The sequence below is a fragment of the Micromonospora sp. MH99 genome, assembly GCF_021442385.1.
In the GTDB taxonomy this organism is placed as follows: Bacteria; Actinomycetota; Actinomycetes; order Mycobacteriales; family Micromonosporaceae; genus Micromonospora.
The window spans coordinates 112,497-170,167 of the sequence record NZ_MUZA01000004.1 but is presented as its reverse complement, the minus strand read 5'-3'; the positions used below and the strand labels follow the sequence as shown (position 1 = coordinate 170,167).

Here is a 57,671-nt window from a genome sequence, read left to right as displayed (position 1 = left end):
GCGGATCCGGCGGCCTACACCATGCGCAAGCCGATCCCCGAGCCGATGCCCACCGATCGGCACGGCCCGGCGCGCATCATCGCGATGGCCAACCAGAAGGGTGGCGTCGGCAAGACCACGACCACCATCAACCTGGGCGCGGCCCTCGCCGAATACGGCCGCAAGGTGCTGCTTGTCGACTTCGACCCGCAGGGCGCGCTCTCGGTGGGCCTCGGGGTCAACCCGCACAACCTCGACCTGTCCGTCTACAACCTGCTCATGCAGGACGACGTGACAGCCGAGGACGTCCTGATCAAGACCGACGTCGCGGGTCTGCACCTGCTGCCGGCCAACATCGACCTCTCCGCCGCCGAGATCCAGCTCGTCAACGAGGTCGCCCGGGAGATGGCCCTCGCCCGGGTGCTGCGCTCGGTGCGCAAGGAGTACGACTACATCCTGATCGACTGCCAGCCCTCGCTCGGCCTGCTGGCGATCAACGCGCTGACCGTCGCGCACGGCGTGCTCATCCCCCTCGAATGCGAGTTCTTCAGCCTGCGCGGTGTCGCGCTGCTGCTGGACACCATCGACAAGGTGCGCGAGCGGCTCAACTTCGACCTGGAACTCGAAGGCATCCTCGCCACCATGTACGACAGCCGCACCACCCACTGCCGTCAGGTGCTCCAGCGGGTGGTCGAGGCGTTCGGCGACAAGGTCTACCAGACGGTCATCACCAAGACGGTGAAGTTCCCCGAGTCCACCGTGGCCGGTGCCCCGATCACGACGATGGACCCGGCGTCCTCCGGGGCGCGCAACTACCGTCAGTTGGCCCGTGAGGTGATCGCCGCCCAGTCGGAGCGGTAGCCGGAACGCCAGGTGTCCGTGTCGTGGACTACGGTCGTGCGGTGACCGCGCCACCCCTCGACCCGCCCGAAGCCGCTGCTGCGGCAGTGGTCGACGGTGTGCCACCCGCCGAACCGACTGCCGACCCGGTGGCCGACACGGCTGCGACTGGCTTCACGGTGCGGCTGGCCAACTTCACCGGCCCGTTCGACCTGCTGCTGCAACTGATCGGCAAGCACAAGCTCGACGTCACCGAGGTGGCCCTGCACACGGTCACCGACGAGTTCATCGCCTACATCCGCGCGATGGGCGACAGTTGGGACCTCGACGAGGCCAGCGAGTTCCTGCTCATCGCCGCGACCCTGCTCGACCTCAAGGCGGCCCGGCTGCTGCCCGCCGCCGAGGTGGAGGACGAGGCGGACCTCGCCCTGCTGGAGGCGCGCGACCTGCTCTTCGCCCGGCTCCTGCAGTACAAGGCGTACAAGGAGGCGGCGGCGCACATCGCCGAGCTGGAGGCGGTCGGCGGTCGGCGGTATCCCCGCGCGGTCAGCCTGGAGCCCCGCTACGCCGAGGCGCTGCCCGACCTGGTGCTCGGCATCGGCCCGCAGCGACTGCTGAAGCTGGCCGTGCGGGCGATGACCCCGAAGCCCGTGCCGGAGGTGTCCATCGCCCACGTGCACATGGTCCGCGTCAGCGTCCGGGAACACGCGGCGATCCTCGCCTCCCGGCTGCGCCGGGCCGGCACGGCGACGTTCTCGCTGCTCTGCGCGGACTGCGAGGCCACCCTGGAGGTGGTGGCGCGGTTCCTGGCGCTGCTGGAGCTGTACCGGGAGGGTCTGGTGGCCTTCGTGCAGGAGCAGGCCCTGGAGGAGCTGACCGTGCGCTGGACCGGCCCGGTCGACGGCGAGACCGAACTGCACGTCGACGAGTACGCCGGCACCCCCGCCGACCCCGACCCGGCCCCAGCGCCGGAGTCGGCGGGCGAGCCCGGGCCCGGGTCGGCGCTCGTCGCCGGGCCGGAACCGGCGGGTGAGGCTGGGCCCGGGTTGGCGGGGGAGACTGCGCCAGCGTTCGTGGCTGGGCCGGAGCCGGCGGAGGAGGCCGGCTCGGAGTCCGTGGGAGCGGGCGGAACGGGAACGACGGAGGGTGAGCCGGATGAGTGACGAGGAACGCCGGGACTCCCTGGCCGACCAGGCCGCCGCCTGGGTCCCGCCGTGGGAGCGCCCCCGCCGAGCAGCCCCCACAACCGCTGCGCCCGCTGACCCTTCCGAGGCCGACGAGTCGTCCGAGGCCGACGTCGAACGCGACTCCCCGCCAGCCGCCGTCGCGGCCGACACCGTTCCGCCGGTAGCCGCAGAAGATCGTGGGAGCACGCCGCCCGTCCAGGAGCCGGAATCGTCCACCGAGTCCGCCGAATCCGCCGGGTCCACCGAGTCCGCCGAATCCGTCGGGTCCGCCGAGTCCGCCGAATCCGCCGGGGTCGCCGAGTCCGCCGAGCCTCGTGAGGCGGTCGGGGTGGCCGAGGCCGGTGCGGCTCAGGTGGGGGAGGGGGCTGCTGGCGTACCTCGGCGGGAGATTGTGGGGCGGCGGCGGGTGACGGCCGCGCCGGAGCCCGCGCCCGACCTGCCCGACGCCGAGCTGCGCGGCGCGCTGGAGGCGATCCTGCTGGTGGTGGACGAGCCCGTCAGCGAGCTGGTCCTGGCGCAGGTGCTGGAGCAGCCGGCCGAGCGGATCGGGCCGATGCTCGACGAGATCGCCGCCGGTTACACGGCCGCTGGGCACGGGTTCGAGCTGCGGCGGGCGGCGGGCGGTTGGCGGTTGTACACCCGGCCGGAATACGCTACGTACGTCGAGCGGTTCGTCCTGGACGGGCAGTCCGTGCGGCTGACCCAGGCGGCGTTGGAGACTCTGGCCGTGGTCGCGTACAAGCAGCCGGTAACCCGGTCGCGAATCTCGGCCATCCGGGGTGTCAACTGCGACGGCGTGATCCGTACTCTGCTCACCCGCGGCCTCGTCGAGGAGTGCGGCGCCGAACCGGACAGCGGGGCGTTCCTCTACCGGACCACCACGCTGTTCCTGGAGAAGCTCGGGCTGAACACCGTCGACGAACTGCCACCTCTCGCACCCTTCCTGCCCGACGACGTAGAAGAGCTTGCTGATGCGACCCGATAACCGTTCCCCGAAGTCCGACGCCCCCGTCTATGAGGGGGCGGAGCGCCTGCAGAAGGTGCTCGCCGCCGCCGGCGTGGGCTCCCGGCGTGCCTGCGAGGACCTGATCTTCCGGCGTCGGGTGACCGTGGACGGGCGCGTCGCGAAGCTCGGCGACAAGGTCGACCCGGCCACCGCGGTGATCCACGTGGACGGGGAGCGCCTCCAGGTCGACATCCGTCTCGTCTACGTGGCGATGAACAAGCCGCGCGGCGTGGTCACCACCATGGCGGACGAGAAGGGACGCACCGAGCTGGCCGACTTCATCGGCAGACGGCTGGATCAGCGGGTCTACCACGTCGGGCGGCTCGACGCGGACAGCGAGGGCCTGCTGCTGCTCACCAACGACGGCAACCTCGCGCACAAGCTCATGCACCCGTCGTACGAGGTGCTCAAGACCTACCTCGCCGAGGTGGTCGGGCCGATCCCGCGCAACCTCAGCAAGCGGCTCCTCGCGGGCGTGGAGCTGGAGGACGGACCGGTCAAGGTCGACTCGTTCAAGGTGGTGGGCACCCTGGGTAAATCCGCCCAGGTGGAGCTGAGCCTGCACGAAGGGCGCAAGCACATCGTCCGGCGGTTGATGGACGAGGTCGGGCACCCGGTCACCCGTCTGGTGCGTACCTCCATCGGTCCGATCCGGCTGGGCGACCTGCGCACCGGGCGTCTCCGGCGGCTGACCAACGCCGAGGTCGCCGCCCTGTTCAACGCGGTGGGTGACTGACCCCCGAGTTCGGGGTACGGCTGCCGGTAGGCTCGCGACGGCCGGAACGCGGCGGTCCGGGGTGGCGTGGGTCGCCTCGGGCGGCGGCGCGCGTGGGTCCGCCAGGGACCCCGGGCATGATTGATGACGATTGACAACCGCTTGCGGCGCCAGAGCACCGGGCGATCCGCGAGGTACGGGCTGAGGAGGACACGGTGGAGGAAAACGTACGGGCCGGGCGATGTGTGGTCGCTGTGGACGGGCCGTCCGGTTCGGGTAAGTCCACCGTGTCGCGGCGGCTCGCCGCCGGCATCGGCGCGCGCTACCTGGACACCGGGGCGATGTACCGGGCGATCACGTGGGCCGTGCTGCGCTCCGGCGTGGACCTCACCGACACCGCGTCGGTGGCCAAGGTCGCCGGCGAGGTCAACCTGCGCATCGGCACCCACCCCCAGGGGTACGCCGTGACAGTCGACGGCGTCGGTGTGGACGCGGACATCCGCGGTGCCGAGGTGACCGGGGCGGTCTCCGCCGTCGCCGCGGTGCCGGCAGTCCGTGAGCTGCTGGTCGCCCGCCAACGCGAGATGATCGCCAACGCCGGCCGGATGGTGGTCGAGGGCCGCGACATCGGCTCGGTCGTGGCGCCGGACGCCGACCTGAAGGTCTTCCTCACCGCCTCCGAGGCGGCCCGTGCCGCCCGGCGCAGCGCCGAGGACGCCGCCGACGTGGCGGCCACCGCCGCCGACCTGGCCCGCCGTGACCGGCTCGACTCGACCCGCAAGGTCAACCCGTTGGCCCAGGCGCCGGACGCCGTCGTGCTGGACACGACCGAGCTGGGCATCGACGAGGTCGTCGTCCGGCTGCGTGACCTGCTCACCGAGCGGGGCGTGGCATGAGCGATCCAGGTGGATGGGTGGAGTTGCGCGAACCCGACGTCGCCGTCGAGGAGCCGACCGGCCCGCAGCCGGTGGTGGCCGTGGTGGGTCGTCCCAACGTGGGAAAGTCCACCCTGGTCAACCGGATCATCGGCCGTCGGCAGGCGGTCGTCGAGGACATCCCCGGCGTGACCCGGGACCGGGTGCCGTACGACGCGCAGTGGAACGGTCGGTCGTTCACCGTGGTGGACACCGGCGGTTGGGAACCGGACGCGAAGGACCGGGCCGCGGCCATCGCGGCGCAGGCCGAGACGGCCGTGGTCACCGCCGACGTGGTCCTCTTCGTGGTCGACGCGATGGTGGGCTCCACGGACGTGGACGAGGCCGCGGTGAAGATGCTGCGGCGCAGCGCCAAGCCGGTCATCCTGGTGGCGAACAAGGCCGACAACACGGCCATCGAGATGGAAGCCACCTCGTTGTGGTCGCTCGGCCTCGGCGAGCCGTTCCCGGTGTCCGCGTTGCACGGACGCGGCTCCGGTGACCTGTTGGACGCCATCCTCGCCGCGCTGCCGGAAGCCCCGGAGATCGTGGAGAACCGGCCGCGCGGGCCGCGCCGGGTGGCGCTCGTCGGCCGGCCGAACGTGGGCAAGTCCAGCCTGCTCAACAGGTTCTCCGGCGAGGAGCGGGCGGTCGTCGACTCGGTCGCCGGCACCACAGTGGACCCGGTGGACAGCCTGGTCGACATCGGCGGTCAGACCTGGCAGCTGGTCGACACGGCCGGTCTGCGCAAGCGGGTCGGCAAGGCCAGCGGCACCGAGTACTACGCCAGCCTGCGTACCGCCGGCGCCATCGAGGCCGCCGAGGTCGCCGTGGTGCTGCTGGACGCCAGCGAGCCGATCAGCGAGCAGGACCAGCGGATCCTGACGATGGTGACCGAGGCGGGCCGGGCGCTCGTCATCGCGTTCAACAAGTGGGACCTGGTCGACGCCGACCGCCGGTACTACCTGGACAAGGAGATCGACCGGGAGTTGCGGCGCATCCCCTGGGCGATCCGGCTGAACCTGTCCGCGATGACCGGCCGCGCGGTGGACAAGCTGGCCCCGGCCCTGAACAAGGCCCTCGCCAGCTGGGAGACCCGGGTGCCGACCGCGCACCTCAACCAGTGGCTCACCGCGCTGGTGCAGGCCACCCCGCACCCGGTGCGCGGCGGACGCGCGCCACGCATCCTGTTCGCCACCCAGGCCGGGGTGGCGCCGCCGCGGTTCGTGCTCTTCACCACCGGCCCGCTGGACGCCGGATACCAGCGCTTCGTCGAGCGCAAGCTCCGCGAGGAGTTCGGGTACGAGGGCAGCCCCATCGAGATCTCCGTACGCCCGCGCAAGAAGCTCGGCCCCGGCGGCCGAGGCAAGGCGCACGGCTGACCCTGCACACCCCAGAAATGCCGGATGGTCCCTAAAGATCATCCGGCATTTCTCTACCCCACCCTCCTAGGACGCTCTAGGCGGTGTGCGGTGGTTCGCGGCCCGCACGACCGGGGTGGGGCCTGTGCGCAGGACCGGCAGGTGCTGCGCTAAGCTGTACCGGCTGTCGCAGGGGAAGCCTTGCGGGGGCGGGACGTGGCGCAGCTTGGTAGCGCACTTGACTGGGGGTCAAGGGGTCGTCGGTTCGAATCCGGCCGTCCCGACGCAGATCAGAGGCCATTCGGAATCTTCCGGATGGCCATTTCTGATCTTGTACAGCAGCGAAGTACAGCAACGGCTCATTGATCGAGGCTTTCCCCGAGCCTCCGCAGGGCTTCCCGGGTCGTCTTGGATGAGACCTGGCTGTAGATCTCCATCGTGATCGAGAAGTCCGCGTGCCGCAGGATCGCCATCGCGACCCGGGGGTGCACGTCCAGGTCGACCAGCAGCGAACCGCAGGTGCGTCGGGCGTCGTGAACGGTGATCTTTGGGATGCCGGCGCGGGCGATGCGGCTGTCGTAGGAGCGGTTGAAGTTGCGGGGTTCGACCGGCAGTCCGTAGCGGGTCGTGAAGATCATGCCGGTGTCGTGCCAGGCGTCGCCGGCTTTCTGTCTTGTGGCCTGCTGTTGTTGGTAGCGGTGCCGCAGTGCGGCGACGCAGATGGCCGGTAGCGGTAGGGGAGCGTCGGACTCTTCGGTCTTGGTGGTCCGGTGCAGCAGTCGGCCGCGTACCCGTTGGAGCTGCTTGTCGATGACGAGACTGATGTCATGGTTGTCGCGGCAGTGCTCGCAGAACTTCTCGCCGTGGGTGGTGCACGGCTTCTGCCAGCCGTCCCAGTTGATGTGCTCCCAGGTGAGGCCGAGGACTTCGCCCTTGCGTAAGCCGAGCACGAGGACCAGGACGTAGGCGGCGTAGAGGTAATCGTCGTCGTCGCGGGAGGCTTCCAGGAACGCCCGAGCTTCCTCACTGCTCCACGACTTGCCCTTGCGGCTGCGGATCGGTGGGAGCTTCACCAGGGCCGCGACATTCTTCGCGACCAGTTCCTCCACTTCGGCTTGGGAGAGCGCCGAGCGGAGGACGGCGCGGATTCCCTTGACGGTGCGAGCCGCGGGGAGGTCTTGGCAACATCGGCCGACCGCGCAGCACTTGCGGTTCTTCGGTGGCCGGCGTTCGTCTTTCTCCTGCGCGCAGCACTGGCAGGTCTTCGCGACCTTGTTGAGCCAGGTCTGAACGTCTCGTACCGACAGCCGCCCGTCGAGTCGCTTGGCACCGATACCGGGCACGATGTAGAGCCGGCTCAGCGTTTCGTACGTGGCGTAGGTCAGCGGAGCGAGGTTCGGCTCCACGACCTCTGCGAGCCAGTACGCCATATAGCTCGCCACAGTGGGGACGTTGGTGGCGACCGGGCCGGCCTTGGCTTGCTGGTGCAGCCTCACCCACTTGTCGTGGACCTCGTCGCGGGTCTTTCCGTAGACGTACTTGCGGTCCCGTTTGCCGTCGGGCTTGGTGACCCAGACGTAGGCGGCGAACCCGTTGCGGTACGGGAAAATGGAGCCCTCACCGTTGGCACGTTTGCCGGCCATCAGGCCGCGTCCTGGCGCTCGATCTGAGTGCGGACGTATTCATCGATCCACTCCGGCAGGATGCGGCGATACTTGCCGTCCTTGACCGAGCGCAGCTCCCCGGTGGCAATCTTCATCTTCACCTTGGACAGGCCGAAGCCGAGGATCGCGGCGACCTCGGCCGGGGAATGCCACTTCGGAACGATCGGGACCTGGCTCCTATCCATGTGGTGCCTCCTTCGGGGTGATGGTGATGTAGGTGCGGCTTTCGCCGCTGTAGCCGGCGGATCGGGTGCTGGTGCGGCAGGTGACCCGTTCGCGGCCGTAGTGGGCGGTGAGTTGAGCCGCGATGGTCGCGGCGTGGGCAGTGACGGTGGCGGTCGGGCCGATGAGTCGGACGGCGACCAGGGGGCGGGAGCGTGTGGGCATGGCTTTCCTTCCGGTGTCGGGTGGGGTGTTGCGTGCGCTGTGGAGTTGTCAAGGAACGGCTTCACGGGCGTTGACACGTACGTGTCAAGCGGCCAGGGGTCGGGCGGTGGCGCGGTGGGTGGGCTGTTCGTCGGCCAGGGCGTCGATGCCGGCGAGGTGTTGTGCGCGGGCCATGGCGGCGGCGGTGTTGGCGAGTAGGGCGTCGCCGGTGGTGATCCAGCCGGTGGCTTGGTAGCCGAGTTCGTAGATGACGCGCTCGGTCTGTTCGTCGTCCCAGGTGTGGGGGTGGCCTTCGGTGCGCCGCCAGATGGTGCGCTGCAACCGGAGGAAGCCGAGGGTGACGGAGAAGGCGCGACTCTTGGTGGCGATGTGCCCGCCATAGCCGAACTGGTGCGCCCAGCGCCGAAGGCGGGCGTAGGCGGGGTGCTCTCCGAGATCCCAGCACGCCCGGATGAGCCGCCCGAGGTGCGTGCTGGGGTCGCCGTGGATGTCGACGGAGAGGTCGTCGACGCGGCGCAGGCTCAGTCCGGTTACCTCGGTGCTCTTGGTGACGTACTTGGCGATGTATCCGGTGATCTGAGCGAGGTTGACCTCGTGGCCGGGGGCGTTGACGTGCTTGAGGTCCAGGCCCTTGTCGCCCCACGCGATGTGCCAGCCCTGCCCGCCGTTGGCGGGGTGTGGGGCCGAGGTGTAGGCCGTCTTGAGGAAGGCGGCTTCCACGGCGTCGGCGAACATCTGCCGGGTGATGACGGCCGGCGGGGGCACGATCGCCTCAGGGCAGTCGGGGTTGTAGCCGTCGAGGCGGATGAGGGCGTGGTAGTGGATGACGCCGCGTACCTGGAACTCGTAGACCTTGATGTAGCGGCGGCGCAGGTCCACACCGTGGGCGCGGCCGAGGCGGCGTAGCTCCCGGTCGGCCTGTTGGATGGTGCGGCGCCACAACTCGGGTGCTTCGTGGTTCCACACGACCTGGCCGGTGTGGTCGTAGCAGTCCAGGCACAGCGGCTGCCCGAGCTGGGTGTCGGCGGCCTTGTGGCGTTGCCCGCAGCGCAGCTCGACACCGTGGAGGCAGGTCCGACCGAAGGGGTGGCAGACCGAGGCCCGGCAGGTGCAGCCGTCCTTCTTGCAGCAGTCCGCAGCGTGGACTTTCACGACCCGGTGGTGCACCGGCCCGAACGATGGGGCGGTCGCGGTCAGGAAGATCGCGATGTGCTCGTTGAGCGGCGGCAGTCCCCATCGGTCGCCTTGCAGGCCGGCCTTGATGAGGTGGTAGGTATCGCGGCGGTACAGCTCGGCGCAGGACGGGCAGACGGTGGCGCGGCGGTTGCCGCAGGGGGTGTAGATCGCGCCGTCGGGCATGTCTTCGGTGTCGACGGTGGCCATACGGTTGCCGTCGGCGTCGTTGACGTGGATCTGCCCGGCGAGGCGGATCGGGTGCTTGCAGGCGGCGGCGGCGCGGACGTGGCCGAGCCATTCGGGGTAGTCGGGGTCCTGGGCGCGGGCACGGCCGGAGGCGACGGTGCGGGGGTCGTGGCCGCGTACCCACCCGTCGGCGGTCAGATCGTGGGTGGTGCGGGTGGGGGTGGCCCAGGGCCAGTAGCTGGTGTCTGCGTCGGCGGAGGCTCCCGTGCCCGAAACCGTGGTGGTTTCGGGCGCGAGAGGCAGCGTCGAGGAGGTCACGCGGTGGCTCCGACGGCGGTGCCGTTGTGGGTCTTGTCGTTGATGGTCGGTTGGGTGGTGAGGGCTGTCAGGATGTCGGCGGCCGTTTGGGTGGGGACGCGCAGTCGTACAGCGAGTTGGCCGGGGGTGATCGGTTCACCGTGGGCTTTCGCGTGGGCGTCGGCGACGATCCGGGCACCGGACAGCAGCGCCGCAGCGGGTTTGACCGCTGGGATCGCGGGTGCAGCCGGCGGGGTCGCCGGGGCCGGGGTGTCCTCGGTCGGGGTGGTCTTCGGTGCTGCGATCGCGGGGGCGATCTCCTTCGCCTCAGTCGCGGGCTCGTCGGGTGTGATCTCTTCGATGGGTGCGGTGGCCGGGATGGTCGCGGCTGCCGGGCTGACCTTCGCGTCGGCGGTGGTGTCGGGTGACGACGCCGGGGCGGAGGTGGCCGGCACGGGTGCCGGGACAGGCTTGGGCCGGGTTGCGGTGAAGACGAGCTTGGACAGGGCGAAGAAGGCCAGCGCGGGCAGCGCGGAGACCATCCATCCGAAGACGGTCGGCTTGGCGACGGCCAGCTGTGCGGTCAGGGACAGTCCGACGGCGGCGATGAGCAGGAACATCGGGTAGCCGATCGGGCCGCTGGTCTTGCGGCGGCGGATGATGACGATCATTGCGGCGATCGGGATGAGTTCGGTGATGACAGCGTTGGCCCAGCCGAACCAGTCGGCGGTTCCGGTGGGGCTGTTGCTGATGGTCCAGTCGTGGACGTGGTTGAACGAGGCGGCACCGGCCATGGCACCGACGAGCAGCACGATGAGGACCAGGACGCCGTCCTGGAGACGTGCGGTGCGCGTGGACTTGGGCGTAGGCGTCGTCATGACGCCGCCTTGTTGGCGGGGGCAGGGTCGGCGAAGAGGGAGAAGCTGAGCACGACGGCTTCGATGTAGCCGTTGCTGCGGAGGTCGTTGGTGATTCTGGTGATGTCGTCCATGGAGCGGATGTGCCGGTTGCACGGCCATTCAACGGACATGAAGCCCGCGCCCTGGGGGACCTTGTAGGTGAACGAGATCATGTAGCGGAACATGTCGTGTCCTTTCGGCTAGTCGCAGTCGAGGCAGGTGCCGGTACGGCGGGGGATGTAGTAGGGCTTGACCTGGCCGCAGTCGGGGCAGGTGCGCCGGGCGGTGAGCGCCTTGTCGATGGCCGCACGTTGGGCGGCGGTGGCGGTGCGCTTGGGCATCGCGAGGTCGAGGCGGAAGAGGTAGGCGACGCGCTTTCCGCGACGCCACATGATTTGCGCGGCGGGGTCTTGGCCGCCGGGGCGCAGGTTGCGGGTGCGCAGTTGCCGGCGGGTCAGGAGCCCGTCGGGGGCGAACTTGAACGGGTAGGTCGGCAGGCCGTAGCGCTCGCCGGTCGGGTCGTAGAACACCATCGGGTCCTCCGAGTCGTCGGCGTCGTCTTGGTCCTGGTCGTCGTCGCCCGCAGGCGTGCTGCCGGTGGCGAAGGTGGGGTGTTCGTAGGTGTCGCGGTCGATGTCCTCGGGCAGGAACGCCGCCGAGCAGACCGCGCAGACGATCGGCCCCTCTTCGAAGGCCGTGGTGGAGATCCGCAGCTTGCGGGGGCACTCGCATTCGCACGAGACGCCGTTGTTGTTGTTCGTGCGGGTCTTGCCTTCCCCGGTCGGTTCGGGGTGGCGGTAGAAGCGCAGCGCCTCAGTCAGGCCGGTGATGGTGGCCTTGTAGCGGGCGCGGGTGAGGTCGGTCAGGGTGCAGGGCGAGTAGCCGAGCTTGTCGTCCTTGGTCGTGGACAGGCCGAGTTCGGCGGCGAGGGTGGCGAATTTCTTGTTGTGCCAGCGGCCCTGCCGGGACGTGTCCTGGATGCCTCGCACGTCGGCGAGGGCGTGGGTGGCTTCGTGCAGGAGCGTGGTGAACACGGCTTCCGGTTCGCGGGAGAGCCCTTCACCGGAGATGAGGATTTCGGGGAGCTGGGTCTCGCCGGCTTGCCAGCGCAGGGCGGCGAAGTGGCCCCACTTCATGCCCTGGTTCGGTTTGGTGGGGGAGCCGGAGCCGACGACGAGGACGGCGGCCGGGACTTCGCTGTGCTGGTCGCGGATGGCCGACCAGGCGGCTTCCAGCGCGGCGACGAGTGCGGCGGTGGAGACGGGGTTTTGACACGTACGTGTCAGGTCGGGGGTGTGGGCGGCGGTGCTCATGCGGCGGCCCTCCGGATGGTGTGCTTGCGGTAGGCGATGGCGGCGGCGCACAGCGCCTCGATGACGTCGGCCGGTTTGCGGCCGGGGGTGGTCTCCCAGGTGAAGACCGGGGCGTGCAGGCCGGCGTGGCCGACCGCGATGAGGTAGGTGTTGAACCACTCGACGGCCGCCGAGTAGGTGCGCTGGTCGGCGTCGGTGATGCCGGTCAGGTACCAGCGGGGTCGGCCGAACACAGCGGCCCGGATCGCGCCGAGGATCGACGCCGGGTAGGTGCCGGTGCGGTGACAGGCGCACTTGGCCGGGCAGGCGTCGTGGGCGTCGTAGAGGCCGGTCGGAGTCCAGCCGTAGCGGCCCAGGTAGAGGGCAGCGCGGTCAAGGACCGCGTGAACGTTGCCGGTCGGCAGAGCGGCGACGGTGCTCATCGGGCAGCCCGCCAGACGAGGAAGCCAGCGCGGGTGGGGTTCTTCTCAGCCCATACGCAGGCGTCGGCGTAGGTTTCGAGGTCGTCCTCGGTGGCGTGGGTCCAGTCGTAGTCATCGGCGGCGTCGCGCAAGACGTCGAGGACATCGGCCAGGGTGTGACCGGCGTGGTCGTTGAAGTCGGCGACGATCTCCCGGTCGGAGGAGCACAGCGCGCCGTAGTAGTTGTGCTCCGGGGTGCGGCCGTCGCGCCACAGGTAGTCGGCCAGGTGCCGGAAGGTGCTGTCGCATTCGGGGCTTTCGCCGAGCAGGACGGCCATGCGGTCGCCGTAGACAGCCATGCCGATAGCGCCGGTCACGCAGGCCGGCGGGAACGCGGTCTCGGTGGTGCAGTCGTAGTAGCTGCCCTGGGTCCAGCCTCGGATTTCGAGGTAGCGGGCGGCGCAGCGCAGGATGTCGGCCGGAGTCAGGTCGGCCAGCGCGGCGGTGGTGGTGGGCTGTTTTTGGGTAGGGTTCATGGCGGCCACGTCCTTTCGTGGGCGGTGGTTGGGTCGGCAGACCGGGCAGCTTTTCCAGGGCCTTGGCCGGTCTGTCGGCCGTCTTCTATCGGTGGTGCAGGTGGAGCCGGAGAACCACTCGCTGCCTGCCGTCGCTGACAGGAGCGGGTGCGGAGCGGAAGACCAGGGCGCCCGCGTGTCGGGCGATGGCGGTCAGGGCGGCGATGTCTTCGCCGTCGCCGATGAGCACGAGGTCCAAGACGCGGGTCGGGGTAGCGGTCGTGGTGCTCATGCCGCTGTCCGAAGGTCAGCGGGGGCGGCGAGGCCGCTGCGGCGGCGGGTCCAGGTGGCGTAGTCGGCGACGCGGATGATGTCGGCGTCGGTCATGTAGGCGGCCTTGACGCGGTTGGGGGTGCCGCCTTCGGCGATGAGGTAGCCCTCGCCCTGGTTGTTGGGGTCGATGCTGTTGGAGGAGAAGCCGCGGGCGTACCAGCCGTGCCCGAGGACGATGTCGGAGGACACGTCGTTGGTGCAGCGGCCGGCGAACCGCCACGCGAACAGGTCCCGCAATGACGGCGGGATGATGTCCGAGGACGGGCGCTGCGTGGCGGCGGCGACGATGATGCCGACGGCGCGGCCCCGGGCGACGATGTCGCGCAGCAGCGCGGCGAACAGGTCCTGATCTTTCTTGTCGCCGGCGGTGGCGGAGAAGTAGGCGATCTCGTCACAGGCCACCAGGATCTGACCGAACACGTCGTTCGGGCCGATCTTCCGGCGACGGCGGGCCAGCAGGAACGAGTACCGGTTGTCCATCACCGTCTGCACTCGGCGAAGGGTGCGGATCGCGTGGTCCATGTCGGGGCCGACGAACACGTCGGCGGCGTCCTTCCACAAACCCAGCTCGACCTGCTTGCCATCGAGCAGGCACAGCCGCACATCCGGGCACAAAGCGGCGTGACCCACGATCGTGTTCAACAGGCTGGACTTGCCCGCGCCGGGTTCACCACCGATGAGGATGTTGCGGTAGATCATCGGCAGGTAGGCCGGCTGGCCGAATTCGTCGATGCCGAGGAACACCGGGTCGAAGATGGACAAGGCACCGGCGACCGGCACCGTGTCCGCCGGACCGGCCGGGGTGGGTAGTTCGATGGTGTCCGTGAGGTCCATGGCAGGGCTCCCGGGGTCGGTTGACACGTACGTGTCACAGCGGGTGGGGGATTGGGTGGGGCGCGGACGCTTGACCCGTCAGGGGTGCGTGGTCCGCGCCGTCCCGGTTAGGCGTAGTCGGAGGGGTCGAACCCGTTCGGGCTCGCCGTGGTGTTGGGGGTGTTGTTGCGCGGCTTGCGCTGGCGGGGCGCATCAGTCGATGCGGTGGCCGGCTGGTCCGGCACGTCGGGCAGGTCGAGGCCGACAGGCGGCATGCCCGGAGAGGTAGGGGCGTTGGCCGGGATGTCGGTGGGGACGTAGTCCGGCAGCGGCGACACGATGGTGTGCGCCAGGGGTTCGCGGCGGGTGATGTCGATGCGGATCAGCGCCGCGTACTTGCGGGAGGCGCGCATGACGCGGACCTCGTTGGCCCAGCACGCCACGGCGAGCTTCTGCACCTGGCCGTCCTGCTCCAGATCCCGCAGAGACAGACCAGGGCGCAGCCACACCCAGACCCGCTCGCCGGCCGGGGTCGGCTTGGCGAGCAGGATCAGCGGGAGCGAGCCGTGCCGGTTGGTGGCGATGAACGCCGCGAAGCACAACCGCAGCCGGTGCCGCACGATCAGGCACCACACCCAGGCCATGACCCGCAGCCGGATCGGCTTGATGGCGGCGGGGACGCCGACGACCAGGGCGACGACGAGCAGCGAGCCCCACAGCGGAGTCGACTGCATCAGCGTCGTCCAGCCGTACACGGCGGCCAGGCCGAGCAGGATCTCCGGCAGCCAGTGCCAGAAGACCCGCAGCACGGGCCACGCCACGATCAGCGCGAACACCACCGCGCCGAGGACAGCGCCGAGGACGACGCCGAGCAGCCCACCCACGATCGGGTGCATGTACTCAGAGGCCACCGTGGCGGCTAGGAGGCCGACCACGCCGAGGGTGACCCAGAACGCGATGGTGGCCCGACGACGGTACGAGCGGGCGACCGGCGCTTCGATGACAGTGACTTGACCCCCACGGTTCGACCAGCCGAACGGGGACCTCTGGCTAGACTTGGACACGACAAGTCCTCCCTAGTAGGGACCTTGTTGGACAGGACGCGGGGTCGCAGACGACGCCAATCAACGGCGACCCCGTGTCCACCTCTTCGCTTCTGTGGAGCCGAACAGGAACACCAGCCGCTAGACGGCGGCGGTCTCCATCGCGGTCAGCGCCGACGCCCGGAACGCCACACCGGAGCGGACCTTCCCGTCCCGGTCGTTGACCCACGGCAGCGCCTCCAGGTCCATCGGCACCACCGGCTGACGAACAGCCACCGCCGGCATCACCGAACTGACCACCGTCACGTTGATGACCTCCGCGCTTCCCTCCGACAGGGCGTAGAGCTGCACCGCCCACATCGGCTGCTTCGTCTCCCGGTCGAACTTCTGCTGACCCGTCTGGTCCAGCTTCGGAACCGGGTTCACCGCTACCTCGTACGACACCTTCGAGGTGTCCAGCAGCAGACGTCCCATGACTGACTCCTTCTCGACTGGGGGCAGACGCCCCTGAACCTAGACTCAGTACCTACTCGGTACTGACTACAACGTACTGACTGGGTCAGTACACGTCAAGCATCGATCCTTCTGGTCCTCAGCGGACCCAATCGATCCATGTGCATCAGCATGGCTCCGGCTGAGGGGCTGTTTCTTGCCTCGCGTGGGGGTACCCATGGTGGGTAGGGTCGGGAGCGAGTGGTACGAATGCATGAGCTGTCAGGACGTGGAGGGTTGATGCATCCTCAGGTCTCACCAACTGCTATCCCCCCGCACGTGCTGCAACGCGCGGATATGCAGGATGCAATTGCCCGCCACGATTTTGGCGCAGTCTTCGTCCTTGCCCGTAAATGGGCAGGTATTAGCTATTCAAAGATCGCCGAGGCTTGTGAAATAAAACCCGAGCGAGTCGGGACTCTCGCCCGGGGGCAGGGGAGTATAGCGACATACGAAAAAATCGCCGCTATTTCTGATGCACTACGGATTCCCGGCCATATGCTGGGTCTATCTCCCCGAGGCTGGGAGGCGCCCTCCGCGTTGGAGGCGGTTAGGTCGAGCGGAGATGAGGCCGTGAAGAGAAGAGACTTTCTGCGTGTTTCGGCTATTGGTGCCGGAACGGCTCTCGGTATTCCGTCATTGCTAGAGGAAGTCCCACGAGGCCGGATCGGTTCCGATGTGCCAGCGATGCTCGCACGGCGAACCGCTCGTTTGCGTCGCCTGGACGACGTCCTGGGCGGCGGCGATACGTCAGGTATCTATCTCGCCGAGTACAAGGCAACTAAGGCAATCTTGCGTGGCAGTAGCTATTCGGCGGCTACCGAGAGCAAGCTCTTAGCGATTCTTGCGGAGCAGGCTCAGCAGGCTGGATGGGCGGCTTTTGATGCCGGTGATCACGATGCCGCCGAACGCCTGTACAAGGAGAGTCACAAGGTGTCGACGCGGATATCGGATCCCGCTCTTGCTGGAAACGCTCTAGCTTTCCTGGCCTACCAGACGATCGGTAACAACCCGAAGGCAGCCGTGGAGGTCGCGGAAGCCTCATGTGCGGCAGCCGACGGGGGAGTGCCGGCCACCGTCGGGGCGTTGTTGCATGAGCGGCGAGCCTGGGCACACGCGGTGGCAGGGAACGCCAGGGAAGCGGACGAGGCGCTGACCGCTGCCCAGGCTGCCCTGGCAAGCAACCAAGGCACGCCCCAGCCGGACTGGTCGAGCTGGGTAGATGAGCAGGAACTACAGATCATGGCAGGCAGGTGCTGGACCGAGCTGCGTCGGCCGCTGCGAGCCGTTCCGCTCCTGGAGGATGCGCTCCGCGGCTTCGATGACGCCCATGCTCGGGACAAAGCCTTGTATTCTTGTTGGCTCGCAGACGCGTACCTGACGGCGGGCGAGATCGAGGCGGCAGCAGGGATCGCGGACCGAGTTCTCAGCCTCTCAACAGGGGTTGCATCCGTTCGTCCACGTCAAAGGTTGCAACCCATCTTGCGGCAGCTCGCAAGTCACAACAGCGTGCCGATGGTGGCTGACTTGCTAGAGAAGGCTAGATCCTGATCCGCTAGCTTTCCTTGCCTGGCTCGACTGTCTTCCGTACCCACGACAAATAGGAGTCAGATCCCGCGACGATCGGAACTGCAACAATCTCTGGATTGTTCCAGGGGTGATGCTCCGTGAGATACGCCTGAAGATCTTCGAACCGGTCAGAATGAGTCTTGAGTAGGAGTTGCCATTCTTCGCCGGTACCGAATTCGCCTAGGTGCCAGAAGGCCGATGTCACGGGTCCGATGATCTGGGCTCCCGCTGACAGCTTCGCCTCGACAATCTCGCGAGCCAGCTTCTCGGCGGCTTCACGGGATTCTAACGCCGTAGACACCTGCAAGAACGTGCCACTCGGGTTGGCTTCGGCAGTTCTCCCGCCAATCCCGAGCCTTGGTCGTCCTTCGTTCCACGTGGTGATGGTCTCCGGCCGCCAAAGGTGAGTGCGTCCAAGAGTTCGGTCAGGCTCGGGCATCTGATTGCGATTCCGGTAAGAGCTGACCGTTCCGATCTGGACGCCGAGATAGGCGGCAACGTCAGAAGTCGTCCACCACTCAGCGCTTGGGTCAGGTGTCGTCACGCCTGCATTATGCCAAGTCGGGTCGACTTTGCCACCCCCGCCGAGGTGGCGTCGGGGCAGCCCCGAGGGGTCTAGTGGTCACTGCGTGGAAGTCTCAGGGGCGATGTTGGTGCCAGGATGGTCCAAGGCAAGTCGGGGCTCCGCACCCCAGGACGTGCGGGCAGCAGCTGCGAGCTAAGCCGCCGGCGCCAAGTCCTGGTTGAGTCAGTGCGAGTCCTATTCGGACCACCACCTCCTATCAATCTTCGTCTGAAGGTGTTTGACAAGCCGACGTCGCCTTACGGCAGCATGACGGCGGACCCAACGGCTTGGATGACGTATCCAATAGGGGACCCCATATGCTTCGGCGGCCAACTGCATCAGTGAACTACCTTGAGGCAAAACCGCGCTTCGGGTGGGCTGATCGCTTCCCCTGCGGTGCCAAGTAACGCCAGCGGCGTCTCTGAACAGGATTTCGAGCACAAAGGGTCGTGGATCACGGGTTTTCCACGCCTCAAACGGCTTAGGATCGTCAAACACCCACTGGCCTTGGACTCGCGAATCGGCAGTAACGATTTCAGTGGAACGGTGTAGGACGCTCCGACCGGCAAACAACTCGTGGTCCAGGTCATCCGAAAGCTGCGGACAAACGATCAAGTTGGAAATTGGCGCAGGGCTCTCGTTTCGGACGAACCAGAGGACGCCCGTCCACCCGTCCTCCTCATTGCCGCTGTAGTGCTCGACGCCGACAACGATCAGTTGAGCCTGGCCAGAGTCGGTACTTTCCTTCTCTTCCCTCCGGATGCGGATTTCGTGGCGGAGCAGGAGGCCAGTGAAGAGGACGGCCACTGTCGACATGACTAGGCCGGCGATACTTCCCCAAGCCTGCATCCAATCGGTGATCTTCGGGGCCTCGGTCGCGAGCACCGAGCCAGGGTAGGCCACAAGGGCTACTCTCTCTTGCCATAGATCTGACGGGCCGAGGCTAGTAGTGTCGGGTCTCAGGACTTGCGTGACAGATCAGTCTCGGGACGTGGGTGACACGTCCGGCTAGACGATCATTAGTTGGGCCGTGGTCAAGGGGGTCGGCTGTGGCGGTCGGTCGGTTCAGGCTCTGCCTCGTATCGGCATGAGCAGGTCGATCCGGTCGTGGCGGCGGTAGTACTCGATGCTGGGGCGAGTGTCGTCTCGGTCTCCGGAGCGCCGCAGCTGTTCGAAGGTCGGGGTGAGCAGGGCGTAGGCGGCGGGTTGGGGACCACGCACGGTTGCGCTCAGGTATTGGCCTCCTGGCACGACGCCTGATTGCAGGCCGAGTTGGTTAGGGTCGTCGCCATCTCGGATCTGGACGCAGCAGCGGTAGATGCCGGAGTCGTCGAACACGCCGAGGAATTTGCGCCCGCGCAGCGACCCGAGCAGGGTCTCCAGGTGGTCCCAGGCTGGCCCGATCTCGTCTGATCCGTCTTTGGCAGCGACGAACATGACCGGCGTCTCGGTGCGCTCGACTCGCCTGAGCGGTAGTTCCATCTGCGGCCTTCCTCGGCGTTGGTCCGTGTGCATAGAAGCTACTCACCGCCTCTGACACGGCGGGTCCTGCGAATCAGGTTCCTGTGGTCCGGTCGGCGCTTCCACGCCGTGGAGGTTCCGGCTTGCGGACCTTGAACCTGGCGATGGCCTTGGTGGTGGTGCGGGGCACTTCGAGCAGGAGTTGGTCGCCGTCGTGGACGCGGAAGGTGGTGTCGGCGGCTTCGACGGTGAGGGTTGCTCCGGCGTGGGCGTTGCCGACGTGGATGCGTTGGCCGGCGATCACGAGGGCTCCTCGGCAGCTGACGCGGCGTTCCACTCGCACAGGTTCGGACGCTGGGGTGGGTGGTGGTCCGGCGGGGCGGGCGTCGCGGATGCCGGCGATCTCGGCTGGCGTCAGGGGGTTGGGCAGGCTGCGCAGCAGGACGCCGTCGGCGGTGATCTGCATGAGGCCGCGGTCGAGTCGGACGGTGAGGCGTCTGCCGGCGAAGTGGTAGCCGACGGGGTGTTGTCGGCCGGCGAGGCTGATCAGGCCGGTGGCGTTGACGAGCCGTTCGATCTCGATCGGGGCGCCGGCCTGGACGGGCCCGGTGGTGATCGGTGGTGGCCCGGCTGGGTGGCCGTCGTCGGCGAGGAGCTGGCGCAGGTGGGTGGGGGTGAGCCGGGACGGGACGGTCTTGAGTCGGACGCCGTCGAGGAGCAGGTGAACGACGGCGGTGTCGGCCCACAGGGTGACCGGTAGTCCGGCTCGGGTGGGGCTGAGCCAGAACTGTTGCCCGCAGACGGTGAGGTTGCCCGAGGCGGGAACGAGACGGGTGACCTCCACGGCCAGGCCGCCATCGCCGCTTGGCGACGCGGCGGCGACGGACGCCGAGTCGGCGGATGACGCATGCGCCGACGGCGGCACAAGCGGCGGCTTTCGGGGAGCGGGGATGGTGGTGGTCAGCATCGGTGGAAGCCGCAGCGGCAGCTGCTCGTCCGCAGGAGAGGTCGTGAAACGGTCCGATGGGAAGGCCATGCCCAGAGACTGGTGCGGCCGTTCGGTGTTGTATTCGTGCCGGAACACGTCGATGGCGGCCTGGGCCTCCTCCGGGCTAGACCAGACCTCGACGTCGTCCAGGAGTTCGCGTTGCAGAGTCTGGTGGAACCGTTCGACCTTGCCCGTGGTGGTGGGTGAACGAGGCTTGGTCAGCCGGTGTGTGATGCCGTTCTCCCGGCAGATCCGGTCGAACATCACCTCCCCGCCGCCACGACCGAACCGGGCGGTGAACTGCTTGCCGTTGTCGGTCAGGACCTCCTCCGGAATCCCGAACCGTGGCAGGGCTTCGGCGAAGGCGAGGCAGACGGCCCGGCCGGTGGCCCGACGGACGACGGCGGCGATGACGCAGAACCGGGAGTGATCGTCGACGCCGGTGACGACCTTCGCCTCACCACCGTCAGCCAGCTGGATGCCGCCAACGATGTCCAGCTGCCACAGTTCCATCGGCTTGCCCCGTTCCCATCGCCGGTAGTCCTCCCGCCGTCGGCGGCGGGGTGTCGGGTCGACCAGACCGTGTCGGATCAGCACCCGATGCACCGTGATCCGTGACGGGATCGGCCCGGGACAGTCGCGCCGGCCGAGCTCATAGACGAGGCGACGGGCACCCCAACGGGGATGGTTCCGGCGCAGCTCACAGATCAGCGCCTCCACCTCCGGTGGCGTCTGCCCGGGCGAGGAGCGCGGTCGGCTGGATCGGTCGGCAAGCCCTTCCAGGCCCTCGTCCTGATACCAGGCCAGCCAGCGGTGCACCGCTTGGCGGGAAACTCCGAATCGTTCGGCGACGTCCGTGACCGTGGATCCTGCAAGCACGTCCTGGACGGCTCGGTATCGCTGTTCCATCACGCTCATCTCCACCAACACTCGGCGGAGTGTCACGCAGGTCCTGATACCGATGTGTCACGCAGGTCCCGAGACCGGACACGGCCGAGGCTAGTAGGCGTGTGAGGAGTTTCTGTACGAGATCAAGGCGGCCCGCTTCGCAGGCCGCTCGCGCTGCCGAACCTGGGCCAAGCCTTACGGCCCGCCGCCGCGCCTCTGGCCTTCGGCCGCCAGCGCGGCGGTTACAGCCCGCCGGCAGCGCGAACACGGAGAAGCCCCGGGCCGCCGATGGTTAGCGGTTCCGGGGCTACTGCTGAAAGGGTCAGGTAGAGCCGGGGTCTGAGGGTGCTGGCACTCGCCTCGCCAAGTACGCGATAAACGGTCCCGCCCCGAGCCGGGCATCGACGAGCCTTTGCAGAGCCTCCTCTAGGGAAACTTCATAGTCAGATTCTAAGCGGCTCTCGATATCGCGCTTCCGCTCGCGCATCTCTGCGGCCGTCTCCTTAAATACCGCCTCGTTCTTCGAGTGCTTGTATCCAAATATCACTTGCAGGAGAAGCGCAACCAGCAAAAGCGGACCGTAGAAAGCGGCGAACGTGCTGAGCAATACCGCCCAGGTGCCGGAGGGGGATATACCCGAAATGCTATTGCCGTAAAGCGACAACAAAGACATGTACGCAAAGTGCAAAAGGAACGGGTCGCCCGCAACGGTGAATTGCTGAGGAAGGGCTTTCCATAGAGCGTAATTCGCCAGCGTCAGAATTCCTGCGGACTGCAGGAAAAGCCAAACGAACGACATTACTGCCATTGCAAGTTCGGCACTTGTCCTCCGGTAGCGATCGAGCAAGACGACGTAGAAGTCTACGAGCTTTACCAGCAGTAGGCCCGAGGAGATCGAGAGACCAAACTTCTCAAGCTGCGCTTTATTGAACTTTACGACTTCGGCGCTTTTGAGCTGAGGGTCAATCCCCACTGTAGTCCATAGACGTTCCGAGGTAAATTGCTTGCTAATGAATTCCTTCTGACTCCGCAAGAATATCGATGGCGTAAAGCTCCCTTTGAGCGCCACAAGATAGTGGTAGACCAGGGATCCGACCAGCAGTCCCGCCGCCCCGCATAGCAACGGAGTATTATTTGATACCAGGATGATGAGCGCGAGGATCGATTCAGCAACGCGAATCGCAAAGTTGCGCTTGAACTTGCGGAAAAGCCTGAATCCAATACTCACTACAGCAAGCGCGAGAGTCCAACTCTTCCTCATGTAGAGCAGGCGGGGTATGTGCCAAAAGAATACAACGAGTGGGAAGAAGGCGATGTAGGCCAGCCACAGAAACGCCTTCTTTGCGACTAAAATAAATGTCGCTAGCAGGGCGAGAATTACAAAGAATCGATAATCCACAAGAAATGTAAGCGATGGTGCCACCCGCTCAAGCACCATCCTGTCAACATCGACGAGTGCAAGCTTCGTGACGGCGAGCAGCCAGGCCGCAGAAGCAGCGATGTTCGCGATTCGAAAACGCCTACGCCAATTGACCTTTGGTTTATTAGGATCTTCCGGATCCCTCTTCGCGGCCTGAATAGGTGGATCCATCACGCTGGTATCCACTTTTTCCCAGATCGAGAGGATTGTCATTCGAGTACCTAAGCTGTTGGCGAGTGGATCGATGGATTCTAGTACCAGGGCACACAGGATCGGGCTGCGACACACAGGGCGCGGCCTGCGTACTCCCGGCTCGAATGCGCAGGGCCTCCGGCGGGGTCCTCAGGCGCTCTGGGATGGTTGGCGCCATCACGACACCCTTCGTCCGGGCAGAGCCGAGTGGGTGGGGCCTGCCCGGTCAAGGTCGTTCAGACGGTGGGGTGCTCCACCTTGACCGGGCAGGCCCCACCCACTCCACGAGGTGCGGACGAAGGCCGACGGGATGGCTGAGGGCGCAGCCGGGTGGTTGGGGCCGGAGATCATCGGGCACACATCCGGCACAACTGCGACCGGCAAGGGCTGTCAACCACTGTCAGGCAACGGCAAGGTTCGCCCAGGCCAGGACAGCGATTCGCCCGGTTGCGGATGATCCTCATACCCCATGCTGGATTAGTACGTGAAGTCTGGCCGGACGGCATGGAAGGCCGGTGGGTCGCAGGGCCACTGTCGGATCGGCGACGATGGCAAGATCTTCACGTTCCGCATCCATGTCGGTACTCTTTGCGGCCATGGCGTCGCGTAGCAAGTCGAAGCTGTGGCAGTACTGGGGCTATGGCGTTCTGGCAGTCCTTCTTCTGTCGCTCGGTAGCGCGAAGTTTGGTCCCGCCGTCTACCTGGTACTGCTGGGCCTGCTACTCGTCTTCGTTCTCTTCACGGCTCCGGTCTTTTGCGGGGCGATCAACCGTAGACGAGGCAGTCTGGTCGAGTTCTGCCGGAACAACTCGACCGGACTGATATTGGGCTGCCACCTCCGCCAGCACAAGTGGCAGAAGTTTGGGCGGGAGTGGTGGTCTCTCGGTTGGCGTCAGAAGAGCGAAGGACTTTGGACAGGAGGCCAAGCCAAGATGGCCACCCTCAGCTTCGTTGTCGGGACCGTCGTGAGTGTCGTCGGGCTTTTCAAGTAGGCGTCCGAGCCAGGGGCCAGTACAGCAGGGAAGTACAGCAACCGACGGGACCTGACGGGACCGCACAAGGTGTCTATGCACTGTCGGCCAGCGCAGCGGATCGAACGAGACCCCATTGCCGATCTCTGGGGGTCAAGGGGTCGTCGGTTCGAATCCGGCCGTCCCGACAGACAAAAAGCCCTGACCAGCGGAAACGCTGGTCAGGGCTTTTAGTTTGTCTATGGGGTTTTGAACCGTCCCCCGAAACCCCCCGTTTACCGGGGCGGGCAATCAGGTTGGTCATCCCTGTGCATCGTTGGGCAGGTGTGCGGGCCGCCCCCCGAGCGGCCGACGCCGCGCGGCTCGGGGTACCAGGCGCGGTGGTCCAACGGCGAGATCTCATCCCGTTCCAGATATTGCACACAACCCGGACCACCGGTCAGGACGACGACGTCAGGCCCACGGCCAGTCACGCCAACGTGCATTGCACAGTCTCCGAGATGGACCGTCCGCGACTCCATGTCCGAGAACGCTACCCAACATCGACCGTACGGATAGGGATCAGTGCGGGTGAGGTGTCGCAGATCAGTTGGCGGACAGGTTGTCGCGCATCAGCTGACGAAGGAACCACGGGGTCCCAGACATCGCCCTTGACCGAGGACCAGTCACCAGAAGGACTGGCCAAGCGATGTGGAGCCGCAGGCGCTCTGGGCGTCACGGCCGACCGAGTGAGGGCTTGAAAGAAGTGCCGTACGTGCACCGCATCGCCCTTCTCAGAGATCCGCTGTCATCACCCTACGAACCGCAGGATGGCGTCACGAATCTCTCGGTACGGGGCACGAGGTCCAAGGTCGGGGTCAGAGAACGGCGGAGCGGCGAGGAGTTCGGCCAGCACCGACGCCAATCGCCTGCGTTGCGGTCCCAGGTTCGACCAGGCCGAGTCGGGCAGCCGCAGCACGGTGCTGAGCAGGTCGCCCGGATAGTAGGCACCTTCTGCCAGGGGTTCGCGGAGCAGGACTTGTACCGCGAGAGGCAGCAGCGCCGGCACGCCGATCTCCTGCCCGAGCATGATGCGCATATCTTCAACCGTGAACTCAGCCAACGGCGTGCGGCGCAGCTCTGTGCAGCGCCGCACGACGAACGTGGCGTCCGGGCCGGGGGCTGGCCACACGTCCCGTTCAAGCTGCTCGATGCTCGTCATCCGGTCAGGGTAGTGCTGGCCTCGTCAGGGCCGGTGCCTTCCTCACCTCGTGACGGCGGGATCCGCCAAAGGGTCCAGGGGAGGGGCGACCCACCCCCGAGATCGGCAGCGAACACGTCCTCTGCGACACCGAACATGGCCGCTGGCGACGCGCGCACCGTCGACACCTCCGCGTCGCTCGTGTCGAGGGGCGGATTCAGGCTGATCCACGCCACCGGGCTGAGCTCGCCGGAGCACAGCAACAGCCCGTGTTCGTAGGTGTCGAGGAGGATCCGGTGGTCGCTCAGGAAACATCCGTACAGGGTGAAGACGACGTCGTCGATCGCCAGATCGTCCGCGTGGAGCCGAGCAAGGGGGCGCCGGCTCGGCCACTCCAGGACGGATATCTCATTATCGAAGCTGGGGTGCGGCATGAGCAGCAGGCGATCCCCGGAGGGTGCGAAGCTCGCCGCGACCACGTTCTCGGCGACAAGCTCCACCTCGATCCTGTCGTTCAGCACTTGGGCGACATAGATCGAAGCACCGTCCTGACCCATGGCCGCATCCAGGACCACCGACCCGTCGTGCGGATGAGGCACGGTGGTCACACTGGCGTCCACCGCATCGAGAACGGCTTGGTCCAGGACATGTCCCGAATCCAGATCGACCAGGAACACCAGATGTTCGCCCTTGGCGTCGTACTCGCGGCCCTTGTATTCCAGCCGTTCCAGTGTCGGCGCGGTGACCAGCAGACGGCCGCCTGGCAGCAGCGTCGCGGAATCGGCTGCCGCAATCTCGACCGGGATTGTCCGGCCCGTCGCCATGATGACGACCCGACGGGTGTCGGTCACGACGACTGTCGCGAGGTCCGGACTTGCGGCAAGAAGCTCTGCTGCCGGTGGTACGTCCAAAACAAGCTGGTGGATCGGCTGCAACTGCTCGTCCAACACACGTACGGTTCGGTCGAGTAAGTGGTATCTGGCCACCGGCTCCAGCGAGCGTGGCGCGAGAACACGATCCAGTTGTGAATCCGGGAGTCGACGTACCCATTCCGCTTCGATCCGACGCACTAGATCATCCTGCCAACATCGGGACAGGCTGTCATCAGCCCCGTGGCGCTACCGCAACGACCAGGACCGGCTGAGCCGCTGCCGGACCATCAAGGCGGTCTCGGCCCGTACGGTCGTGGTGCTGGACTTCGCTAGCCTCTGCACGTGATCTCCTACCGCACTGGTGCTCCCGCAGACCTCGACCGCGTGACCTCGTGGATCGTGACCGAGCCCGTTGAGTGGATCCCCGCCGACCGTTACCTGGCCGAACTGGCCGAGGGCATGTACCGGCCGGAATGGACGTGGATCGCCGAGCACGACGGCCGGGTCGTGGGACGGGCGTTGTGGTGGGGGCCGAAGGGCAGCGCGCATCCGGTCGCGCTCGACTGCCTCGACGTGGATCCTGCCGTGGGCGACCGTGTCGCCGTCGCGGCCGAGCTGATGAGGGCCGCGCTGGCCGGGTTCCCGGAGCCGGTGCAGTACAGGATCAAGGTCGCCGGTGGCTGGCGCGACGATCCGGCCACTTCGGCGGCCGTGTCGTGGCGGCGGGCGGCGGCGCACGCGGCGGGCCTCACCCGGGAGGTGGAACGGCTGCAGTTCGAGTGGGCACCCGCCGACGGGGTGCCGCCCGCGGCCGGCAGGCTGCGGTTCGCCGAGGCTTCCGACGAGGAGTTCCTCGCGGTGTTCAGGAGAATCGCCGAGGGCAGCCTGGACGCCCAGACGCGTGCGAACCTGGCCGCCAAGGGGGTGGACGCGACCGCGCGCGAGGAGATGGACTTTTATCTGCGGGCGCCGGGCAAGCGGGAGTGGTGGCGGATCGCCTACACGCGCGACGACGAGGTGGCGGGCATGGCGATTCCCTCCGCGACCGCGTACAACGTGAACGTCGGCTATCTCGGGGTGGTGCCGGAGTTCCGCGGGCGCGGCTACGTGGACGAGGTGCTCGCCGAGATCACCCGCTTTCACGCGACCAACGGGGAGGCGCACATCACCGCCACCACCGACATGGGCAACGGCCCTATGGCGGCCGCCTTCCGTCGCGCCGGGTACCGCAACACGGGGATCCGGATCAACCTTTCCAACGACGTCCAGCCCTAGACCCCCGCCGACCCCGCACCGCACGGGCTCGGGCCGGATACATACGGCATGCACTGGCGAGTCCTGATCATCATGTCGCTTCCTTCATCCAGTCCAGCAGGCGCCGGGCATAGTCGCGCTCCCGGTCGTCGGTCGGCTGGTACGGCGCGACGAGCATCGTCGTGGGCAATCCGTCCCCGAGGGTGCGCTGCAGGATTCTCCGCAGCAGCCGCGCCTGCGCTTCCTCCAGGTGCGGTTGGGCGACGAAGTCGACGGTGTTCGGCGTCAGCGCACGCCCCAGTGCGGCGAGCCGGGTCAGCTGCCAGTCCTTGACGCCGATGAGCAGGTCGGCGTATTCGGCGTCGCCGACGGCGGCCAGCAGCGCTGCGGCGAGCTTGACGACGTCCTGCTCCGCCACCCGGCCCGCCGAGCGGCCAATGACACCGCGGCAGAACGCTTTGAGCTCGCTGACCTGGTTTTCGCGCAGCGAGCCGGCGAAACGCAGATCCGGTTTCCCGGTGACGTCGAGGCCGCGCAGGTCGACGGCGGTCAGGCGTTCCAGCTGACCGCCCGCCGTGGCTCGCGCGGACGGATCGTGCAGGTACTTCGCGAGCGGGCCCAGGTGCAGCGACCGTGCGGCGCACGCGCCGAGCCGGCGGGTCAGGTGCACCGCCTGGCGGCTGGCGAGTCCGTTGCCGTCCTGACCGAGCCGGCGCAGCAGCAGCACCGCGGCCAGCGCCGGTGCCAGATCGATCTCGGCGGGGCGGGTGGCACCGTCGAACAGCGCGGGGCCGTACTTCTCCAGCCAGGACACCAGGGCGGGCAGCGGTGCCGGTGCGGCACCGGGTGACCGCTCCTGCGCGCCGAACTCCCGGAGGACCGCCAGGTCGGCCTCGTACTCCGGCTCGACGACGGGGCGGCTCGACGGCGCGGAACCGGCGTCCACGTACGCCGCGAACCGCGCCGGCACGGCGGTGCCGCCCAGCGACTCGGCCATCCACCCGCAGATGTCGAGCCTCGTGCGCTGCTTGCCCGCCTGGACCAGACTCAGGGTCCGCTGCGGCACGGACCGCTGCGTGACGAGCATCGGCATCGGCGCCGCGTCAGCCCCGACTCGCAGGTCACCCTCGGAGACCAGTTCGGCGAGCTGACCCTCCGGGTAGAGGCGGGCCAGGTAGCGCCGGTGCAGGTCGTCCAGCGGCTGTAGTGGCGCGATCAGCACGGCCCGCACGGCGCTGCCGGGGGTCAGCTGCGCCCGCCGGTGCACCGCGTCTGGCGTCATCGTCACCGACACGGTGGCGTTGTCCCGGACCACCACGTGCAGCGGCTCCTCCGCGGCGTGGTGCTCCACGATGGCGGTCCGCAACGCGGAGGCGGTCAGACCGGTCGCCCACGAACACTGCTGGGCGGGCAGCCAGCGCAGGGCCAGCGACGACGTGTCGCGGCAGACGATGCCCTCCGGGGCCGTCTCGTCGCCGACGACGGTCATCGGTTCGACCCGGGCGTCGGTGCCGTACGCCGTCGCCCGAGCACCCGACACCAGCCGCTGGCGGGTGTCGACGTGCATCCACACCGGTGTGCGGCTGTCGCGCAGCCAGGCGATCACGTCCGGTGCCAGCCGGCCGGGCAGGCCCGGCAGCATCGCCTTCAGCTCTACGCTCAGCAGCGCCCGGCCGTGCTGAGCCAGCACCTGGCCGTTGCCGAGGCCACCGAGTACCCGCAACTGCACGATCTGCCCCGACGTGGAGGCCGTGCGGGCCGTCACCGGCGTCACCCGTGCTGTCGTCCCGTCGCGATCCAGCACGCGAACCGGGAGGTAACCGCCGACCGCGTCCAGGATGCGCGCCCGGTCCGCGGGCCGGCTGAGCGCCTCCGACAGCCAGGTCGTCCGGTTGTCGGTGGTGAGTTCGGCGGGTTCGCACCGCAGGTGCGGCAGGCCGGCCGCGCTCACCTCACCGGACCGCCAGGTCACCAGCAGGACGTCGCCGCGCTCGGGCAGGTCGGCTGCGGTGGCGGGGGTGAGCTCGTTGTCCCGGTCCAGCCAGCAGTAGCTGCCGACCGGCAGCCGGAGCTGGAGGTCCCCGTCCGCCGGGTAGGTGAGCTGCCAGGTCCCGCCGGCCAGGGTGATGCTGCCGGCCTCGCCATCGTGCCCGGTGACCACGAGCAGCGCGCGGTTGCGGCCCAGGTAACCGCGCGGGCCGGGCGACCACGCGACGAGGTCCAGCGGCTTGAGGGCGAGCGGGGAGGACATCACGGTACGCAGCGTCACCTCGTCGCCCGGCGACACGTCCCGCCAGCAGAACTTCTCCAGACTCGTCGGGGTGCCGGGGGCGCGCAGGATGCTGCCGGGCACCTCGACGATCCGGCCCGGCGCGAGCTCCACCCAGATGCCGTGCCCGCCGTCGAGCACCCCGGCGACCGGGAAGGTACGCACCTGGCCGGCGGCGCCGTCCTCGATCAGCTGGATCGCCGGGTACGCGTACCTGCGCAGGTCCTCGGGGTGGTACCGCAGCGACCACCGGTCGTCGAAGAACAGCGGGTCGTTCGCCGGCGTCGCGCGGGCCGGCAGTTCCTGCGCTCTCGTGGTCAGGCCGCCGTCGGGCAGTTCGGTCCAGCTCCCGGTGCTGAGGTCGTGGTACTGCCACCGGCCGGCGCGACAGTGCCGGGCGATCCGGCTGGTCGGCCGGTCGGCGAAGGACAACCGGTGCCAGCCGACCACCGGCGGTGGCTCGGGCGCGTCTGTGGACACGGCGGTGAGCACGGGCTGATCGTCGCCGTCGACCCCGACCGTGGCCGCGCGGATCCCGTCGGTGGCGTCGATGACTGCCTTCCCGCCGGCGTGGGCCTTGATCACGGCGAGCTTCGGGTGGTCCCTGCTCATCAGCGACGCCGTGTGCCGGCCGCCCTGCACCGGCTGGTTCGGCAACGACACCACGGTGAACGTGCCGCCGTTCTGGGCGTACTCCGCCGGTCGGCGGAGCAGATTGTCCATCGGCAGCAGCGTCGCCGGCCGGCCGGCACCGTCCACGAACGACGCGTCGGCCGACACGGCCGGAGTCACCACCACGCGGTCGCCCGCCCAGCGCAGCGTGACGATGTCGCCCTTCTGCAACCCTCGGGTCGTACGGGAGTCGGCGACCAACTGGGCGAGCACGCCAGGGCTGAGCTCGACGACGACGCGGCCGTCGGGCCACGTCTTGCCGACCGTGGCGAAGACCGCAGTCGAGTGGGCCGCCAGCCACGTGTTCAGGGTCTCCGACCGCCGTGGCGGCACCAGGATCGTGTCGCCTCGCCACACCCGCCCGGACGTGCCGTTCGGGGAGCGGTCGAGCGACACCCACATCCGGCTCGGCACCTCGGTCGGCTCGTTCGCCTCCTGACGCTCCAGCGCGTTGCGCAGCGTCGCCTCCCGATAGGAGAAGTAGCGCCGGTAGACCCGTACCTCGATCGGCTCGTCGGCGGCGCCGAGGACGTCGTCGGAGAAGCGGAATGACACGTAGATGTCGTTGCGGAAGTCGCCGAAGCCGCCGCGCTGGATCCGGCCCGACTCCATCAGCACCCGGTGCCCGGGCCGCAGCCCTCGCTCGCGCCCACCGTTGGGGGTGAGGAACGAGAACGAGAGGTACGGCTGGTCGGCGCTGGGTTGCGCGCCACGGTCCACCTCGGCGAGCAGGGTGGTCTCGTACGGCTGGGTGCTGTCGCGCGCGGTGGCGGGCAACGCGGCGATGATCCGTTCGACCGAGGCCCGGTCGAAGCGGGCGTTGCGCAGCCGGCGTTCCCGGGCGGCCGGTGACAGCTGGGATCCGCTGGTCATCCTGTCGTTGCGCACCATCGCGCTCCGGACGTCGACGGTGCGGGCCACCGGGTCGACCACCGCCGTCACCAGTTGCACGGCCTTGGCGTCGTCGCTCCAGATCTGGTGCTCGATCTCCCACCACAGATCGGCCGGGTCGATCGCGAGGACCAGACGCTCGGCGCCGTCGTCACCGGTCACCCGCTCGAAGGAGACCGCCTCGACGCGGTCGCCGTAGAACAGCGACGGGGCGTACTGCGATCCGGCCCGGACGCAGTTGGCGGGCGCCAGCACGGTCCAGCCGTACCCCCACTCGAACCGGTAGGCGCCCGACTCGTCGAGCCCGGCGAAGTACATCCGGCGCGGGAAACGAGCGGTGCCCGCGCTGCCGCCTCCGTGGCCGAGGCGGCGGGCCAGCTGTTCCACGGTCAGCGGCGTGGCGTCGCGGTACGACGCCTGCCACTGCTGTGTCGAGGGGTCCCGGCTCAGCAGGAACCGGGCATCCGAGGCGAGGTAGTCGTCCCGGCCGGGCACCCACGGCGTGTCCGTCGCAGGCAGCGGCACCTCGGCGGTCCACGACACCGCGGAGTCGGCGGCGTGCAGGGGGACGTGCAGCCCGTCGAGTTCGGCGCGTACGCCGCGCAGCCTGCCGGTGACGTGCCGGTTGCTGCCCTGCTCCCAGGCCTCGAACCGGTCGCGGAGGCGGTGGTCGTCGTTCGAGCGGTCCGGCGCGGTCCGCACCGTCCAGCGGCCCGGCAGGAACGTCCGGCGGATGTCGACCATGCTGGTACCGTCCGCCAGATCGTGCGGCTCGGCGGTGATCCGCAGGTCGGCCCAGCTGTCCCCGGTGCGGCCGAAGGCTCCGACGTCCGCCTGCCCGTACAGGTACCGGTTGCCCGCGAGCCGGAGACGGACCCGGCTCCGGCGGGTGCCGCCGTCGGGGAACTCCCAGGTGGACTCCACTCGGCCGGCACCGGGCGGCACGTCCAGGCGCCGGCGGCCGGACAGCCCCTCCAGATGTCGGCGGGTCGTCCGGCCCGGCGTCGCGATGAGGACCTCGGCGGTCTCGGTGCGCTGGATCAGATCGCCGATGGCTACGGGCGGCAGCTGCGTTGTTCCGAGATACAGCGCCGTGCCGGTCACCTGATCCGATCCGATGAACCGCGTCGACCACAGCGCCCGGACGTTCACCATGCGCGGGGTCGCCTCGAACGACCACCCACCCGCATGGTGGACGGCCCACACCGGATCGCCGGGCCGCCGGGGCAGCGCCGAGAAGGCGGTCATCGGCGCCTCGCAGTAGAAGGCGTCGCCGGCGTGGTCCTCGAGCCAGACGCCGCACACGTCCCTCGTGGCTCCGTACAGGACCCGTGCGGCGAGCCCCGCCACGTTGCGACGAGGGCCCTCGAGCTGGGTGAGCCGTCCCCGGTCCGCCTCGCGCATCGTGCTCTCGAGGACCTCGGTGCTGACCGGGACCGGGTCTTGGCGGTGGTCCGCCGGCCTGGTGCGGATCGACCGTACGACCACCGTCCGGCCGGCGGCCAGACCGTCGGCCAGGGTGGCGTCCATGGTGAGCGAGTCGAAGTCGATCTCGACGGGCAACCCGTCCAGGGTGTGTCCCTTGAGCGACGCCTGGACGTCGCGCCCGTTGACCGGTTTGATGTCGAAGACGTCGCCTTCCTGGACGTAACGCAATGACGCGAACCGGTCACCCGGATCGGCGAAATCGTCCAAGCGCGACTCCAGAGTGGTGCGGCCGCGCACCACTCCGGTGCGCTGACTGGCGCTGTTCCAGCTGTGCGGATACAGCTCGAACGCCATCGACCGGCTCGCGCCGCCGTCGAGCGGGCTGCGGATCACCACGCTCTCGGCGATCTCCGGTATGCCGGTCGACATAGTCCACTCGGTGCCGTTCCAGGTCGCCACGTGCACGTCGGTCGTGGCGAACATCTGCCGCCAGCGCAGGTTGCGGTCGTCGAACGGCCCCGGCGCGAGGTCGCGCCACCGCTCCCGCGACCCGGCCGGCGGCTCGTCGGCCAGGTCGAGCTGCGGGTGACCGTCGGCGGCGCCGCCGAGGCGGACATGGATCAGCAGACCGTTGTCGTCGGTCTCGCCGCCGCTGCCGTCGAGTTCCTCGCGCTGCTGCCGGGCCAGCCGCCAGTCGGCCAGGCGAGCGCGGGCGGCCGGTGTCCAGACGGCGGCGGCCAGCAGATACACCGCGCCTGGGCTGGTGCAGACCCGCCACGCCTCGCCGCCGTGCGTCATCACCCGCTCGATGAGCACCACAGTGGTCGCCGGCGCGGCGGCGGTCAGCTCGGCGCTCAGGAAGTGGGCGAAAGATCGGTCCGTGGGCAGCCATACCTGGTGCTCCTCGTCCCACCGCACCATCGTCGATCCGGTGACCTCGGTGCTGCGGTGGTACGACGCGGAGATGTCGGGGTCCCAGTAGTCGTGTACCAACGCGGGCAGCGAGATGCCGCGGCGGTGCTGGTACACCGTTCGCAGGGAGTGTTGGCCCGCGACCGCCAGGCTCACCACGTCGGCCCGGATGGTGAAGTCGGCCTTACGGACCTCGTCCGGTGCCGGCGGCCGTGTGTGCAGGCGTTCCACCGCCCGGATCGTCCCGCTGTCGAGCTGCACGGCGACCAGGTCGCCGATCTCCAGCGACAGGTTTGTCGCGAAGCCGGGCGGGCTGCCACCCAATCCGCAGTTGACCAGGACGCGCCGCTCGTTCTGCCGCCGCTCGGCCGCCGCCACGATGCCGCTGACCCAGGCCCGCCCGGCCGGCAGCCGCTCCTCACGGCGCGCGTCGGCGGCGAACAGGTCGACGGCGTCGCCCCGCGGAATCCGGTACGACCCGAAGGTGGTGAGGGAGACGTTCATCGGCACCTGCGCCAACTCGTAGCCGTGCCGCAACACCGCGGCGACCAACCGCGGGTCGTACGCCTGGGTGGCGGGCGCCGGCACCAACGCCCCGCCGCGGTGGAACTGCCACTGTGCGGGCGAGGTCGTCAGCGCGTGCCCCGCGGTCATCCCCACCCGGGCGACGAAACGCTCCAGGAGTTGGGTGCGCTGCGCGGCGCCGATCGACTGGGCGTACCCACTCCACGGGCTGGCCGTCGCCGCACGCTCGCCGGTGCTGTTCAGCAGCGCACGGAACAGCCGCTGACGCAGCTTCGCCGTGGTCGACTCGCCGATCGGCAGCACCCCGGTCAGCTTGGCGACGAGCAGGTCGAGATAGCGCGGCGCGTTGACCGAGAACTCGGCCACCGCGTCGATCACCAGCTCCTGGACCTGGCGTACCGTTGCGTCGTTCTGCTCGGCGACCGGCACGTCCAGCAGGTCGAGCATCCGACGGCGGATGTCACGGGGCAGGTTCTTGGGCTCGTTCAACCGGGACACGCGCCGGCTCCACTCGGCGATCCAGTCCGCGTGCTCGCCCACGGCCCGGCCGTCGGCGAGCAACGCCTCCAGCCGCAGCGTCATCATGGCGAGGTCGACCGTGACCAGCGGACCGGGCTCGGGGATGGTGACCCGCTGCCATTCGTCGACCTTCAGGTTGGGTGCGAGCAGCACCTGCCGGGTGCCGACCTTGCGGCCCTCGACGAACGAGTCCAGCCAGTCCCACTCCGCGCGGTTGACCGCGTCGAAGAGCGATGGGAACGCCTCCAGCGCGAGGGTCGCCGGTTCGAGGAGCCGCCGTGACGCGGTTGCCGGGTTGTACTGCCACATCTCGGTCATGGCGAGCGCGATCATCTGTTCGGCGGGCGTGGGCCCGTCCGTGCCGGCGTACCAGGCCGCCGACGCCGCCCGGACGGGGACGTCGACCTGCCCGGAGTACGCCTCGTAGGCCCAGTGCGTGACGACCATCGTCGCCGCCTCCTGGAACAGGTTGAGTGCCTGCTGCGGGTGGGTTCCGACCAGCCGTTTGCCCCGGTCGCCGGGCTCGTACCGGACGGTCTGCCGCAACCGTTCGGCGACCAGGGCGGGCGGCAGCGACGGTCGCGCGTCGCCGTCGGCGCCGGCGGTCGCCTCGCCGCTGCCGATGCGGCGCAGGAAGTCCTGCGTGTACAGGGCGAGGCCGGTCATCGGGCCGTTGAGGAAGGCGTCGTCGTCGCCTGCCGCGTCCAGCGATTCCCGGTTGCCGAGGTGGGTCCGCAGGCGGTACCCGCCCAGCACGTCCGCCGCGTGCACCATCAGGTCGATCAGGTACGCCGGCGGCTGCGGTCCGGTGGCGGCCAGCAGGGTGCCGGCCACCGCGATCGCGCCGAACAGGCGCACCAGGGCGGACTTGTCGCCGAGATGCGGGAACGTGCCATCGGCGACCGTGTGCTTGCGCCTGTTGCCGTCCTCGGCCTGGTCGCGGACGGCCATCGGGTTGAAGACGGCGTCGCGGCGGTGCAGCCAGGGTGAGAACAGCAGGCTCGCCGTCGGCACCGGCATCCGGTCGTGGTCGCCCGACCTGACCTCGATCTCACCGGCCTCGGCGCCGGGCGGCATCCGGAGTCGGAGCAGATCCCCGATCGCCGCCTGGAACCTCTTCAGCTCCGACGAGTCACACGGCAGCCACACCCGGGCCGGGCCCTTGCCGCGTTTGGGGCCGGCGAACGGCGGGGCGTTCCACCATCGGCTCAGCCGGGTCGCCAGCGACGCCGGATCCACTTCCGCCGCGACCTGCCACAGAACCGTCTGCCAGAGCAGCCTGCCGAGCAGGGGTTCCGGCTCGCCACGCAGCCAGGCGAACGCGTCGGCCCGTGGCGGCCCGCCGACGCGCCTGTGCAGGGCGTCGAGGCGCCGGAAGCCGACGGCCTCCCGCTCGATGTCCGCCACGACCGTGGCGGTGTCGCGACCGTCCGCCGGCCGCGCGGCGAACAGCAGCCGGGCCATGGTCTCGAGCACGTCGGGCTGCGCCAGGCCGCTGTTGCCGGACGTGCCGAGCAGCCGGGCGACCAGCTTGGCGCCGTCCGTCCCGGAGGCGCCCGCGGCCTCCATCGCGATCAGCTGCGGCAGCCGGCCCAGCTCGCCGTCGAGTACCGCCTCGACGTAGTCCGGCTGCTGCTCCAGGTGAGCCGCGACCGCCCGGGGCGCGGCCTCGGCGGCACTGCGCAGGAGCGCGAGTACCGCGACGTCGGTCGCTCGGCCCGGCAGGTCGAGGTGGAGGCGGGTGCCCTGGGCCGGCCCGGTGGCCGGTGACGCGACAGGTACGGCGGACAGCGCCTCGACGATCTCCTGCTCGGTGGCCGCGCCGAGCCGGCGGAGCAGGTGCACCAGCGCCGGCGGCGCCTCCGGGCCGATCGTGGCCGTCAGGGCGGCGGTGAGGTGCTCGGCCGTCGCGGCGTCCGTGCAGCGCCGCGCCGCGTCCACGAGCGCCGGAATCGCGTAGACCTGCTGCAGCCGCTCGATCGTGGCGATCCGGCCGGCCGCCAGTTGCACCATTGTCGACCGTGCGTGCGGTGTTCGCAGCACCTCCAACAGCGACAGGTACGCCCGGGTGTCGCTCGGCTGGAGGCGGATGGAACAGCAGAAGTGCCAGTCAGCGAGCAGCATGGTCACGCTCTCTCGGGTCGGTTCGGCGGCAGGTAGGCGTGCCGGAGCACGGCGACGAGGTCGGCGTCCGTGACGTCGGCCCCGGTGGAGCCCGTGGTGTTCGAGAGACCGACCACCAGCGGGAAGGGCGGGTCGAGCGTGAGCACCCGCTCGACCAGTTCGGGTTTGAGCGGCATCTGCGACAGCGCCGCCCAGTAACCGGGCCGGTCCGGGAACGCGCGGGCCAGGTGCTCCGGGCCCAGCCGCACCGCACGGGCCCAGCGGCGGACGACCGCGGGATCCTCCTCGGCCCAGCGGCCGTTCCCGAATTCCGCCCGCGGGGTGCCCATCAGCCGCTGGACCGATTCGCCGTCCCGCAGTTCAAGCCAGCCCTCGATCAGGTCCCGGGTCGCCGTGTCGGTGGGCCGGCGTCGGTGCAGCGCCCAGAGCAGGGCGTCGACCACCTCGGTGCGCATGACTTGGGCGGGCGCCTCGTCGGGCAGGGGCGGACGACCGGCCTTGATGGCTTCGTCGAGCCAGTGATCCAGGTGGTCGTCCGTCGCGGCGGCGGCGATCAGCGCGGCGTACCGGCCGGGCCCGGCGCGGTCCCGGGCGTACGCGGCGAGCAGCGGCTCGTAGCAGTCGCGCAACCAGTCGCGCACGTCCAGCAGCAGACCGACCTCGGCGGCGAGTCCCGGCGAGTCCGCGTTCACCGCGGCGACCAGGGCCTGCACGGCGGCGGCGATCGGTGTGGGCCGGCTGCCCCCGGCGACCGGCGGCGTCGGGGCGTCGAGGCCGTACCGCTGCCGGACCTCGGCGACCGCGGCGCCGAAACCGGCCGGGCCGTCACCGGGCAGCAGCACGGATCTGGCACGCTGCACCCGGCTGGTGGTCCACGGAAGCACGTGGCACAGCAACTCGACGCGCTGCCCGTCGAGGCGGGCGGCGACATCCTGGGCGGCCAGCACCGCGTCGAGCGGCTCCGGGGAGACGATCCGCAGCACCAGCGCCGCCCCGGGCAGCTCGGCGTCGCGGAACGCGGCGAACATCGCGATCCGCTTCGCCCATTCACCGCCGTATTCCCACTGGGTCGCGGGCGTCTCGGCGGTCACGACGAGGCCGAGAGTCGCGCCGTCGGGGCGGCTCTCCAGGACAGCGCGGAGCGCCGGCGGGTTTCCGGCAAGCTGGAGCCAGGTTTCCGCGGTGTCCGGGATGTTGTTGGCCGCCTCGTACTCGTACCAGCGACGGCGCGCGAACGTACGCCGCCGACGGGTGGCCTCGTGCTGGAATGTCTCCTCGGCCGCGGTGAGCGCGTCACCAAGAGCGCGGCTGCGACGTTTCGCGTCCGCCAGCACGACTGTTGCCGGCCCGCGGTCCAGGGTGCAGATCAGGTCGAGGCCGACCCGCCGAGCGTCGTCGACGGGCAGGGCGGAGGTGCCCGGTGACCAGGACCGGGTCAGCGCCCAGGTCTGGTACGTGTCCGGCGTCGGCAGTTCCGGCGCGGGCGCCCGTTGGTCCAGGAAGGCAAGGCCGTGCGTGTACAGGACGGGAAGCGCGTCGTGCCGGCTGAACCCCGAACGGGCTCCGGCCACGGCCAGGTCGGCCGGGGTTCCCAGCACCAGCTGTTCGAAGAACGTGGCGACGAACTGCTCGGCGTCGTAGTGGCTGACCGTGCCGTAGATGCCCACCACGAGCGGGACCCCACCCTCGGCCAGCCGCCGGGCGAGTGAGCCGTACGGGCCGACCGGCTCACCGCTGCCGCAGGCGACCAGCACGGCCAGGGCCGGCTTCGCGTCGGTGACGTTGGCCGCCACCCAGTTGTGCTTCAGCAGTTCGGCAGTCGCGGGAGCGTCCTCGTCGTCGGCGTGCACCAGCAGCCCGGGCGCCGGCGCCGCGACGTGGTGGCCGCAGAAGACGACCGCATAGCTCCGGTCGATCAGCGCGCTGCGGAGCCGCTGCTTGGTCACGCCGTCGAGCGTCACCACCTCGAAGCGAGCCGGTTGCAGCGCGTCCCGGATCAACGCGGCGTCCCGCGGCGCACGACCGGATGCCGTGCGGAGGGACACCGACTCACCGTCGGGCAGCAGGTGATGGCCGGACAGGTCGGTGGCGGTGGCCACCACGACCCGCCTGCTCGGCACGGCACGCGGTCGCGAGGTCGGGCCGTCCACGACCCGCACCAGGGACACGTCCGGCTCCTGCCCCAGGACGGTGAAGCCACCGAGGACGCGCGGGATCGGCGCTGCCTCCCACTTGCGGTCGACGATCTCCGCGGCGCCGGTGAGCAGAACACGGATCCGGGCGCGACCGGCGAGAGTTCGGCGCATCTCGGCGAACTTCGTGCGGACTGCGCCGGCGAACAAGAGATTCTCGTACAGATCCCCGGGTCTGGTGAGGTCCTGCGGTTGGTCGCTCTCGGCGAACGTGACCACATCGGACACGTACTCCTCGAGGACCGCCGGCGTGTCCGCCAGGAGATAGTCGTCTTTCCACGGCGGAATCAGACCGTTGTCGGGCACCGCGATGGTCACCGCGATGGTGCCCGGAGGACCCGGCTGGAGCGTCAGGTGAACGTCGACGCAACCGGCGGTCACGGGCGGCGCCGGTGTCCGACGGACGAGGGCGGCGGGGAGAAGGTCTGATCCATGCCACCATGGTTTCGGGGTGGCCGAAAAATGGTCAACCGACGAATGGTCGGTATCCATTTGGCCGTCGGTCATCTGACAGTCCGATGTGGCGCAACAATGCGAGAGTGTCGGCATGACGGATGAGCGGGCGTCCGACCCGATCCACGCCGCCCATTCTGAGGTGGAGCTGTGGCGTCACCGGCTGGCGGAGCTCGCCGAAGACCCTGAGTTCGACACCCTGCCGTCCTCGGCGCGCAATCAACTGACCGCACTGCTCGCCGATCACGGCGCCGATCCGGAAGCGTTCGTCCTGCGCGCCCAGAGTCTGCTCGGGCAGAACCCTGAACTGCGGGCGCTGTACCGGCGGCGGCACGCCGCGCCGACCGGCGCACGGGGTGAGATCATCGCCCCCACGGCCGATCGCCGGCGCCCGTCCCGCCGCTGGACCTGCCCGGTGCCGGCCTGCGGCTACGAGACCTGGGGTGACCGGTTCCACCCGGCCCAGCAGGACCACTGCCCGAACCCGTGGCACTCCCGCACGCAGCTCATGCTGGCCGACTGACCGTGGGCCCACTCGTCGGTTCGATGACGAACACGCTCGCCGCGCGGTGGAAGTCCTACCTGCTCGGCTCGGCGCTGCTGTTCTGGCTGCTCGGGGCTGGTCTGTTGCTGCTCGGCCGGTCCGATCTGCTGCGCGCCGACACGTGCGCCCGCCGGCACGATCTCGCGTGCTGGGCGCACGCCAACGGATCGGCCGGTGACGTGGTGCTGATTGTGCTGGCCGCGGTGCTGGTCATCGGAACCGCCTCGCTGCTGAGCGCGGCCGCCGGGCGGGTGCTCGCGCTGATCGGCGGCGAGTGGCCGGATCACGCCGTCGGCCGCGCCTGGCTCGCGAGGCGACGCCGGGCGCAGATGGCTCGCCGTCAGCGCGCCGTGGGTCGGGCCACCGCCGAGCGCGACGATCCGGAGCGGCAGCGGTTTCCGCCGGTGGCCGGTCCGGACGACCACGACGCCCTGGCGCCGACCCGGATCGGCAACGCCCGGGCCGCGGCGCTGCGGCGCGTTCTCGACGCGTACGGCCTGGATCTGGCCGTCTGCTGGCCGGTGCTGCTCGAGGTGCTCCCGGACGAGACGTACAAGCGGCTGGCGGCCAGCAGCGCGACGGTGCTGGGTCTGGTCCAGCAGTGGGCACTGAGTTGTGCCGCAATCGTCTGGCTGCCCCTGATCTGGACCGGTCGTCTCCAGGCGACGCCCCGCATCGTGTGCACAGTGCTCCTCGTCGCGGCCTGGGTGATCGCTGTGCGCACCACGTCCGGCCGGCTGAGGTCCGCCACGTTCGAATACCTGGACGGTGTCGAAGCCACGGTGACCGCGCACCGGCGCCTGCTCTACAGCGGTCTCGGGCTGCAGCCGCCCGCCGACTCGGCCACCGAGCCTCAGCGTGGCGCCGAGCTTTCGGCGTATCTCAACCTGGAGGGCGGGAAGCCGGAACCGCTGACCTGGTGAACCGCGGTCCAGGGGCGTACCGGTCACCAGCACCACGCCATCGTCGCCAAGACGACGGGATTGGCTGGTCAGGGCGCAGCGGTGCACGCATCGACGTTCTTACGCCTTCGTTACGGAAGGCGAATCGGGCGCGCGTGAGCCATTGACGAGCGCGACGCTGAAGGCCAGCTACCAATCGAGGAAGAGGGCCGTTATGGGATCACTGGCACGGAGCTGGCTGTCGGCGGCGACGCTCGCCACGGTGGCAGCAGGCGCATCGATCCTGCCGGCGACGGCGGTCGTGGCCGCCACCGGGTCGACGTGGAGGGCGACGGTGCCTCCGCTGATCCCGGACAGCCGGTTGACCGACGTGGTCGCCACCGGCCCGGACAGTGCCTGGTCGGTCGGCTACCAGGCGTCGACCTACACCGGATACTCGATCGACGAGCCCTACGCGCTGTTGCAGTGGAACGGGCAGGCGTGGACGGAGCGGCGACTGCCGCACGAGGCGTTCGTGCTGTACAAGGTGGATGCGGCGAGCGCCGGGGACGTCTGGACGGTGGGCATCGGGGATCGCGGCCAGTCGTACGCCGGGCACTTCAACGGCCAGACCTGGACGGGACACGCGCCGTTGGGGACCTCGACAGGGCCCTCGGCGTTGCTGGACGTGGCGGCCACCGGCGGGGGACGGGCGGTGCTGGTCGGCCACGACGGCTCCCGGCCTCTCGTCGTCGAAGGCGACACAGGTCAGTTCAACCGGGTGGCGGTACCGGGGACGGAGCAGTACAACGGTGTCCTGCGAGTGGTCTCGAGCACCCGGGACGGCAGCATCTTCGCCGCCGGTGACAGGTACGTCGCCGACGCCCCCTACCCGGAGCCGACGATCGTGCAGCGGGTCGGTGGCGTGTGGCGGGTGGCGGCGTTGCCATCGGTTCCCAGCACCCAGCTGACCGGTGTGTGGGCTCGTTCGTCGGCCGACGCCTGGGCGGTCGGCACCCAGGACTACGACTCCGCTCCCAAGCCGGTCATCCTGCACTGGGACGGCAGGACGTGGCAGCGGGTGGCCGGACCTGCACCCGCCGGCTGGGCGTACGCCGTCGCCGGTGACGCGAACGGCAATGTGTGGATCAGCGGCACGAATCCGATCCCGCCGTACATCGAGTACCCAGGCACGCTGTTGCTGCGCTACACCGGCGGCCGGTGGAGTGTCGCGTACGGGCCGAAGGTCGGCGGCAACGACCCGAGCCTCGACGCCCTGGCCAACGTCCCGGGCACCTCGTCCTTCTGGGGTAGCGGGGCCGCCTCGCCCAACGGCTTCGGCACCGCCGGCGTCATCGAGCGAACCAGGTGATGTAAGGGGAGTGCGCATCGGTACGGATTTCCCTCTGTCCCGGCGCACCCACCGAGGTACCCGGTCTGTTGCCGAGCGGGTGCTGCCAGGCGGCCACGGGGGGCCTGGCAGCACCCGCACCCGACGGTCAGGGGACGAGGGCTACGAAGGCCAGGCCCGTCGTACGCTCCGCCGAGGGTGTCCAGGGCCACGTCCACCGGGCCGATTCCCGCCGCGTCCGTCGCGCGGTCGCCGGTCAGTCGGTGGGTGCGTACCCGGGGGCTGAGCTCGGCCAACCGGTCGAGCGACTCCTTGTTGCGGCCCACCGCCGTGACCGTCGCCGCGCCTTCGGCCAGCGCCACCAGCACCGCCGCGCCGCCCAGCTGACCCGTCGCGCCGATCACCGCGACATCCCGGCCGGCCAGCGGGCCCGCCGCGTGCAGACCCGAGGCGGCGATGCAGAGCCACGGCAGGAACGCCAGGCGGGCCGGGTCCGGGTAGTTCTCCGCACCGGGCAGCTTGACCATCGTCTCCTTGGCGCACAGCGCGCGCTCCGCGAAGACGCCGTCGTGCCACACCGTACGCATCCGGTCCGTGCGCTCGCTGCCGGCGCCGGAACCGCCCAGACCGATCCAGCCCACCAGGATCTCGTCGTTGTCGCCCGCGTCCAGCAGCGCGGTGTCCAGCACGATGTCGCCCGGGGCGACATGGAACACGTCGGGCGCGACGTCGGTCACGCGAGCGACGCAGGAGGGACCCAGGATCAGCGGGACCGGCAGGCCGCCGCGGTTACCACCGACCACCATTTTCGTGTACGCCGGAAGGTGCGCGGCGAGCACTTCCACGAGCACGCCGCCGCCCTGGAGGGTGGGCGCCGGTACGTCGCGGAGGCGTACGTCATCGTCATGTGAAGCAACAGTCCAAGCTCGCATGAGTCAACCTTCGCGCGGCGGTAAGGTGGTATCCAGAATCGTTTTATTCTGGTACTGGAGGTCCCAGGGTGGGTGGGTTCTAGGGTGAGTGCCGAGCTTGGCGCGTTTCTGCGCAGCCGCCGGGAGCGGGTGACTCCGGCCGAGACGGGCCTGCCGGTCACCGGGCGCCGCCGCACGCCCGGGTTGCGCCGCGAGGAGCTGGCCCTGCTGGCCGGCATCAGCGCCACCTGGCTCACCTATCTCGAACAGGGGCGCGACGTACGCCCCTCCGGCCAGGTTCTCGACGCTCTCGGCCGGGCGTTGCGGCTCACCGCCGCCGAGCAGGAGCACCTGCACCGCCTCGCCGGTGGGGTCACGACGCCCGGGGAGGACGCCCCCGAGCAGGTCGCGCCCGAGGTCGCGGGCGTTCCGGCGTTGCTGGGCGACAATCCGGCGTACGTCACCGGCATCTGTTACGACGTGCTCGCGATCAACGAAGCCGCGGCGGAGCTGTTCGGTGGCATCGGGCCGGGCGGTAACGTCGTGCGTTGGATGTTCACCGACCGCGCCGCTCGCGATGTGCTGGTCGACTGGGAGTGGGAGGCGCGCGCCGTCCTGGCGCGGCTGCGGATGATCGCGGGACGGCATCCCGGCCACCCCCGCGTGGCCCGGCTGGTGGCCGAGCTGAGCGAGGCGAGCCCCGAGGTGCGCGAGTGGTGGCCGCAGTACGACATCCAGTTCAGCCACGCGGGCCGCAAGCGCCTACGGCATCCCCGGCTGGGTGTGATCACCGTGTCGCACAGCGCGTTCCACGTCGCCGAGCGGCCCGAGCAGACGCTCGTCGTCTACCGCCTGACGGACAGCGCGGACCTGGCGTCCGGCACCCACCGACCAGCCTGACGTTCCGGTGAGCCGGCGACTCGCGGAGCGTGCGGGATCGCTGCCGGCGTGACGGACTAGATGCTGCCGTGGCTCAGTTGGGCGAAGGCGTGGTCGGCGTCGGCGATCGCCTCGGGCTGCACATCGTGTGCGGTCCGCCCGTCGGCGATCTTCTGCCAGTTGGTCCGGGCGAGTACGCGTTGAACGGCGACCACCTGGGCGGCCTGCAGTCGCCCTGCGATGCCCGAGCCGAGGGCGGCGGCCAGTGCGGCCTCGTCGTCGAGCTGGTACTGCGTGAGCCGCCCCGTCAGGCTCGCGGTGGCGAATACCAGCCGGTGAAAGGCGATCACCTCGGGATGATCGTTGAGGCCGGTGACCGGCTCGAAACGATCGAGGCCCGCCCGGAAGTGCCGGTGCAGGGCTGTCATCGGGGGAACATCGGGACCTCGGCTGTCGACGACACGGGCGGCCTCGCCCTTGTGGTCGGCAAAACGGTGCAGGACCAGGTCTTCCTTGGTCGGGAAGTAGCGGAACAGCGTCGGCTTCGATACTTCGGCCGCGGCGGCGATGTCGGACACCGACACGTGGTCGAACCCGCGCGCCAGAAACAGGGAGATCGCCGCGTCCGCGATGGCGTCCCGCGTTCGTAGCTTCTTGCGCGCCCGCAGCCCGGCCGACTCGATCACTGTCACAGAGTAGCATTTGTTACCGAGTTGCTTTATTTACCCGGTAACGTTTTACTGAGCGCCATGAAGCAGACGAACCCGACAGCCGCCGCACGACGGCACGATGCCGTGCCACCCGCAGCCGGATCCCCGGTGCTCGTCACGGGGGCGACCGGCCGGATCGGCCGCGCCGTGGTCGACCAGCTGACCGACGCGGGGGTGCCGGTCCGCGCCCTCGTGCGTCGCTCCGAGTCGGCGGCGACACTGCCCACCGGCGTCGACGTCATCACCGGCGATCTCACCGTGCCCGAATCGCTCGACGCCGCACTACGTGCCGTCAGCACCGTCTTCCTCGTCTGGACCGCGCCGCCGCAGACCGCAGCCGCCGTGATCGATCGTCTGGCCGCCCACGCGCAGCGCGTCGTCTACCTGTCCGCACCACACCGGACCCCGCACCCGTTCTTCCAGCAACCGAACCCGATGGCAGCGCTGCACGCCGAGATCGAGCAACTCATCGCGGCCAGCGGACTCGAATCGACGATCATTCGACCAGGGATGTTCGCATCGAACGCCCTGTTCTGGTGGGCCGCCTCCATCCGCTCGGACGGCGTGGTCCGCTGGCCGTACGGCGCGGCAGAGACAGCCCCCGTGGACGACCGGGACGTCACCGCGGTCGTCGCACGAACCCTGTACGAAGACGGGCACGCCGGCGGTGACTATGTCCTGACCGGCCCCGAGTCGCTCAGTCAGGCCGAACAGGTGAGCATCATCGGCGACGTGCTGGGCCGCGCGATCACGTTCGAGGAACTACCACCCGACGAATTCCGGCGTCAGACCCCGGAGTCCTCGCGCTCGGCGGCGGACATGCTGCTGGCCGCATGGAACGCGACGATGGGACAGCCCGCACACGTCACCTCGACGGTGTCCGACCAACTCGGGAGACCACCGGGAACATTCCGGCAGTGGGCCACCGACCACGCCGCCGCGTTCACCGAGGTGGGAGGCAGCGTCACTGCATAGCGGTGGCCGGGGGATGATCGAATGATCCGGGGCAGCGGAAGGTGTACAGCGAGTAGCCGCGCCCGATCTGCACACCGACGATGTCCGGGGACGCGGTCGGGTTCTCCTCGAGCGGGCGCCAGCTGCAGTGGATGCCGTTCCAGTCGCCCGAGTCCGCGGCGAAGACCATCGTCATCGCGGTGCCGCAGGCAGCACAGTCCATCGGGTACGGATCGGTCAGCGACCAGTTCGCGTACCCGCCGACCTTCCATCCCGGCGCCAACGACAAGTCGCTCTGATAGTGGGGACGGCTGTCGTCCTCGTCGTCGTCCCACTCGTCGAGCCGCTCGCGTAGGTCATCGGGGAGCAGATCGGCGTACTGGTACTCACGGACCTGCTCGGGGTGCACCACGCACGGAACCGGCAGGTACATGTCGCTGATCACCGGCGGCTCGGGGGGCGCTTCGAGCAGCGGGCCGACGGCGGAGCTGTCGCGCCAGTAGAGGAAGACGCGAGGGCTGTAGTGCCGATCCGAATGGTCCACCGGGCACCACAGCACCTGGAGCAGGTCGGTGGCGTCCGGACCGGCGTAGTCCGGGATATCTCGCTGGTACAGCTGCGCGACCGGGACCAGCGGGATCGGATCCTCGATCAGGTCGTCCAGGTCCAGAGCGTCGGCCGCATCGAGCTCGGCCCGCTCCTTCGCAGTCAGGAAGTCCCCACCCGCCAGTGGCTCCCGGGCCTCTGCGGTCGCGAAGATCTCCCGCCGGCGGCGCAGGGCGGCCGGGGTGGTCAGGTTGTACGGCTCGTGCGCGCCCGCGTCGTCGCAGACCGGCCATTCCTCGTCGGCCGGCCACAGCAGCGGTCCGCCGACCGAGCTGTCCCTGACGGTCGGAGCGCCAGGCCGGGGATGCAGGCGGGTAGTGGTCGTGGAATGGTCCCGCAGTTCGGGGAAGAGCGCGCTGATGTCCAGGGGACGCGCAGGTGTGGTGCGGGCCATAGCAGTGGATCTTTCGGTCGTGGTCATTGGACGCCGACGATGTCGCCGGCGGCGACCAGCAGCATCATTCCGGCATCGTGCCGGAGGGACGCCATCGGCTCCACCTGACATCCCGACCCGGTGGGCAGAACTCGCCGCCTACCGCCGCTCGTGCGTGCCGAGATGCCGGTCGGCCATCAGGCTCGTCCGGCATCTCGGCAGCGTCCGATGTGCGGGGTCGGCTACCGGTCAGGCCAGTTGCAGCCGAGGTTCGAGGATCACCTCGAAGAGCCGGTCCCACGGCAGCTCGACACGCGCCGACTCGAAGCGGGTGAGGGTCGCCGTGAACGTCTTCGCGCCACGGCGACCCAGCACGATGCGGTGCCCGGCGAAGTGGTCGGCGAAGTACCGCTCGGTCACGGGTACCAGCCGTTCCCTGACCCAGCCGTCGAAGTAGGTCTTCTGCTCGGGCGTGAGCGCAAGCGGGTCCCAGCCCCGCGCCCGTGCGTGCGCGTACGCCTCGACCTGCACGATGTTCTTCCACGGGTCGTCCTTGACGAACCGGTAGAGCAGGTACTCGGCGTGCGCCTGGCCCGGCGCGCGCAGGTCGGGCACGCCGAACCCGCTGCCGGAGGCGCGCAGGTACGCCCACCGGGCGGTGCCGTGGCTGAGCGCCAGGCCGAGCGCGTTACCACCGGTGTTCCACCCCGAGTACGACAGCAGCGCCGCGAGGTCCAGGTGGCTCTCCATCCGCGCTACCAGGTCGTGGTCGGCCTTGTTCACGATGAGCGGGTCCACCACGATCAGCGGGGTGCCGGCGGCCAGCAGCTTGCCGATCCGTCCGACGAAGGCGTCCAGGTCGGCGGCCCGTTGCCCCGGTGCCGTCGAGGGGGTGTTCACGGCGAGCACGATGTCCGCGTCGCGGCTGACGACCCGTCCTCCGACCGAGGTGACGTGCCGCCGGATGTTCTCCGCGAACGGAATGCCCTCCAGCTGTGCGGTCCAGTCCTCACCGGAGACGCCGGCGTACTCCACCCGGTAGGTGGGGCCGGTGCCGGCCGCGACCACCCGCGCGACCAGCAGCGCGTTGACCTCGTCGGCACCGGGGAAGATCTCCACCCGGTCGCTGACGCCGAGTTCGTCGACGAGCGCCTCCAGCTCCACCCGCTCGGCCCGGGCCAGGCCCACCGGCGCGGTGTCGTCCTCGGAGAGCACGAGGTGATTGATGGTGCCGTCGGCGACCCACTCGACCATGAGCCGGTTGACCTGGTGGTTACGGGCCCGGGCGGCCAGATAGTCCTCGACGACCTGGTCGGGGATCTGGGCCCGAACGGTGTCGAGCTGGGCGCGCAGCTCCTCCTGCCCGAGGTTCGTCACCTGGTCGTAGAGCTTCGCCCAGGAGACGAGCAGGTCGCGGTACCGATCCAGCTCCGTGCCCGTGCTGGTGATGGCGAGGCGCTGGATGGTGTCGTGCACCTCGATCACCGCCTCCGGCCGGGTGGAGCGCAGGGTGCGGATCGCGGCCAGGTTCGCCAGGGCGGCGGCCAGCGTCGGGGCGGCGGTGCGGGAGGCGATCAGGCCGCCGTACGCGAGCATGCTGACCGAGATCACGTACCCGTCGACGCTGGTCGTGGTGCCGAGCCAGCGGGCGATGGCGGCGCCGTCGCCGGGGGTGAAGAAGCGGCCCAGCGTCTCCCGTGGCGGCAGCTGCACCCGGGCGCCGGCGCTGGCCGCGGTCATCTGCGCCGCGTACGTGTTGACGGGCCGGTCGTCCAACGGGACCAGCGCCACGGTCAGCTGCCGCTTGCCGGGCCCGGTGACCGCAGGCCCGGCGAATGCGGGCCGGCCCACGGCCACGGTGCTCAGCCCGGCCATGCCGGTGGCCAGAAGGGTGCGTCTTCTCATCGCTCACTCCTCTGTTTCGGTGCGCTCGCCGCGCGGGGGGTGGCCGGCACGAGCCGGCGGGTGATCCAGAGCGGTGAGGTGACGGCGTTGCCCATCACCACCGCGTGGGCACCTGCCTCGAAGGCCTGGCCGATCTGTTCCGTGTTGCGGTACCGCCCTTCGGCGATGACCGGAACGGGCAGCAGTGCGACGAGTCGCTCCACGAGCCCGAGGTCGGGCCCGTCGGTCGGTGGGCTGGCCGGTGTGTAACCGGACAGCGTGGTGGCGACGGCGTCCGCGCCGGCCTCGACGGCTGCGACGCCCTCGGCGGCGGTGGCGACGTCTGCCAGGATCAGTGCGTCGGTCCGTTCGCGGAGCACGCGGACCGTGTCGGCGAAGGCGCGGCCGTCCGGCCGGGGGCGGTCGGTGGCGTCGATCGCGACGATCTCCGCCCCGGCCAGGGCCACCTCGAGCGCGTGGGCCGCGGTGGGGGTGATGAAGACGTCCTCGGCGCCATGCTTGTACAGCCCGATCACCGGAACGTCGACGGCAGCGCGAACGGTTCGGACGTCGTCCGGTCCGTTGACCCGGACCGCCACGGCGCCGCCGCGTACCACAGCGGCCGCCACCCGTGCCTGGACGTACGGATCCCGCATCGGATCGCCCGGGTCGTCGGGCAGCGGCTGGCAGGACACCACCAGCCCGCCGGCCAGGTCGTCGAGCACGTTCACCTGTTGGTCCCTTCGATGTGGGGTCGGTCGATGGCCAGTCGGGCGGCCCCGACGAGGACGGCGTCGGTGCCCAGCGTGGCGGGCAGGAGCGGAACGTCGGCCCAGCCGGCGGGCACCTCGGCCGAGTAGGCGGCCGAAGCGGCGGGCAGCAGGGAACCGGCCGCTCCGCCGGCCACCAGGACAGCGTCCGGATCGAGCAGCGCCACCAATCCCGCCAGGGTCGCGCCGAGGACGGCTCCGGCCCGTTCCACGACCCGCTGGGCGGCGCCGTCTCCGGTCGCGGCGCGCTCGGCAACGGTCCGCCCGGTGACATGGATGCCGGTCTCGATGGCGTACGCGGCGGCCAGCCCGCTGCCGGAGGCGATCGCCTCCAGGTGCCCGTGGCGGCCGCATCCGCACCGCAGTCGTTCGGCGCCCGGGGCGGGCAGATGCCCCACCTCGCCGGCTGCCCCGCGGGCGCCGGCCTCGACCCGGTCGTCGCGGATGATCGCCCCACCCAACCCGGTGCCGACGGCCACCAGCAGGACGTGGGCGCGGTCCCGTCCGGCGCCGGCCCAGCTTTCGCCGAGCGCGGCGGCGTTCACGTCGTTGGTGACGCGCACGTCGCGACCCAGCCGGGTGGCCAGCTCGTCGGCGACCGGGATGCCCGTCCAGCCGGGCAAGCTGTCGGTGGCGTACCGGATGCTGCCGGTCGCGGGATCGACCGTGCCGGCGGTGCCCACGCCCAACGGTCCGGCGGTCGCGCCGAGCAGATCCGTGGCCAGCCGGGCGGCGACGTCCAGCACGGCCTCGGGCCCGGACCGGGCCGGGGTGGGCGCCTCGCGGCGCTCCAGCACCCGCCCGGTCCGGTCGACGAGCGCGGCCGCCGTCTTGGTGCCGCCGATGTCGATTCCGACAACCGGTGTCGTCATCCCTTGAGGCCGGTGTGCGCGAGGCCCTCGACGAACTGCTTCTGCGCGATGACGAAGACCACCAGGACGGGCAGGGCGGTCATCGACGCCGCGGCCATCTGGACGTCCCACATGGGGCCGCCGTAGGCGTCGACGAACTGGGTGAGCGCCTGGGGCAGGGTGAACTTCTCCGGCGAGGAGAGGAAGACGATCGGCTCCAGATAGAGGTTCCAGCTGTGCAGGAAGGTGAAGATCGCCACCGCGCCCAGCGCCGGGCGCGACAGCGGCAGGGCGATCCGCCAGAAGGTGGCGAATCGGCCCAGCCCGTCGACCCGGGCCGCCTCCTCCAACTCACCGGGCAGGCTGATGAAGAACTGCCGCATGATGAACGTCGCCAGAACGCTGGGCGCGCCGAAGATCGGCACCAGGATCAGCGGCCAGTGGGTGTTGACCAGGCCGAGTTTGAAGAACATCTGGAACAGCGGCACGATCGTCACCTCGCTCGGAATGAGCAGGCCCGCGAGGACGACCAGGAACAGCACGTTCTGGCCCCGGAACCGGATGCGCGCGAAGGCGTACCCGGCCAGCGCCGACACGGCCATGGTGCCGACCGTGACGACCAGCGCGATGTAGAGGCTGTTCAGGTACTGCTGCCCGAACGGCTGCAACTCGAACACCCGCTGATAGGCGTCGAACCGGGGATTGGTCGGCAGGAGCTTCGGCGGGAAGGCGAAGATGTCCGCCACCGGCTTCAGCGACGAGGTGACCATCCACCAGGTCGGGAAGACGAACGGGATCGCCAGGACCAGCAGCACGCCGTAGAGCACCAGCTTGGTCCGGCGGGACAGGTCACGACTCATGGAAGACCCACCTCTTGCGCATCTGCCACTGCAGCACGGTGAGGGCGAGCACGATGGCGAACAGGACGATCGACAGCGTGGCGCCGTAGCCGAAGTGATGGAATTGGAAGGCCTGCTGGTACAGGTAGTAGACGAGGACCGTCGTCGATGTGCCCGGGCCGCCCTGGGTGAGCACCGAGATCTGCGCGAAGACCTGCAACGACCCGACCACTGTGATGATCGACGTCAGCAGGATCGTGGGGCTGATCAGCGGTACGGTGATCCGCCAGAACTGACGCATGCGGCTCGCCCCGTCCACCTCGGCGGCCTCGTACAGCTCGCCCGGCACACCCTGGAGGGCGGCCAGGAACAGCACCATGTTCAGGCCGACGTTCTTGAACACCTGCACGACGATCACGGAGACCATCGCGGTGCCCTCGCCGCGCAGCCAGTTCGGCCCGTCCACCCCGATGGTGTCGAGCAGCCCGTTGATCCCGCCGTTGTCCTGAAGCAGGAAGCCCCAAACGATGGTCCAGGCCACCAGCGAGACCACCACGGGCGAGAAGAACAGCGTGCGGAACACGATCGTGCCCCGCAGCCTCTGGTTCAGCAGGACTGCCAGAAGCAGCGCCAGGCCGAGGTTGAGCACCACCAAACCGACGGAGAACAGTCCGGTGGCGCGCAGCACCGCACCGAGGTTGGGATCATCGGCGAGAGCCTTGTAGTTGTCGGTGCCGACGAAGTCGAAGGTTCCGGCGAGCACGTTCCACTCGTGCAGGCTGTACCAGAGCACGAGGATCAGCGGCAGGATCACGAAGACGACGCTGCCGAGCAGTTGCGGTGCGATGAACACGTATCCGGCGAGCTGGTCCCGGCGGCGGCTGGTCCAGAACGGCCGGGCCGGGCCCGGGGTGGGCCCGGCAGCAGCCGAGCCCACCCTGGTGTCCGTCTGGGTCATGATCGTTGGCCTTACTTCGCCAGCAGCGGCTGGATCTTGGTGCAGACGCCGTCGAGTACGGCCTTGACGTCCGCGTTCGGCTGCCACAGCGGGTCGAGTCCGGCGCGGACCTGCTGGCTCAGCTCGGCTTGGCCGGAGTGGCTGGGCTTGACCACGCCGTTGGTGATGCCGTCGATGACGACCTTCTGCAGCTGCTCCGGCTTGAGCTTCGGGTTCGTCTTGGCGAGGGTCTCGGCGGTCAGCTGCGACTGCCGGGGCGCCGGGAAGAACTGGGCGAGCTTCGCCGAGTTCGTGGGGTTGGTGAAGAAGGCCAGGAAGTCGGCCGCCTGCTTGGCGTGCGGGCTCTTCTTCATCACACCGATGCCGGCCTGGCCGACCACCGCGTAGTTCCCCTTCGGACCGGCCGGCAGCGGCACCAGGTCCCACCCGAAGCCGTCGTCCTTCAGCAGCGAGGCGCGGGAGATCTGGGTGACCGTCATGGCCGAGTCACCGGCGAAGAAGTCGGCGGTCGTACCGGGGCCCGGCAGCGCCTTCTGGGTGAAGGTGGCCTTGTGCAGGGTGGTCATCGCATCGACCATCTCCGGGCTGTTGAAGCCACAGGACTTGCCGTCCTCGCTCCACGCCTGGGCGCCCCACCCGGTCCAGAAGGTGGACAGGTTGTCCCAGCCCTTGTAGTCGAAGTCCCGGATGACCATCCCGGCCTTGCCGGAGTCCGCCGCCGTCGCCGCGGCGGTTGCCAGGGCGTTGTCCCAGTTCCACTGGCCAGCCGCGATCAGCTCGGCCGGGGTCTTCTGCCCGGCCTTCTTGACCATGTCGTTGTTGACGAAGACCCCGAACGGCGAGGTGGAGAAGGGGTACGCGTACAGCTTGCCGTCGTTCTGCCAGAGCTTGAGCGTGGCGGGGGAGATGTCCTCGTACCCGTAGCCCTCGGCCTTCTTGAGGGTGTCGTCCAGCGGCAGCAGCGCGCCCGAGGCCACGAAGTCGGGGGCGGAGTTCTCGAACACCCACGCGAGGTCCGGCGCGTTCCCGCCCGCGATCTGCGTCGTCAGGGTCGTGGTGTAGGTGTCGAACGGCAGCGGATCGAACTTGATCTCGGTCACGTCCGGGTGGCTCTTGCGGTACTCGTCGGCGATCTCGTTGAACAACTTGAGGTGCGCCTCGTTGGCCGACCAGACGGTCATCCGCAGTGCCGCCGGGCCGCTGTCGTCGGCGTCGTCACCGCCACCGCAGGCGGTCAGGGCGAGCGTGCCGGCCAGTGCCACGGCGACGCCGCGCAGGGCCTTTCCTGCTTTCACAATGTTCTCCTTACCGGGGGTGTGTTCAGTAGCCCGCGATCTGTGGCCAGCGCTGCTCCACCCCGGCCGCGGTGAGGCGGTCCTGGAAGTCAGCCAGCAGACGGGGGGTGTTGCGGACCGCGCGCGGGGACTCGCCCTGCGCCAGACAGAAGTCGGCGAGCAGACCGGCGACCTCACCGACGTTCCACTCGACGGGGTGCAGCCGGTAGCTGCCGTTGGTGATGTGGGTGGTGCCGATGTTCTTGCCGGCCGGCAGCAGGTTCTCCATCCGCTGCGGGATCAGCGCGCCGAGCGGAATCTCGAACGGGCAGGAGCCGACGTCGATGTAGTTGTCGCCGCCGGTCGACGGGTGCAGGTCGATCCGGTACATGCCCACGCCCACCGCGTCCGGGTAGCTGACCGCGCCGTGGTCGCCCCGGACCGCCAGGGACAGATCCTGCTCGGCCACCGTGTATTCGGCACGGATCCGGCGGGACTCGCGGATGTACGGGGCCTGGGCCAGGCCGTCCGCGCTGCCGGTCACGTCGCCACGCAGCCGCAGGCCCGGGAAGCCGGTGCCGCCGTCCGGGCGCGGCGCCTCCGTCTGCATCCAGTACAGCACCGAGTACGACAGCTCGCGGGCCTTGGACAGGTGCCACGACGCGTTCGGGACGTCGATGACCGGACCCTCGAAGTAGTCGATCATCGGCCAGTTGACCAGCGTGATGTCGCTGTCGTACGCGCCGTCGGTGAAGTTGCGCCGCGCGGCGATCCGGCGGAACGTCCACAGGTTGCCGTCGCCGGGGTTGAGGCGTTGGTCGGCGTTGACGCTCAACGGGTCGTCGTCCGGGTTGGGGGTGAAGCTGCGCTCGACGATCTCCAGCGTGCGCGGGTGCGGTGACTTCCAGGACAGCAGCCGGTCACCCCAGAAGTCGGGCTTGTAGTCGCGCCAGAAGTCGTACCCCGCGGGACGGTCGATGGTGTGGTCGCCGTCGACGTGGTCGAGGGCGAAGCAGACGGACACCGCCTGCATGTTCATCGGCTGGGCCTCGGCCGGGGCGCTCGGCTCACCGGTGTCCGCCTGCGATTCGAACCCGGTGACGTACTCGGTGCCCGTCAGCGGTAGCAACTCGCCGGTCTCGGTGGCGTCCAGGACGTACGGCGCGACCACGTCGATCCGCTCGTCGCGGTCGCGGTGCGCGAGGGTCACGCCGGTCACCCGGTCCCCGTCGGTCTCCGCGGCCACCGGCCGGTACGGCTGGAGCACCCGGATACGGCCCGAACCGAGGTACGGCGCGAGCATCTGTTCGAGGACAGCGACGGCCACCCGCGGCTCGTGGCAGAGCCGGCTCACCCAACCCGCACCGGGGTTGAGGTCGGTCCAGGACCGGGACCGTTCGGTCAACGGGTAGTGCCGACGGTAGTAGTCGCGAATGCCGTTGCGCAGCTCCCGATAGCTGGCGGTGGCGCCGAACTGCTCGATCCAGGAGTGTTCGTCCGGGGGGACGGCCTGGCTGGTGAGTTGCCCGCCGAGCCAGTCGAACTCCTCGGTCAGGATGACGGACCGGCCGGCCCGGGCTGCGGCGAGCGCCGCGGCGACGCCGCCCAACCCGCCCCCGACGACGAGGACGTCCGTACGCATGAGTACCACGTGTTTCCTTCCAGTTGCGCGGCCGACCGCTCAGCGCCGGTCAACCGCCGGATCAGGGGTGCCGAGGGTGCTGCCCTCGACGATTTCGCAGGGGAGAAGTCGCTGCTGGACACCGTCCGCGCTGCCATCGATGACGCCCGTCAGCACCTCGACCGACTGTCGGCCCATCTCCTCGCGGGGGATGCGGAACCCGGTGAACGTGATGTCGGTGGGGACGGGGACCGTCGGGTCGCCGAGGGTCACGATCGACAGGTCGCCGGGCACGGTCAGGCCGCGCCGGCGGGTGGCCGACTCCAGCGCGACCGCCGTGGCGAAGTCCTCCACGAAGACGACGGTGGTCCCGTCGGCCAGCAGGGCGTCGATGGTGGTGTCGGCCTCGGTGGCCAGCGCCGACATCTGCCCGGCGCTCTGGGCGGTCGCCGCGGCGGCATGAAACCCGCGGCGTCGGTCTTCGGAGGATTCCGCGGTGGTGCCCGTGCTCACGTACGTCAGCCGGCGGTGACCGTGCCGCAGCGCGATCTCGACGAGCTGGGACACCGCCGAGGCGTAGGCGGCACCGACGTAGGGGACCGGGCCGCCGGCGTCGTCCCGGCGTCCGACGGCGACGTACGGATATCCGTCGCGGTTGAGTCGGTCCAGCTCCGCGCCGGCGATCTCGCGCCCGAGCAGGATGCACCCGTCGGCCAGACGGAGCCGGTTGTCCTGGTGGAAGATGCGTCGCCGGCCGTCCACGACCGGTGCGCTGGTGAACAGCAGCAGGTCGCAGCCGACCCGCTCGGCGTACTCCTCGATGCCCAGCAGGAACGGGTGGAAGAAGTCTCGGCTGCCGCTGGGGAAGGCGGGCTCGTACGTGAAGACGCCGATGATCCGGTTGAACCGTGCGGCGAGGCGGCGGGCCACGGGGTCAGCCGCGTACCCGGTCTCGGCGATCACCCGCAGCACCCGGTCCCGGGTCTCCTGGGCGATGCGGACGTCGGCGTCGGTCCGATTGTTGAGCACCAGCGACACCGTCGCCTGACTGACGCCAGCCATCCGCGCGATGTCACGTTGAGTGACGCGTCTGGGGGGAGGAGTCACGTCAGGTCCCTTCGGCGGTGCTAATGCGTATTAGCGATCGGCGTTGGGAAGGAGCTTGGTCGGTGGTCCGGCAGCTGTCAAGAGGTGAACGAAAGGTTTCGTCGTAATGAACTGGCTGGAGTAATGCGCATTAGCTACCGAGGCTGCCGCCGGGTCATCGTCCGGCCGGGGTGGGTCGGCGAACCCCGAGCCAACTCTTGACAGAGGCGCAGCCGAGCGCGCAACATCGAAAAAACATAGATGCTAATACGTATTAGCTCGGCGGCTTCAGTGGGTGTCCGTCGATCGATACCCCCTGCCCTCACTGAGCGTCACACACATCGTTCGTGCCGCCGACGATCCCACCGACCGAAGAGGAAGCCGCATGACGAGACCATCCACCCCGTCGTCCCGACGCGCTGTGCTGGCGGCCGCCAGTGCTGGCCTGATCGTCGCCGCCGTGACCGGCGTCCGGCCGGCAGCCGCCGAACCCCCGCTCGACTTTCCCCAGTTCACCTACCAGGGCACCGCGTTCGACAAGGGCGCCCTCGCCTACAACCCGACCAACGAGTTCATCTTCCCGAGCGTCATCCGGGCCGCCGACTACTTTCCCAACCCGCTCGGGACCTACTACCTGTACTACGCGCCGCACGAGCGTCCCGGCGGGATCGCCCTCGCGTACTCCGACTCGATCAACGGCCCGTGGACGGAGTACGACGCCAACCCCCTGATCGGCAACACCTGGCTGCCGTACTACCCGACGGTCAGCCACATCTCCTCACCCCACGCGGTGTGGATCGAGGGCGAGGGCAAGCTCTTCCTCTATTTCCACGGCGAGAACTCGATCACCCGGTACGCGACCTCCGACGACGGCATCCACTTCGACTACGGCGGAACGGCGGTCAGCCGCAACGACTCCACCGGTGGCGAGACCTCCTACGCCCGGGTCTTCGAGCAGTCCGTGCCCCGTCTGGGCAGCCGGTACCTGATGGTCTTCATGGACAATCCGACCGCCGCGCTGCCCGGACCGACCGGACCGGTGTCGCGACGGATCCGCTGGGCGGTCTCCACCGACGCGCGGACCTGGGCCATCCAGCCCGAACCGCTCGTGACCCCGCAGGGCATCGAGGGCCCGAACGCCTCGGGGCCGTTCTTTCTGCGCTGGAAGGATCGCAACCTGGTGATCTACCACGCCGCCGACGGCAACATGCACGCGGTGGACGTCGGGCAGGACTTCGACCAGGAGACGCACCTCGGCGTCGTACACGACTCGATGACCGCCGCGCCCGACCTCGGCCGCTCGGCCGCGCCGACGTTCTATTTCGACGGGCGCACCGCGCACATGTACTACGAGGCCGGGGGTCGGCTCACCGCGACCATCGGGCACGCCACCGCCACCCTGGCGGAGCCCGTGCCGGTACGGCAGCTCGACTGTGCGGCGGACCGACCGGTCCTGTGGCCGCCGAACCACAAGATGGTCGACGTCAACGTCACCGTGGACCTGCACGACGGTGTGCTCGGCCCGAACGCGTTCACCCTGACCGGCCTGACCGGGGGCGACGCCACGGACGTCAGTGGCTTCGCCGTCGGCGTGCCGGACACGGGCGGCGCGCTACGGGCCGAACGTGCCGGAAACGGCGGGGACCGGGTGTACCACCTCACGTATGCCGGCCACGACGAGATCGGGCGGCCGGTCGGCTGCACCGTCACCGTCACCGTCCCACACGACCAGGCCGGCAGCTAGCGGATCGTCCCGGATGGACAGGTCACCACCGCGTGCGGCGGGTCCGATGCCGTGCTGGTGGCGGAGGCGGGACAGGGGATACCTGTCCCGCCGGTGACCGGTCATCGCCCCTGACCGCCAGTTGGGGGTTCTTCCAGCCTCCGGGCAATCTGTTCGATGGCGGCGAGGTCGTCTGGGGTGAGCCGGTCGATGAAGTGACGTCGTACCGACTGAACGTGGGCCGGTGCGGCGTTTTCGAGTGCGTCCAGACCTTGCTCGGTGAGGACAAGGAAACAGCCTCTGCCGTCGGCCGGGTCAGGTGTGCGCCTCAAGAGGCCGCGTCCCTCCATTCTGGTGGCGTGCCGGGACAGCCGGCTGCGCGACCAGCCCATCTTGTCGGCCTGTTCCCCCAGGGTGCTGGTGTGGTCCGGCCGCTCCGAGAGGGTGCTCAGCACCTCGTAGTCCGGTTCGGAGAGCCCGATCGCGGCCAGGTCGCGGGCCGTGCCGGTCTGGACGGCGACCACTATCCGCAGGAACGCCCGCCACGCCCGTTCCTCATCGGCGTTCAACCAACCTACGGCCCCGGCCGG

The 57,671-nt window shown here is 69.3% G+C and carries 48 protein-coding genes and 1 tRNA gene (2 of these 49 cut by a window edge); 16 read left to right on the top strand and 33 right to left on the bottom strand.

The window, feature by feature from the left end; all coding sequences use genetic code 11:
• The 7 genes from B0E54_RS03910 to B0E54_RS03880 all read left to right on the top strand — a co-directional run.
• A protein-coding gene (locus B0E54_RS03910) for a ParA family protein (RefSeq protein ID WP_088990243.1) crosses the window boundary here: on the top strand, positions 1-840 show its 3' portion. The gene continues 84 nt to the left of window position 1, outside the view; the window shows 840 of its 924 coding nt (coding positions 85-924); the start codon falls outside the window, past its left edge; it ends in the stop codon at positions 838-840.
• Between the two features lie 41 nt (positions 841-881).
• A complete protein-coding gene (locus tag B0E54_RS03905; RefSeq protein ID WP_234581860.1) occupies positions 882-1,982 on the top strand; it encodes a ScpA family protein in 1,101 nt (366 codons plus the stop codon).
• Positions 1,975-2,991, top strand: coding sequence for an SMC-Scp complex subunit ScpB (gene scpB, locus B0E54_RS03900; protein WP_234581859.1), 1,017 nt, complete (start codon positions 1,975-1,977; stop codon positions 2,989-2,991). The genes B0E54_RS03905 and scpB overlap by 8 nt, the downstream gene beginning before the upstream one ends.
• Complete coding sequence (locus B0E54_RS03895) at positions 2,978-3,748, top strand: pseudouridine synthase (RefSeq protein WP_234581858.1); 771 nt, start codon at positions 2,978-2,980, stop codon at positions 3,746-3,748. Before scpB ends, B0E54_RS03895 begins: the two co-directional genes overlap by 14 nt.
• A 194-nt stretch (positions 3,749-3,942) precedes the next feature.
• Positions 3,943-4,623, top strand: a complete 681-nt coding sequence (cmk, locus tag B0E54_RS03890; protein WP_234581857.1) for a (d)CMP kinase — start codon at positions 3,943-3,945, stop codon at positions 4,621-4,623.
• Positions 4,620-6,023 (top strand): ribosome biogenesis GTPase Der, encoded by a 1,404-nt coding sequence (der, locus tag B0E54_RS03885; RefSeq protein WP_234581856.1) that lies wholly within the window; start codon positions 4,620-4,622, stop codon positions 6,021-6,023. The genes cmk and der overlap by 4 nt, the downstream gene beginning before the upstream one ends.
• 189 nt (positions 6,024-6,212) lie before the next feature.
• A tRNA-Pro gene (locus B0E54_RS03880) sits at positions 6,213-6,286 on the top strand.
• A gap of 75 nt (positions 6,287-6,361) precedes the next feature.
• Here B0E54_RS03880 and B0E54_RS03875 read toward each other — a convergent pair.
• The 13 genes from B0E54_RS03875 to B0E54_RS03815 all read right to left on the bottom strand — a co-directional run bounded on the left by B0E54_RS03875 (position 6,362) and on the right by B0E54_RS03815 (position 15,503).
• A complete protein-coding gene (locus B0E54_RS03875) occupies positions 6,362-7,645 on the bottom strand; it encodes a site-specific integrase (protein WP_234581855.1) in 1,284 nt (427 codons plus the stop codon).
• Positions 7,645-7,851 (bottom strand): excisionase family DNA-binding protein, encoded by a 207-nt coding sequence (locus B0E54_RS03870; RefSeq protein WP_234581854.1) that lies wholly within the window; start codon positions 7,849-7,851, stop codon positions 7,645-7,647. Before B0E54_RS03870 ends, B0E54_RS03875 begins: the two co-directional genes overlap by 1 nt.
• Positions 7,844-8,053, bottom strand: a complete 210-nt coding sequence (locus B0E54_RS03865; RefSeq protein ID WP_234581853.1) for a hypothetical protein — start codon at positions 8,051-8,053, stop codon at positions 7,844-7,846. Before B0E54_RS03865 ends, B0E54_RS03870 begins: the two co-directional genes overlap by 8 nt.
• A gap of 84 nt (positions 8,054-8,137) precedes the next feature.
• Positions 8,138-9,733 carry a replication initiator gene (locus B0E54_RS03860; protein WP_234581852.1) on the bottom strand — a complete coding sequence of 532 codons (1,596 nt, stop codon included), beginning with the start codon at positions 9,731-9,733 and terminating at the stop codon, positions 8,138-8,140.
• Positions 9,730-10,590 carry a hypothetical protein gene (locus B0E54_RS03855; protein WP_234581851.1) on the bottom strand — a complete coding sequence of 287 codons (861 nt, stop codon included), beginning with the start codon at positions 10,588-10,590 and terminating at the stop codon, positions 9,730-9,732. Before B0E54_RS03855 ends, B0E54_RS03860 begins: the two co-directional genes overlap by 4 nt.
• On the bottom strand, positions 10,587-10,796 hold the full coding sequence (locus tag B0E54_RS03850) for a hypothetical protein (protein WP_234581850.1): 210 nt from the start codon (positions 10,794-10,796) through the stop codon (positions 10,587-10,589). The genes B0E54_RS03855 and B0E54_RS03850 overlap by 4 nt, the downstream gene beginning before the upstream one ends.
• 15 nt (positions 10,797-10,811) lie before the next feature.
• Positions 10,812-11,144 (bottom strand): RRQRL motif-containing zinc-binding protein, encoded by a 333-nt coding sequence (locus tag B0E54_RS03845; RefSeq protein ID WP_234581870.1) that lies wholly within the window; start codon positions 11,142-11,144, stop codon positions 10,812-10,814.
• A 776-nt stretch (positions 11,145-11,920) separates the two neighbouring features.
• Complete coding sequence (locus B0E54_RS03840; protein ID WP_234581849.1) at positions 11,921-12,346, bottom strand: hypothetical protein; 426 nt, start codon at positions 12,344-12,346, stop codon at positions 11,921-11,923.
• Positions 12,343-12,861, bottom strand: a complete 519-nt coding sequence (locus B0E54_RS03835) for a hypothetical protein (RefSeq protein ID WP_234581869.1) — start codon at positions 12,859-12,861, stop codon at positions 12,343-12,345. Before B0E54_RS03835 ends, B0E54_RS03840 begins: the two co-directional genes overlap by 4 nt.
• 85 nt (positions 12,862-12,946) lie before the next feature.
• On the bottom strand, positions 12,947-13,132 hold the full coding sequence (locus B0E54_RS03830) for a hypothetical protein (RefSeq protein ID WP_234581848.1): 186 nt from the start codon (positions 13,130-13,132) through the stop codon (positions 12,947-12,949).
• Positions 13,129-14,007, bottom strand: a complete 879-nt coding sequence (locus tag B0E54_RS03825) for an FtsK/SpoIIIE domain-containing protein (RefSeq protein WP_234581847.1) — start codon at positions 14,005-14,007, stop codon at positions 13,129-13,131. The genes B0E54_RS03830 and B0E54_RS03825 overlap by 4 nt, the downstream gene beginning before the upstream one ends.
• 107 nt (positions 14,008-14,114) lie before the next feature.
• Positions 14,115-15,050 carry a hypothetical protein gene (locus tag B0E54_RS03820; protein WP_234581846.1) on the bottom strand — a complete coding sequence of 312 codons (936 nt, stop codon included), beginning with the start codon at positions 15,048-15,050 and terminating at the stop codon, positions 14,115-14,117.
• Between the two features lie 120 nt (positions 15,051-15,170).
• Positions 15,171-15,503, bottom strand: a complete 333-nt coding sequence (locus tag B0E54_RS03815; protein WP_234581845.1) for a hypothetical protein — start codon at positions 15,501-15,503, stop codon at positions 15,171-15,173.
• 297 nt (positions 15,504-15,800) lie between these two features.
• On the opposite strand from B0E54_RS03815, the gene B0E54_RS03810 reads away from it, so the two are divergent.
• The gene (locus tag B0E54_RS03810) at positions 15,801-17,072 is read left to right on the top strand and encodes an XRE family transcriptional regulator (protein ID WP_234581844.1); all 1,272 of its coding nucleotides are present in this window, start codon (positions 15,801-15,803) and stop codon (positions 17,070-17,072) included.
• A gap of 4 nt (positions 17,073-17,076) precedes the next feature.
• Here B0E54_RS03810 and cutA read toward each other — a convergent pair whose 3' ends face one another.
• The 5 genes from cutA to B0E54_RS03785 all read right to left on the bottom strand — a co-directional run bounded on the left by cutA (position 17,077) and on the right by B0E54_RS03785 (position 22,625).
• The gene (gene cutA, locus B0E54_RS03805) at positions 17,077-17,439 is read right to left on the bottom strand and encodes a divalent-cation tolerance protein CutA (RefSeq protein ID WP_234581868.1); all 363 of its coding nucleotides are present in this window, start codon (positions 17,437-17,439) and stop codon (positions 17,077-17,079) included.
• 411 nt (positions 17,440-17,850) lie between these two features.
• Positions 17,851-18,540 carry a hypothetical protein gene (locus B0E54_RS03800; protein ID WP_234581843.1) on the bottom strand — a complete coding sequence of 230 codons (690 nt, stop codon included), beginning with the start codon at positions 18,538-18,540 and terminating at the stop codon, positions 17,851-17,853.
• Positions 18,541-18,720: 180 nt separating this feature from the next.
• Positions 18,721-19,137 carry a GyrI-like domain-containing protein gene (locus B0E54_RS03795; protein WP_234581842.1) on the bottom strand — a complete coding sequence of 139 codons (417 nt, stop codon included), beginning with the start codon at positions 19,135-19,137 and terminating at the stop codon, positions 18,721-18,723.
• Between the two features lie 73 nt (positions 19,138-19,210).
• The gene (locus tag B0E54_RS03790; protein ID WP_234581867.1) at positions 19,211-21,022 is read right to left on the bottom strand and encodes an IS481 family transposase; all 1,812 of its coding nucleotides are present in this window, start codon (positions 21,020-21,022) and stop codon (positions 19,211-19,213) included.
• 292 nt (positions 21,023-21,314) lie between these two features.
• On the bottom strand, positions 21,315-22,625 hold the full coding sequence (locus tag B0E54_RS03785; RefSeq protein WP_234581841.1) for a hypothetical protein: 1,311 nt from the start codon (positions 22,623-22,625) through the stop codon (positions 21,315-21,317).
• A gap of 575 nt (positions 22,626-23,200) precedes the next feature.
• On the opposite strand from B0E54_RS03785, the gene B0E54_RS03780 reads away from it, so the two are divergent.
• Positions 23,201-23,596: a hypothetical protein gene (locus B0E54_RS03780; RefSeq protein ID WP_308195332.1), complete on the top strand. Its 396-nt coding sequence runs from the start codon at positions 23,201-23,203 to the stop codon at positions 23,594-23,596.
• A 769-nt stretch (positions 23,597-24,365) separates the two neighbouring features.
• Here B0E54_RS03780 and B0E54_RS03775 read toward each other — a convergent pair.
• Positions 24,366-24,776: a contact-dependent growth inhibition system immunity protein gene (locus tag B0E54_RS03775; protein ID WP_234581839.1), complete on the bottom strand. Its 411-nt coding sequence runs from the start codon at positions 24,774-24,776 to the stop codon at positions 24,366-24,368.
• Entirely contained in the window at positions 24,773-25,702 is a 930-nt protein-coding gene (locus tag B0E54_RS03770; protein ID WP_234581838.1) for a hypothetical protein, read from the bottom strand. The genes B0E54_RS03775 and B0E54_RS03770 overlap by 4 nt, the downstream gene beginning before the upstream one ends.
• Before the next feature lie 324 nt (positions 25,703-26,026).
• Between B0E54_RS03770 and B0E54_RS03765 the strand changes: the two genes are divergently transcribed.
• Complete coding sequence (locus tag B0E54_RS03765; RefSeq protein ID WP_234581837.1) at positions 26,027-26,902, top strand: GNAT family N-acetyltransferase; 876 nt, start codon at positions 26,027-26,029, stop codon at positions 26,900-26,902.
• A gap of 70 nt (positions 26,903-26,972) precedes the next feature.
• Here B0E54_RS03765 and B0E54_RS03760 read toward each other — a convergent pair whose 3' ends face one another.
• On the bottom strand, positions 26,973-36,221 hold the full coding sequence (locus tag B0E54_RS03760) for a hypothetical protein (protein ID WP_234581836.1): 9,249 nt from the start codon (positions 36,219-36,221) through the stop codon (positions 26,973-26,975).
• Between the two features lie 2 nt (positions 36,222-36,223).
• On the bottom strand, positions 36,224-38,731 hold the full coding sequence (locus tag B0E54_RS03755; RefSeq protein WP_234581835.1) for a CHAT domain-containing protein: 2,508 nt from the start codon (positions 38,729-38,731) through the stop codon (positions 36,224-36,226).
• A gap of 229 nt (positions 38,732-38,960) precedes the next feature.
• Here B0E54_RS03755 and B0E54_RS03750 point away from each other — a divergent pair, with 229 nt between their 5' ends.
• The 4 genes from B0E54_RS03750 to B0E54_RS03735 all read left to right on the top strand — a co-directional run bounded on the left by B0E54_RS03750 (position 38,961) and on the right by B0E54_RS03735 (position 43,453).
• Complete coding sequence (locus tag B0E54_RS03750) at positions 38,961-39,389, top strand: hypothetical protein (RefSeq protein ID WP_234581834.1); 429 nt, start codon at positions 38,961-38,963, stop codon at positions 39,387-39,389.
• Positions 39,390-39,412: 23 nt separating this feature from the next.
• On the top strand, positions 39,413-40,333 hold the full coding sequence (locus B0E54_RS03745; protein ID WP_234581833.1) for a hypothetical protein: 921 nt from the start codon (positions 39,413-39,415) through the stop codon (positions 40,331-40,333).
• A gap of 241 nt (positions 40,334-40,574) precedes the next feature.
• Entirely contained in the window at positions 40,575-41,663 is a 1,089-nt protein-coding gene (locus B0E54_RS03740; RefSeq protein ID WP_234581832.1) for a hypothetical protein, read from the top strand.
• A gap of 995 nt (positions 41,664-42,658) precedes the next feature.
• Positions 42,659-43,453 (top strand): helix-turn-helix transcriptional regulator, encoded by a 795-nt coding sequence (locus tag B0E54_RS03735; protein ID WP_234581831.1) that lies wholly within the window; start codon positions 42,659-42,661, stop codon positions 43,451-43,453.
• 56 nt (positions 43,454-43,509) lie between these two features.
• On the opposite strand, the gene B0E54_RS03730 is transcribed toward B0E54_RS03735, so the two are convergent.
• Positions 43,510-44,118 carry a TetR family transcriptional regulator gene (locus tag B0E54_RS03730; RefSeq protein ID WP_234581830.1) on the bottom strand — a complete coding sequence of 203 codons (609 nt, stop codon included), beginning with the start codon at positions 44,116-44,118 and terminating at the stop codon, positions 43,510-43,512.
• Positions 44,119-44,181: 63 nt separating this feature from the next.
• Between B0E54_RS03730 and B0E54_RS03725 the strand changes: the two genes are divergently transcribed.
• Positions 44,182-45,117 (top strand): NmrA family NAD(P)-binding protein, encoded by a 936-nt coding sequence (locus B0E54_RS03725; protein WP_234581829.1) that lies wholly within the window; start codon positions 44,182-44,184, stop codon positions 45,115-45,117.
• Here the strand turns inward: B0E54_RS03725 and B0E54_RS03720 are convergent.
• From B0E54_RS03720 to B0E54_RS03680, 9 genes are all read right to left on the bottom strand, one after another.
• A complete protein-coding gene (locus B0E54_RS03720) occupies positions 45,107-46,096 on the bottom strand; it encodes a hypothetical protein (RefSeq protein WP_234581828.1) in 990 nt (329 codons plus the stop codon). The two genes, B0E54_RS03725 and B0E54_RS03720, sit on opposite strands and share 11 nt — an antisense overlap.
• Before the next feature lie 228 nt (positions 46,097-46,324).
• A complete protein-coding gene (locus B0E54_RS03715) occupies positions 46,325-47,980 on the bottom strand; it encodes a DUF4127 family protein (RefSeq protein WP_234581827.1) in 1,656 nt (551 codons plus the stop codon).
• Positions 47,977-48,690, bottom strand: coding sequence for an N-acetylmannosamine-6-phosphate 2-epimerase (locus B0E54_RS03710; protein ID WP_234581826.1), 714 nt, complete (start codon positions 48,688-48,690; stop codon positions 47,977-47,979). Before B0E54_RS03710 ends, B0E54_RS03715 begins: the two co-directional genes overlap by 4 nt.
• Complete coding sequence (locus B0E54_RS03705) at positions 48,687-49,601, bottom strand: ROK family protein (RefSeq protein WP_234581825.1); 915 nt, start codon at positions 49,599-49,601, stop codon at positions 48,687-48,689. Before B0E54_RS03705 ends, B0E54_RS03710 begins: the two co-directional genes overlap by 4 nt.
• Complete coding sequence (locus B0E54_RS03700) at positions 49,598-50,440, bottom strand: carbohydrate ABC transporter permease (RefSeq protein WP_234581824.1); 843 nt, start codon at positions 50,438-50,440, stop codon at positions 49,598-49,600. The genes B0E54_RS03705 and B0E54_RS03700 overlap by 4 nt, the downstream gene beginning before the upstream one ends.
• Entirely contained in the window at positions 50,430-51,377 is a 948-nt protein-coding gene (locus tag B0E54_RS03695; RefSeq protein WP_234581823.1) for a carbohydrate ABC transporter permease, read from the bottom strand. Before B0E54_RS03695 ends, B0E54_RS03700 begins: the two co-directional genes overlap by 11 nt.
• Before the next feature lie 11 nt (positions 51,378-51,388).
• Entirely contained in the window at positions 51,389-52,672 is a 1,284-nt protein-coding gene (locus tag B0E54_RS03690; protein ID WP_234581822.1) for an ABC transporter substrate-binding protein, read from the bottom strand.
• 25 nt (positions 52,673-52,697) lie between these two features.
• A complete protein-coding gene (locus B0E54_RS03685; protein WP_234581821.1) occupies positions 52,698-54,293 on the bottom strand; it encodes an FAD-dependent oxidoreductase in 1,596 nt (531 codons plus the stop codon).
• A gap of 39 nt (positions 54,294-54,332) precedes the next feature.
• Positions 54,333-55,379 (bottom strand): LacI family DNA-binding transcriptional regulator, encoded by a 1,047-nt coding sequence (locus B0E54_RS03680; RefSeq protein ID WP_308195331.1) that lies wholly within the window; start codon positions 55,377-55,379, stop codon positions 54,333-54,335.
• Positions 55,380-55,743: 364 nt separating this feature from the next.
• Here B0E54_RS03680 and B0E54_RS03675 point away from each other — a divergent pair, with 364 nt between their 5' ends.
• Positions 55,744-57,102, top strand: a complete 1,359-nt coding sequence (locus B0E54_RS03675; protein WP_234581819.1) for a hypothetical protein — start codon at positions 55,744-55,746, stop codon at positions 57,100-57,102.
• A 101-nt stretch (positions 57,103-57,203) separates the two neighbouring features.
• Here B0E54_RS03675 and B0E54_RS03670 read toward each other — a convergent pair whose 3' ends face one another.
• Positions 57,204-57,671, bottom strand: the 3' portion of a protein-coding gene (locus B0E54_RS03670) for a MarR family winged helix-turn-helix transcriptional regulator (protein ID WP_234581818.1). It continues 15 nt past the right edge of the window; 468 of the gene's 483 nt are visible here — the last part of the coding sequence; its start codon lies beyond the right edge, outside the window; it ends in the stop codon at positions 57,204-57,206.

What these genes read in the sequence shown, in the direction of transcription:
- B0E54_RS03845 (WP_234581870.1), bottom strand. Translation starts at nt 11,144, where the DNA reads ATGGTGTTCTACGACCCGACCGGCGAGCGCTACGGCCTGCCGACCTAC.
- B0E54_RS03825 (WP_234581847.1), bottom strand. Translation starts at nt 14,007, where the DNA reads ATGGACCTCACGGACACCATCGAACTACCCACCCCGGCCGGTCCGGCG.
- B0E54_RS03750 (WP_234581834.1), top strand. Translation starts at nt 38,961, where the DNA reads ATGACGGATGAGCGGGCGTCCGACCCGATCCACGCCGCCCATTCTGAG.
- B0E54_RS03790 (WP_234581867.1), bottom strand. Translation starts at nt 21,022, where the DNA reads ATGAGCGTGATGGAACAGCGATACCGAGCCGTCCAGGACGTGCTTGCA.
- B0E54_RS03675 (WP_234581819.1), top strand. Translation starts at nt 55,744, where the DNA reads ATGACGAGACCATCCACCCCGTCGTCCCGACGCGCTGTGCTGGCGGCC.
- B0E54_RS03760 (WP_234581836.1), bottom strand. Translation starts at nt 36,221, where the DNA reads ATGCTGCTCGCTGACTGGCACTTCTGCTGTTCCATCCGCCTCCAGCCG.
- B0E54_RS03835 (WP_234581869.1), bottom strand. Translation starts at nt 12,861, where the DNA reads ATGAACCCTACCCAAAAACAGCCCACCACCACCGCCGCGCTGGCCGAC.
- B0E54_RS03685 (WP_234581821.1), bottom strand. Translation starts at nt 54,293, where the DNA reads ATGCGTACGGACGTCCTCGTCGTCGGGGGCGGGTTGGGCGGCGTCGCC.
- B0E54_RS03850 (WP_234581850.1), bottom strand. Translation starts at nt 10,796, where the DNA reads ATGTTCCGCTACATGATCTCGTTCACCTACAAGGTCCCCCAGGGCGCG.
- B0E54_RS03865 (WP_234581853.1), bottom strand. Translation starts at nt 8,053, where the DNA reads ATGCCCACACGCTCCCGCCCCCTGGTCGCCGTCCGACTCATCGGCCCG.
- B0E54_RS03715 (WP_234581827.1), bottom strand. Translation starts at nt 47,980, where the DNA reads ATGAGAAGACGCACCCTTCTGGCCACCGGCATGGCCGGGCTGAGCACC.
- B0E54_RS03855 (WP_234581851.1), bottom strand. Translation starts at nt 10,590, where the DNA reads ATGACGACGCCTACGCCCAAGTCCACGCGCACCGCACGTCTCCAGGAC.
- B0E54_RS03840 (WP_234581849.1), bottom strand. Translation starts at nt 12,346, where the DNA reads ATGAGCACCGTCGCCGCTCTGCCGACCGGCAACGTTCACGCGGTCCTT.
- B0E54_RS03815 (WP_234581845.1), bottom strand. Translation starts at nt 15,503, where the DNA reads ATGGGACGTCTGCTGCTGGACACCTCGAAGGTGTCGTACGAGGTAGCG.
- B0E54_RS03895 (WP_234581858.1), top strand. Translation starts at nt 2,978, where the DNA reads ATGCGACCCGATAACCGTTCCCCGAAGTCCGACGCCCCCGTCTATGAG.
- der (WP_234581856.1), top strand. Translation starts at nt 4,620, where the DNA reads ATGAGCGATCCAGGTGGATGGGTGGAGTTGCGCGAACCCGACGTCGCC.
- B0E54_RS03745 (WP_234581833.1), top strand. Translation starts at nt 39,413, where the DNA reads ATGACGAACACGCTCGCCGCGCGGTGGAAGTCCTACCTGCTCGGCTCG.
- B0E54_RS03700 (WP_234581824.1), bottom strand. Translation starts at nt 50,440, where the DNA reads ATGAGTCGTGACCTGTCCCGCCGGACCAAGCTGGTGCTCTACGGCGTG.
- B0E54_RS03775 (WP_234581839.1), bottom strand. Translation starts at nt 24,776, where the DNA reads ATGACGAGCATCGAGCAGCTTGAACGGGACGTGTGGCCAGCCCCCGGC.
- B0E54_RS03705 (WP_234581825.1), bottom strand. Translation starts at nt 49,601, where the DNA reads ATGACGACACCGGTTGTCGGAATCGACATCGGCGGCACCAAGACGGCG.
- B0E54_RS03720 (WP_234581828.1), bottom strand. Translation starts at nt 46,096, where the DNA reads ATGGCCCGCACCACACCTGCGCGTCCCCTGGACATCAGCGCGCTCTTC.
- B0E54_RS03795 (WP_234581842.1), bottom strand. Translation starts at nt 19,137, where the DNA reads ATGGAACTACCGCTCAGGCGAGTCGAGCGCACCGAGACGCCGGTCATG.
- B0E54_RS03780 (WP_308195332.1), top strand. Translation starts at nt 23,201, where the DNA reads ATGGCGTCGCGTAGCAAGTCGAAGCTGTGGCAGTACTGGGGCTATGGC.
- scpB (WP_234581859.1), top strand. Translation starts at nt 1,975, where the DNA reads ATGAGTGACGAGGAACGCCGGGACTCCCTGGCCGACCAGGCCGCCGCC.
- B0E54_RS03830 (WP_234581848.1), bottom strand. Translation starts at nt 13,132, where the DNA reads ATGAGCACCACGACCGCTACCCCGACCCGCGTCTTGGACCTCGTGCTC.
- B0E54_RS03785 (WP_234581841.1), bottom strand. Translation starts at nt 22,625, where the DNA reads ATGACAATCCTCTCGATCTGGGAAAAAGTGGATACCAGCGTGATGGAT.
- B0E54_RS03875 (WP_234581855.1), bottom strand. Translation starts at nt 7,645, where the DNA reads ATGGCCGGCAAACGTGCCAACGGTGAGGGCTCCATTTTCCCGTACCGC.
- B0E54_RS03870 (WP_234581854.1), bottom strand. Translation starts at nt 7,851, where the DNA reads ATGGATAGGAGCCAGGTCCCGATCGTTCCGAAGTGGCATTCCCCGGCC.
- B0E54_RS03695 (WP_234581823.1), bottom strand. Translation starts at nt 51,377, where the DNA reads ATGACCCAGACGGACACCAGGGTGGGCTCGGCTGCTGCCGGGCCCACC.
- B0E54_RS03725 (WP_234581829.1), top strand. Translation starts at nt 44,182, where the DNA reads ATGAAGCAGACGAACCCGACAGCCGCCGCACGACGGCACGATGCCGTG.